59 protein-coding genes and 2 other RNA genes are annotated in these 44971 nt (G+C 38.5%); 51 read left to right on the forward strand and 10 right to left on the reverse strand.

The window, feature by feature from the left end; translation table 11 throughout:
• Positions 1-610 precede the first annotated feature (610 nt).
• Positions 611-1552: a S24 family peptidase gene (locus AAAY30_RS06970; protein WP_337781845.1), complete on the reverse strand. Its 942-nt coding sequence runs from the start codon at positions 1550-1552 to the stop codon at positions 611-613.
• Between the two features lie 150 nt (positions 1553-1702).
• Between AAAY30_RS06970 and AAAY30_RS06975 the strand changes: the two genes are divergently transcribed.
• From AAAY30_RS06975 to AAAY30_RS06990, 4 genes are read left to right on the forward strand one after another with little or no spacing between them, the layout of a single operon-like run.
• Positions 1703-1939 carry a helix-turn-helix domain-containing protein gene (locus AAAY30_RS06975; protein ID WP_337781846.1) on the forward strand — a complete coding sequence of 79 codons (237 nt, stop codon included), beginning with the start codon at positions 1703-1705 and terminating at the stop codon, positions 1937-1939.
• On the forward strand, positions 1936-2127 hold the full coding sequence (locus AAAY30_RS06980) for a hypothetical protein (RefSeq protein ID WP_337781847.1): 192 nt from the start codon (positions 1936-1938) through the stop codon (positions 2125-2127). The genes AAAY30_RS06975 and AAAY30_RS06980 overlap by 4 nt, the downstream gene beginning before the upstream one ends.
• A 21-nt stretch (positions 2128-2148) precedes the next feature.
• Positions 2149-2499 (forward strand): hypothetical protein, encoded by a 351-nt coding sequence (locus AAAY30_RS06985; protein ID WP_337781848.1) that lies wholly within the window; start codon positions 2149-2151, stop codon positions 2497-2499.
• Positions 2487-2765 (forward strand): hypothetical protein, encoded by a 279-nt coding sequence (locus AAAY30_RS06990; protein WP_337781849.1) that lies wholly within the window; start codon positions 2487-2489, stop codon positions 2763-2765. The genes AAAY30_RS06985 and AAAY30_RS06990 overlap by 13 nt, the downstream gene beginning before the upstream one ends.
• On the opposite strand, the gene AAAY30_RS06995 is transcribed toward AAAY30_RS06990, so the two are convergent.
• The gene (locus AAAY30_RS06995) at positions 2755-3009 is read right to left on the reverse strand and encodes a hypothetical protein (RefSeq protein WP_173312326.1); all 255 of its coding nucleotides are present in this window, start codon (positions 3007-3009) and stop codon (positions 2755-2757) included. The genes AAAY30_RS06990 and AAAY30_RS06995 overlap by 11 nt on opposite strands.
• 35 nt (positions 3010-3044) lie before the next feature.
• On the opposite strand from AAAY30_RS06995, the gene AAAY30_RS07000 reads away from it, so the two are divergent.
• The 42 genes from AAAY30_RS07000 (at position 3045) to AAAY30_RS07205 (ending at position 31486) form a co-directional block, all read left to right on the forward strand.
• Positions 3045-3109, forward strand: an RNA gene (locus tag AAAY30_RS07000) — hammerhead ribozyme type II.
• A 13-nt stretch (positions 3110-3122) separates the two neighbouring features.
• A complete protein-coding gene (locus AAAY30_RS07005) occupies positions 3123-5087 on the forward strand; it encodes a Mu transposase C-terminal domain-containing protein (RefSeq protein ID WP_337781850.1) in 1965 nt (654 codons plus the stop codon).
• Between the two features lie 2 nt (positions 5088-5089).
• Positions 5090-6016, forward strand: a complete 927-nt coding sequence (locus AAAY30_RS07010) for an AAA family ATPase (RefSeq protein ID WP_302601617.1) — start codon at positions 5090-5092, stop codon at positions 6014-6016.
• Between the two features lies 1 nt (position 6017).
• Entirely contained in the window at positions 6018-6239 is a 222-nt protein-coding gene (locus AAAY30_RS07015; protein ID WP_302601618.1) for a hypothetical protein, read from the forward strand.
• Complete coding sequence (locus tag AAAY30_RS07020) at positions 6217-6411, forward strand: hypothetical protein (protein WP_302601619.1); 195 nt, start codon at positions 6217-6219, stop codon at positions 6409-6411. Before AAAY30_RS07015 ends, AAAY30_RS07020 begins: the two co-directional genes overlap by 23 nt.
• Positions 6412-6636, forward strand: a complete 225-nt coding sequence (locus AAAY30_RS07025; RefSeq protein WP_302601621.1) for a helix-turn-helix domain-containing protein — start codon at positions 6412-6414, stop codon at positions 6634-6636.
• Positions 6633-7028, forward strand: a complete 396-nt coding sequence (locus tag AAAY30_RS07030) for a hypothetical protein (protein ID WP_337781851.1) — start codon at positions 6633-6635, stop codon at positions 7026-7028. Before AAAY30_RS07025 ends, AAAY30_RS07030 begins: the two co-directional genes overlap by 4 nt.
• Entirely contained in the window at positions 7028-7327 is a 300-nt protein-coding gene (locus AAAY30_RS07035; RefSeq protein ID WP_252558893.1) for a hypothetical protein, read from the forward strand. The genes AAAY30_RS07030 and AAAY30_RS07035 overlap by 1 nt, the downstream gene beginning before the upstream one ends.
• 102 nt (positions 7328-7429) lie before the next feature.
• Positions 7430-7684 carry an AbrB/MazE/SpoVT family DNA-binding domain-containing protein gene (locus AAAY30_RS07040; RefSeq protein WP_337781852.1) on the forward strand — a complete coding sequence of 85 codons (255 nt, stop codon included), beginning with the start codon at positions 7430-7432 and terminating at the stop codon, positions 7682-7684.
• Positions 7677-8315 carry a hypothetical protein gene (locus AAAY30_RS07045; protein ID WP_301954409.1) on the forward strand — a complete coding sequence of 213 codons (639 nt, stop codon included), beginning with the start codon at positions 7677-7679 and terminating at the stop codon, positions 8313-8315. Before AAAY30_RS07040 ends, AAAY30_RS07045 begins: the two co-directional genes overlap by 8 nt.
• 10 nt (positions 8316-8325) lie before the next feature.
• Positions 8326-8835 carry a phage protein GemA/Gp16 family protein gene (locus AAAY30_RS07050; protein WP_337781853.1) on the forward strand — a complete coding sequence of 170 codons (510 nt, stop codon included), beginning with the start codon at positions 8326-8328 and terminating at the stop codon, positions 8833-8835.
• Positions 8819-9103 (forward strand): Mor transcription activator family protein, encoded by a 285-nt coding sequence (locus AAAY30_RS07055; RefSeq protein WP_301954411.1) that lies wholly within the window; start codon positions 8819-8821, stop codon positions 9101-9103. The genes AAAY30_RS07050 and AAAY30_RS07055 overlap by 17 nt, the downstream gene beginning before the upstream one ends.
• Positions 9104-9204: 101 nt before the next feature.
• The gene (locus AAAY30_RS07060) at positions 9205-9549 is read left to right on the forward strand and encodes a DUF948 domain-containing protein (protein ID WP_252558898.1); all 345 of its coding nucleotides are present in this window, start codon (positions 9205-9207) and stop codon (positions 9547-9549) included.
• The gene (locus AAAY30_RS07065) at positions 9539-9874 is read left to right on the forward strand and encodes a type VI secretion protein (RefSeq protein ID WP_252558899.1); all 336 of its coding nucleotides are present in this window, start codon (positions 9539-9541) and stop codon (positions 9872-9874) included. The genes AAAY30_RS07060 and AAAY30_RS07065 overlap by 11 nt, the downstream gene beginning before the upstream one ends.
• 2 nt (positions 9875-9876) lie before the next feature.
• Positions 9877-10434 (forward strand): phage protein Gp27 family protein, encoded by a 558-nt coding sequence (locus tag AAAY30_RS07070; protein WP_337781854.1) that lies wholly within the window; start codon positions 9877-9879, stop codon positions 10432-10434.
• A gap of 1 nt (position 10435) precedes the next feature.
• On the forward strand, positions 10436-10954 hold the full coding sequence (locus AAAY30_RS07075) for a transcription termination/antitermination NusG family protein (protein WP_337509182.1): 519 nt from the start codon (positions 10436-10438) through the stop codon (positions 10952-10954).
• A 143-nt stretch (positions 10955-11097) separates the two neighbouring features.
• The gene (locus AAAY30_RS07080; RefSeq protein ID WP_337509183.1) at positions 11098-11433 is read left to right on the forward strand and encodes a hypothetical protein; all 336 of its coding nucleotides are present in this window, start codon (positions 11098-11100) and stop codon (positions 11431-11433) included.
• Entirely contained in the window at positions 11423-12661 is a 1239-nt protein-coding gene (locus tag AAAY30_RS07085) for a PBSX family phage terminase large subunit (RefSeq protein WP_337781855.1), read from the forward strand. Before AAAY30_RS07080 ends, AAAY30_RS07085 begins: the two co-directional genes overlap by 11 nt.
• An 11-nt stretch (positions 12662-12672) precedes the next feature.
• Complete coding sequence (locus AAAY30_RS07090) at positions 12673-14085, forward strand: phage portal protein (protein ID WP_499215892.1); 1413 nt, start codon at positions 12673-12675, stop codon at positions 14083-14085.
• Positions 14085-15728 carry a phage minor capsid protein gene (locus tag AAAY30_RS07095; protein ID WP_499215891.1) on the forward strand — a complete coding sequence of 548 codons (1644 nt, stop codon included), beginning with the start codon at positions 14085-14087 and terminating at the stop codon, positions 15726-15728. The genes AAAY30_RS07090 and AAAY30_RS07095 overlap by 1 nt, the downstream gene beginning before the upstream one ends.
• 8 nt (positions 15729-15736) lie before the next feature.
• Complete coding sequence (locus AAAY30_RS07100) at positions 15737-15994, forward strand: hypothetical protein (protein WP_252558906.1); 258 nt, start codon at positions 15737-15739, stop codon at positions 15992-15994.
• A gap of 160 nt (positions 15995-16154) precedes the next feature.
• Positions 16155-16340 (forward strand): hypothetical protein, encoded by a 186-nt coding sequence (locus AAAY30_RS07105; RefSeq protein WP_294388700.1) that lies wholly within the window; start codon positions 16155-16157, stop codon positions 16338-16340.
• Between the two features lie 72 nt (positions 16341-16412).
• Positions 16413-16949: a phage scaffolding protein gene (locus tag AAAY30_RS07110; RefSeq protein ID WP_499215890.1), complete on the forward strand. Its 537-nt coding sequence runs from the start codon at positions 16413-16415 to the stop codon at positions 16947-16949.
• A 12-nt stretch (positions 16950-16961) separates the two neighbouring features.
• A complete protein-coding gene (locus AAAY30_RS07115) occupies positions 16962-17948 on the forward strand; it encodes a major capsid protein (protein WP_419575247.1) in 987 nt (328 codons plus the stop codon).
• Position 17949: 1 nt separating this feature from the next.
• Positions 17950-18312, forward strand: coding sequence for a head-tail connector protein (locus AAAY30_RS07120; RefSeq protein WP_499215889.1), 363 nt, complete (start codon positions 17950-17952; stop codon positions 18310-18312).
• Positions 18312-18716, forward strand: a complete 405-nt coding sequence (locus tag AAAY30_RS07125; RefSeq protein WP_499215888.1) for a DUF6751 family protein — start codon at positions 18312-18314, stop codon at positions 18714-18716. Before AAAY30_RS07120 ends, AAAY30_RS07125 begins: the two co-directional genes overlap by 1 nt.
• Positions 18713-19069 carry a minor capsid protein gene (locus AAAY30_RS07130; RefSeq protein ID WP_252558911.1) on the forward strand — a complete coding sequence of 119 codons (357 nt, stop codon included), beginning with the start codon at positions 18713-18715 and terminating at the stop codon, positions 19067-19069. The genes AAAY30_RS07125 and AAAY30_RS07130 overlap by 4 nt, the downstream gene beginning before the upstream one ends.
• Positions 19069-19512, forward strand: a complete 444-nt coding sequence (locus AAAY30_RS07135; protein ID WP_295046119.1) for a chloramphenicol resistance protein — start codon at positions 19069-19071, stop codon at positions 19510-19512. Before AAAY30_RS07130 ends, AAAY30_RS07135 begins: the two co-directional genes overlap by 1 nt.
• On the forward strand, positions 19505-20002 hold the full coding sequence (locus tag AAAY30_RS07140) for a hypothetical protein (protein ID WP_499215887.1): 498 nt from the start codon (positions 19505-19507) through the stop codon (positions 20000-20002). Before AAAY30_RS07135 ends, AAAY30_RS07140 begins: the two co-directional genes overlap by 8 nt.
• Before the next feature lie 13 nt (positions 20003-20015).
• Complete coding sequence (locus AAAY30_RS07145; RefSeq protein ID WP_499215886.1) at positions 20016-20402, forward strand: DUF6673 family protein; 387 nt, start codon at positions 20016-20018, stop codon at positions 20400-20402.
• Complete coding sequence (locus AAAY30_RS07150; protein ID WP_499215885.1) at positions 20399-20992, forward strand: bacteriophage Gp15 family protein; 594 nt, start codon at positions 20399-20401, stop codon at positions 20990-20992. The genes AAAY30_RS07145 and AAAY30_RS07150 overlap by 4 nt, the downstream gene beginning before the upstream one ends.
• A gap of 47 nt (positions 20993-21039) precedes the next feature.
• Positions 21040-21615 carry a hypothetical protein gene (locus tag AAAY30_RS07155; protein WP_499215884.1) on the forward strand — a complete coding sequence of 192 codons (576 nt, stop codon included), beginning with the start codon at positions 21040-21042 and terminating at the stop codon, positions 21613-21615.
• 214 nt (positions 21616-21829) lie between these two features.
• Positions 21830-25270, forward strand: coding sequence for a phage tail tape measure protein (locus AAAY30_RS07160; RefSeq protein ID WP_499215883.1), 3441 nt, complete (start codon positions 21830-21832; stop codon positions 25268-25270).
• Positions 25267-25995 carry a hypothetical protein gene (locus AAAY30_RS07165; protein WP_499215882.1) on the forward strand — a complete coding sequence of 243 codons (729 nt, stop codon included), beginning with the start codon at positions 25267-25269 and terminating at the stop codon, positions 25993-25995. The genes AAAY30_RS07160 and AAAY30_RS07165 overlap by 4 nt, the downstream gene beginning before the upstream one ends.
• A gap of 16 nt (positions 25996-26011) precedes the next feature.
• Positions 26012-27754, forward strand: a complete 1743-nt coding sequence (locus AAAY30_RS07170; RefSeq protein ID WP_337781862.1) for a phage tail spike protein — start codon at positions 26012-26014, stop codon at positions 27752-27754.
• Positions 27755-27763: 9 nt separating this feature from the next.
• A complete protein-coding gene (locus tag AAAY30_RS07175; protein ID WP_337781863.1) occupies positions 27764-27889 on the forward strand; it encodes a hypothetical protein in 126 nt (41 codons plus the stop codon).
• On the forward strand, positions 27864-28856 hold the full coding sequence (locus AAAY30_RS07180; RefSeq protein ID WP_337781864.1) for a BppU family phage baseplate upper protein: 993 nt from the start codon (positions 27864-27866) through the stop codon (positions 28854-28856). Before AAAY30_RS07175 ends, AAAY30_RS07180 begins: the two co-directional genes overlap by 26 nt.
• A gap of 11 nt (positions 28857-28867) precedes the next feature.
• On the forward strand, positions 28868-29080 hold the full coding sequence (locus tag AAAY30_RS07185) for a hypothetical protein (RefSeq protein WP_337781865.1): 213 nt from the start codon (positions 28868-28870) through the stop codon (positions 29078-29080).
• 3 nt (positions 29081-29083) lie between these two features.
• On the forward strand, positions 29084-30109 hold the full coding sequence (locus AAAY30_RS07190) for a glycoside hydrolase family 25 protein (protein WP_499215881.1): 1026 nt from the start codon (positions 29084-29086) through the stop codon (positions 30107-30109).
• Positions 30110-30120: 11 nt separating this feature from the next.
• Positions 30121-30327, forward strand: a complete 207-nt coding sequence (locus tag AAAY30_RS07195; RefSeq protein ID WP_294385185.1) for a holin — start codon at positions 30121-30123, stop codon at positions 30325-30327.
• Between the two features lie 54 nt (positions 30328-30381).
• Entirely contained in the window at positions 30382-31146 is a 765-nt protein-coding gene (locus tag AAAY30_RS07200) for a DNA adenine methylase (protein WP_337781867.1), read from the forward strand.
• Positions 31147-31216: 70 nt separating this feature from the next.
• Positions 31217-31486: a helix-turn-helix domain-containing protein gene (locus AAAY30_RS07205; protein WP_337781868.1), complete on the forward strand. Its 270-nt coding sequence runs from the start codon at positions 31217-31219 to the stop codon at positions 31484-31486.
• Positions 31487-31682: 196 nt separating this feature from the next.
• Here the strand turns inward: AAAY30_RS07205 and ispE are convergent, their stop codons facing one another.
• The 7 genes from ispE to AAAY30_RS07240 all read right to left on the reverse strand — a co-directional run bounded on the left by ispE (position 31683) and on the right by AAAY30_RS07240 (position 38936).
• The gene (gene ispE, locus AAAY30_RS07210) at positions 31683-32552 is read right to left on the reverse strand and encodes a 4-(cytidine 5'-diphospho)-2-C-methyl-D-erythritol kinase (protein ID WP_186935124.1); all 870 of its coding nucleotides are present in this window, start codon (positions 32550-32552) and stop codon (positions 31683-31685) included.
• Positions 32542-33720: an aminotransferase class I/II-fold pyridoxal phosphate-dependent enzyme gene (locus AAAY30_RS07215; protein ID WP_337781960.1), complete on the reverse strand. Its 1179-nt coding sequence runs from the start codon at positions 33718-33720 to the stop codon at positions 32542-32544. The genes ispE and AAAY30_RS07215 overlap by 11 nt, the downstream gene beginning before the upstream one ends.
• Positions 33720-34199, reverse strand: coding sequence for an Lrp/AsnC family transcriptional regulator (locus AAAY30_RS07220; protein ID WP_022235051.1), 480 nt, complete (start codon positions 34197-34199; stop codon positions 33720-33722). The genes AAAY30_RS07215 and AAAY30_RS07220 overlap by 1 nt, the downstream gene beginning before the upstream one ends.
• 56 nt (positions 34200-34255) lie before the next feature.
• Positions 34256-34738, reverse strand: coding sequence for an LURP-one-related family protein (locus tag AAAY30_RS07225; RefSeq protein WP_195410557.1), 483 nt, complete (start codon positions 34736-34738; stop codon positions 34256-34258).
• A gap of 24 nt (positions 34739-34762) precedes the next feature.
• The gene (locus AAAY30_RS07230; protein WP_252559389.1) at positions 34763-36670 is read right to left on the reverse strand and encodes an NAD(+) synthase; all 1908 of its coding nucleotides are present in this window, start codon (positions 36668-36670) and stop codon (positions 34763-34765) included.
• A gap of 87 nt (positions 36671-36757) precedes the next feature.
• Complete coding sequence (locus AAAY30_RS07235; RefSeq protein WP_499215880.1) at positions 36758-38242, reverse strand: O-antigen ligase family protein; 1485 nt, start codon at positions 38240-38242, stop codon at positions 36758-36760.
• A gap of 13 nt (positions 38243-38255) precedes the next feature.
• Positions 38256-38936 carry a sugar transferase gene (locus AAAY30_RS07240; RefSeq protein ID WP_022235047.1) on the reverse strand — a complete coding sequence of 227 codons (681 nt, stop codon included), beginning with the start codon at positions 38934-38936 and terminating at the stop codon, positions 38256-38258.
• Positions 38937-39443: 507 nt separating this feature from the next.
• Here AAAY30_RS07240 and AAAY30_RS07245 point away from each other — a divergent pair.
• From AAAY30_RS07245 to AAAY30_RS07260, 4 genes are all read left to right on the forward strand, one after another.
• Positions 39444-39743, forward strand: coding sequence for a DUF1292 domain-containing protein (locus AAAY30_RS07245; RefSeq protein ID WP_022235046.1), 300 nt, complete (start codon positions 39444-39446; stop codon positions 39741-39743).
• Positions 39744-39787: 44 nt separating this feature from the next.
• Positions 39788-39977, forward strand: a non-coding RNA gene (gene ssrS / locus AAAY30_RS07250) — 6S RNA.
• Between the two features lie 120 nt (positions 39978-40097).
• Positions 40098-41060, forward strand: a complete 963-nt coding sequence (locus tag AAAY30_RS07255; RefSeq protein WP_022235045.1) for an NAD(P)H-dependent glycerol-3-phosphate dehydrogenase — start codon at positions 40098-40100, stop codon at positions 41058-41060.
• 15 nt (positions 41061-41075) lie between these two features.
• Positions 41076-42812 (forward strand): glycosyltransferase family 39 protein, encoded by a 1737-nt coding sequence (locus AAAY30_RS07260; RefSeq protein ID WP_499215879.1) that lies wholly within the window; start codon positions 41076-41078, stop codon positions 42810-42812.
• A 107-nt stretch (positions 42813-42919) separates the two neighbouring features.
• Here AAAY30_RS07260 and fucO read toward each other — a convergent pair whose 3' ends face one another.
• The gene (fucO, locus tag AAAY30_RS07265) at positions 42920-44065 is read right to left on the reverse strand and encodes a lactaldehyde reductase (RefSeq protein ID WP_186935129.1); all 1146 of its coding nucleotides are present in this window, start codon (positions 44063-44065) and stop codon (positions 42920-42922) included.
• A 174-nt stretch (positions 44066-44239) separates the two neighbouring features.
• Here fucO and AAAY30_RS07270 point away from each other — a divergent pair, with 174 nt between their 5' ends.
• Positions 44240-44782 (forward strand): TIGR01440 family protein, encoded by a 543-nt coding sequence (locus tag AAAY30_RS07270; protein ID WP_337781956.1) that lies wholly within the window; start codon positions 44240-44242, stop codon positions 44780-44782.
• The last annotated feature ends 189 nt before the right edge of the window (positions 44783-44971 follow it).

The raw sequence follows: 44971 nt of genomic DNA on the forward strand, positions 1-44971 counted from the left end.
ATCTAGTTTTAGCACGCAAACAGCGTGGCTGTTTGCGCCTGATAAATTGTTGTATCGGAAGATTTTATGGGCGCTGCCCAAACCCGCAATTTTTGAAAAAATTGAGTAAACTTTTTTGTTTTTGGGAGGATAATTTAGCGTTAGCTAAATTTCAATGCCCGACCGACACTCCGCTAAATGTAAGTTTTCACATAGAATAGGAAAAAGCGTAAAAAGCCGTTAAAAAAAGTTAAAAGTATAAAAATATAGTAAACAAGCCGTTTTTTAGGTGTAAAAAAAGATTACACTTTGAAAAACGGCTTGTTTTTTCTATTTAGTGCGAAAAAGAAAAACGGAGTAATTAAACTGCTTTTTGGCAGAACGATTACTCCGTAATATTTTAAATATCGGGTGTTTAAAAGCGTTTAAAACGGCTTTAAATCGTTCTTTTAGTACATTTTAAAGTTATAAATAAAAACATCAAGTAATACCGATAAATGCGAACATATTAAAAAGTAATGCGAAGTTGTTCGCATTCGATAAGCACTATATTTTTAACGATTCAACAATTAGCTTGTTAAAAATTTGTTAAACAAGCTGATTTGCATAATCATTTAAAAAATATGTATATTTATTCAATATTAACAGTACCAATAACCTTTCCTACGCAACGAATATCATCAAATTCATGTAATTGTATAGGTTTGTAGACTGGATTAAGTGAAATAAGCTCTTTTTTCCCCAATTTTTTAATATACGATTCTCCATTAAGTACAAAAACTCCAATCTCACCTTCAAATACACTTGATGTTTGTTTAACAAGCACAATTTCACCATTTGAAAACTTAGGCTGCATACTATCACCTGATATTTTTAATGCAAAATCAGCTAAAGTAGTCGTATCATTTCGTGGTACAGTAAGCCATTCAGCTAAAATTTCATCACTAAGCCAAGAGCCAGTACCTGCTGAAACAGGTGTTTCATAAAACGGAATTACAATAGTGCTTTCAGTAACAGGTTTCTGTTCTGGAGTTATAAGATTAGTAATTCTTTTTAATACGGCAACTTCACCGTTGATAAATCTTTTATTATGGAAAGTATAATCGAACTTCTTTCCAAAATCTGTTGCTGTTCGGAAATCATCAACATATCGTTCAATTCTACCTATCAATTCAGTTATTGCGGAAAATAAGTACTGTTTATCTTTTGCAAATAAAGCATCGTTATATTGAATTCTTCTTAAAGAATATAAGACAGAATGAATTCTGTCCAAGCTATGCTCATCAAGTTCGTCACACATTTTTTCAAAATTAAACATGGACAAACTGTGGTCATCACGAACTACTTCTCTGTATTCGGTATCGAGAATTTCATCTTTATTTGTTTCATTTCTACCAAGTAAAACATCCACACTAACATTAAAATAATCAGCAATTTTTATAATTGTTTTTATATCAGGTTCTCTTTTTCCTGCCTCATAAAGAGAAATAGTACTTTCAGAAAGACCGAGAATTTTCCCTAATTCTTTCATTGATAAATTGTGTTCTTTTCGTAATTCTTTTAATTTAGTCATAAGCTCAGCCCCTATTTTATTATTATAAACTTTACTAATAGTAAAGTAAATCCAACTTTGCAAAATGTCAAGAAAAATCTTGACAATAGTAAATAAAGGCGTATTATATACTTGTAACTTGACTATATGCAAAGTAAAGGCGGTGACTAAATGAAAAAGCGTGTTTATCTCATTGATTTGAGAAACAAAAAAGGTTTAACTCAATTAGATATATCTAAAAGTATGGGTATATCTGAAAGTTACTACAATCTTATTGAACAAGGACAAAGGCAAAAAAATATGAACATCGTTATTTTATACGGTCTTTCTAAAGCATTAAAGGTACCAGTAAATACACTGGTAGATAAAGAAATAAATTTTGTAAGAAAAGGAGATAATCATCTATGATTGGAAAAGTATTTAACAGATACACAGTTTTAGGAAATGTAAATAATCGTGTAATTATTGCTCACAACCCAAAAGCTGTTGAGCCCTGGGTAGTCTGGTGGCTTGACCGTGACGGTGATCCGTACAGCGGAAGTTACTTCTCTGATCGTGCAGCGGCGGTCAAGGAATTTATTGCAAGGTCTTTTTAAATTTAAAATAGGAGGCTCATTATGGGCGAGCTTATCAGTAAGAAGTGTGCAAAATGCGAAGTAAGATTTGAAACTGTTTATCCATTCCAAAAGCTTTGCTACAGGTGCGGACACCCTCTTCGCAAACCTAAGAAGAAAGTTGAAAAGCCGTACAGAGAACTTACAGAAGATACTGAATTTCTTGTTTGCGTGTATTATTGGCGAGGTGACAGTGCAGAGCAAATAGGCAATGACCTCGACAGAAATCCTAATCAGATTTCAGACATAGTATATGAAGCTAAGAAAAGCGGTAGATATAACGAACATATCAAACGGCATATCGACTATGCCGGGGACACAAGAAAAATCAAGGAGGATATATGGAAAGATTAACAATAAAATTAGGAAGCTGCATTGTTGGATACAAAGCGAGCAATAAAACACTTGCTCCTGCGGAGTTGTCGGTAGGTCAGACACGAGAAGTGCTGCAAAGACTTTGCGAATACGAAGAATCCGGATTGTCGCCTGAGGAAATTATAAAATTAAAAAAATCCGCCAACATCAAAAGATGTCAGCGGAAGTGCAACTTAATAAACTACGGTTATACTCGGGAAGATATTACAAAAGCAATAAAACGAATCAAAAAAATTAAGACTTGATTTCGCCGATATCAATATTTGCTTCTTCAAGTAATTTTGCTCTTAATTGTTCGTGATATGAAAGTATAGCACCGATTGCAATATTAGTTGCATGATCATTGGCATACTTTGTTTCAAAAATATTTTTCTTAATTTGTTCTAAAGTACTAACAGAGAAATTATTGTCGTTCTTTAAATTCTCTGTTAAGAGTATATTAGCAAACGATGTTGCACTTGTCGCTATATCAAACAAATTTATATCCATATAGTTCACCCCCTATCTTTTTAATAATACCACAAAGCCGAAACCGCCGCAAGGCGGTCAGCAGGAAATGACCTCCCTGCTCTGATGATGGCAGGTCAAAAGGATGTGATTTTTTGACTTATTTAACTGTAAAAGAAGTTGCTCAACTCAAAAACCGTTCTGAAAGACATATACAAGCTGGAGTTGCAAACGGTGTAATTAAAGCACAAGTTGTAATTTCTGAAAACAATCGAAAAAAATATTTAATTCCGATTAAAGAACTTACAGAGCAAGAGCAACTCAAATATTATAAATCTCACGCAATAGATATTCCTGAAAATTTGCTGGCAAACAAAAAGGAAAAAACACAGCGACCTCACAAGGAGTTTGACAAGTTTACAGCTGAACAACGTGAGGAAATTGCTGAATGGATAAGAATACTTAATGCTTGGGATGAGTATTGTGCAACATCAAAATTGCAGAAAGTACCTGCAACAGAAAAATTTGTGCAATTACAAAAGGTTGCAAACCCTGATCTAAATATTTCAAAAGGTATTTTATATCGCAAAAAAGCAGCTTTAAAAGCTGATGACCTTGCAGGATTACTGGATAACAGAGGTTCATGGAAAAAAGGTACATCATCTATCCCCGAAGAAGCGTGGCAATGTTTTTTAAGTTTTTATCTTGATGAGGCTCAACACCCGATTAAAGCTTGTTACGAATACACGGAAATGTGGCTTAAAAGAGAAGCTCCACAGTTCCTTCCACTACCTGCTTACGCATCATTCTATCGCAAAGTGCAAACGGCAATACCTAAACCTGTTGAAATAATGGGGCGTGAGGGTATGAAAGCGTTTCGTGACCGCTGTGCGCCATACATCAAGCGTACATACGAGGGTATGGCAAGTAACGAATGGTGGATTGCAGATAACCACACATTTGATGTGCAGACGAAAGGCGAAAACGGAAGTATCCACAGACTTTATCTTACAGCATTTTTTGATGCACGCTCAGGCATTTTTACAGGTTGTTATGTAACCGATGCACCGTCATCGCAGGCTACATTGATAGCTCTACGAAAGGGCATTGTTAAGTACGGAATCCCTGAAAACATATATGTAGATAACGGTAGAGAGTTTTTGACATTTGATGTTGGTGGACTTGGTCACCGACTTAAGAAAAGTCAAAAAGATAAGTTTGCACCGCCTCCCATTTTTGAACGACTCGGCATTAAAATGACAAATGCCATCGTACGAAACGCTAAGGCAAAAATCATTGAAAGACGATTTCGAGATGTTAAAGACAGACTTTCAAGACTGTTTCCTACATATACCGGTGGCAATGTTGTAGAACGCCCCGAAAGGCTTAAAAAAGTAATTAAAGATACTGACAACATACCTACTGATTATGAGTTTACTCAGGCGGTTGAAGATATTTTAAACTACTATATGAACGAAAAGCCTTACAGCGGTGCAGTAAGCTCGGACAGCGGTAAAACCCGAATGCAGGTTTACAGAGAAAACCTCAAAGAAAAGCGAGTTGCCTCGGAGCTTGACCTTAACCTCATGCTTATGCGCAGCACAAGAAGTCAGAAAGTCGGCAGGCGTGGCGTACATCTTACTATTGCAGGAGAAAAGATTGATTACTACAACGATGAGCTTATACTCAATTACTTTGGCAAGGAAATGTATTGCAGATATGACCCTGAGGATATTTCAACAGTTAGAGTGTATGACCTAAATGATAACTACATAATGACTGTACCTGTTGATAATGAGGCGGTACTTACTTATGGTTCATCTAAAGACGCAGTAGGACAAGCTTTACGCAAAGTCAGAAGTCTTGAAAAGCTCACAAAGCAGGAGCTTAAAGCAAGTCAGATTACCGCCCTCGGCAAGAAAACGGCTCTTGAAATTGTGCTTGCCGCTGCCGAAGAAAACAAGGCAAAAGCAGAGGAAATAAATCCTAAAGTTATTTCAGTACATCGTGCCGATGAAACGGCAGAACAGTTGCCTGTGGCAGTCGGTCAGAATAATATAGTAAAAATTGATAAAGCAAAAATGATCAGGAATCTTGAAGAAAGACAGAGGGAGGAATAAATATGTCAATCAATCCTGAATTACAGCAAAAGCTAAGAGATTATATTAAAAACGCTTGCAAAGGCTCGCAAAATCAAGCGGCTAAAGCACTTGGTTGGTCACCTGCGTATATTTCAACTTACCTTAAAGGTGAATTCAAGGGTGATATAGCTAAGTTTGAAGCTTCATTGACCGAGGCTTTTGCAAACAAGAACGCAGCGGAAAACCTCAGGAGTGCAGTTGTAAGCGGTACATACAAGCCTACAGGCATAAGTGAGGGAGTATATGAAACAATCCGCTTGTGTCACCTCAAGGGCGGTCTGGCTATTGAGTGCGGAGATGCAGGAATCGGAAAGACTATGGCTTGTAAGAAGTATGCAGAGGATTTTCCTACTTCGGCGATATATGTTACCGTTAATCCTTGTCTGGTTACTCTTAACGCATTTTTAAAGCTGATGTGCCGTACTCAGAAGATTACGGCAAGCGGTCGCAAGGATGAAATGTGGATGAGGCTGTCAGACAGCTTTGCAGGAGAACGCAAGGTGATTATCATTGATGAAGCTCAGCACCTTCCTATAAAGACTATTGAGGCAATCAGAGCTTTCTTCGACAGCAACCCAACACTCGGTATTTGCCTTGTCGGCAACATTGAAACCGTAACCAATACAGGCAGAAGTAAGGAGGCTTTCGCTCAGATTAGAAACAGAACAAAACTTACTGAAATCAGACACACAACATCAATTACTGCAAATGATATAGCGTTGCTTTTCCCACCTGTTGATGAGGATGAGAAAGCAAAGAATTTATTGCTTGGTATTGCACGCTCAGAACAAGGTATCAGAGGAGCAAGCAATGTGTTTTCAAACGCAGTTGATAACGGCAATATTACATATGACGGCTTACTTGCAATGGCTAAAGCCATGAAAATTAATGTTTACGGAGGAATTTAAAATGAGTTTAAAGAGAATTATGTTGTATGTTTTAACAGGATTTTGTATGGGAGCAATTACCCTTGCAATGCTCGAAAAGATGGGATTTCGCATAGCTTCATATGGCGTTGAAATGCTGTTTATCCCTTGTGTAGTGCTTTGTATCTGCTTTGGTTGGGCATTAAAAACAGATGTATTAAGACTATTTAGGAGGAATAAAAATGTTAATACACGCAGAAAATGAAAAGCAAAAGGAAGTTACCGCAGTACATATTTGTAAGGGCAGTGTTTGCGGTAACTGTCTGAATTACAGCAAAAGTATCCTTAACAGTCAAAAAGGTTATTGCATATCTTCAAACGCTGCTGTTGAAAGGTGCGATTATTGCAGTTTATTCAAGGAGGTTAACAGAAAATAAATGTTAAAAGGAATACAAAGAAACTTTATAATCAATTTGAGATTTTTAAGGAAAAAGCAAGGGTACACACAGCAAGAAATTGCAGACAGATTAGGTATAAATAGAACAACATATACTAAGTGGGAAACAGGTGTATGTGAACCGGGGCTAAAAAACATTGAGGAATTATGTAATTTACTTGATGTAGATTATAACTCTCTCTTTCAAAGGAGAATATTGAAATGACTAATGAAGATTGGAAAAAGGTTGATAATGCATTGAAGTCGGTGTTTTCACCGGGAGCTAAGCTGCTTATTGACGGATACGAAGTAACGCTTATACTATGCCAAAAATCGCAATTTCAAAACGCTATCGCAGTCTATATCAACGGAAGTTTTAAAGGCAAATGGCTCGTTGAAGACTGCGAGGAACGCAGGCGTTTCTTCTGCTGTAAAAAACGAACTCTTGTTAAAGAAAAAGACTTTAAGGCTTGCGGAATACGCAGCAAGAAAGCTAAAAAAGAATTAGCAGACAGATATGCATACGAGGAGTGGTTTTCGTATTGGACTAATTTCAACAAGATGAAAAAGCACTTTATCGACAACAATAAAAGCATTGAAATTTTGGAGGTTTTATAATGGATATTACTTTTGATGAAAAGATAGCTAAAAAGGCAGGCTGTGCATACATAAACGATTTGATGGAGAAAGCCAAGAAAGCTATTATTGCAGAGAAAACCGTTATTATCTCAGTAATCGGAGATGATGAGCAAAGAGAGGCCACTATTGCCGGAAATCCTTTGGATGTAACAGTAGAACTTGCATCCTTAATTGTGATTTATCTTGAAAAAATAAAAAATCAAAAAGGAAAAGCAATAGCAAATATGTACTTAAATGCTTTGTTGAAAAGTATTGATCAGTATTGGAATCAGGGATAATTTCCCTGTTCCTTAATGCAGCTCCTTTAGGAACGGTCACAAGCCCGTAAAATGCAGAGTGAGGAACACACAATTCAAAAATAATTAAGGAGGTAAACACATATGGAAACATCAAAAAAGATTTGCAAAAACGGCTCAATTACTTTGCCAAAGCAGATAAGAGTCGAAGCAGGCATGTTCCCCGGCAACGCTGTTAATATTAGCACCTCGGCTGACGGAACGGTAACAATTAAGCCGTCAGCTCCCTGCTGCCGTTTCTGCGGAACGGTTGATAAGGTAGTAAAAGCAGATGATGTTGTGATTTGCATAAACTGCGCTAAAAAAATTCTTTCAAAGGTGGATGTAAATAATGACTGATTTAAGAAAACAGATTGATGAGCTTGCGGCAATTAAGGTTGATATGGGAAAGCTCAAGGAGCGTAAGGATAAGCTTGAGGCTGAAATTATAAAGCAGTGCACCGCTGACCTTGAGAATACGAAGTATAAGAGTATTCGATATGAGGGTGATGTTTTTGACCTGACAGCCGTTACAGCTGAAAGTCTTAAAGTTACATACGATTCTTTCTTACCAATAATTTTTGGTAAAGCATACGAGGACGCAGTAACAGAAAAGACAGACTATTCTTTATCAGCTCCGGCAAAGCGAATGCTGATAGGTCTTTGGACAGGAAATTATGTTAAATGCACTGTAAAAGAAGTCATTGAGCAGATGAACGGCGTGTCTGATGAAGAGCGTAAGCAGCTCCTTAAGAAGTGCAAGGGCATTAATTATGACAAGGATGTCAGCAATATCTTAAAGTTTACCTCCTTGTCGGAGGAAGATGCAAAGGAATATGCTTATCTCATTTCTGATGCTGCCGTCTGGCAGGATTTTAAAAATCTTCTCACTATTAACGGCATTGATGATGAAGAACATATTAACGATATTCTTCTTAAAATTCAAAGTGCATTTGTGGTTGAGGAAAGCACAAAAATCTCTTTAAGCTGAGGTGAATTAATTGTTAAAACCACAGCAAACTCAAAGAATTTATGCTATGGGCGCAAGGCTCGGACTCGTTGAAAGCGGTAATAAAAATGACCTGCTACACGAACTTGTGTATAGCATAGCACAAAAAAGCAGCGTCCGAGAGCTCGACGAACAGGAATATAAAAAAGTTGTTGCAGAACTTGTGAACAAGCTTAGAATTGCTAATCTTACAGAACCTAAAACTGTACATCCTTTCAAAGCAAAAAAGCGTGAAGATAAATGTATTGGTAAGATGTCAGACGGTCAGACACGCAAGGTATGGCAGCTTATGTATAGCCTTGAAAAACTTGATAAAAAACCATCAAGTGCAAAACTTGGTGACCGCTTATGTGGTATAATTAAAAAAGAATTGCATATTGATGCTTTACCGAAATACCCCTTTGCGTGGCTTACATATCAGCAGGGAGTTAAACTGATTGAAATACTAAAAAAATACATTGCAAATGCTCAAAGGAGGAAGGACGGTGGAAATACATCTTGACGATCTCATAGGCACTCAGCGTGATATAGCTGAGGTAATAGGCATTGAAAACTATATTAAGCTGTGCAAATCTTTTGGCGGCGATACTGTGTATATTCAAAAATATACGGAATTACAAAAGGTTGAACGCAATGCTGAAATTAAAGCAAAGTACAACGGATACAACAGCAGTCAGCTTGCAAAAGAATATGACCTCTCTGAACGATATGTCAGGCTGATATGTTCAGGCGGACAGCTTGACGGTCAGCTTAGTATCTTTGACGATTAGGAAATAAATTAAGGATATTTTTCCTCTACGAAATATCCGAATTATAAGGTATTATTGAGTTAGAAACTTGATAATACCTTATTTTTTATGGAGTTGAAAATATGAATTTTACGGCAGACACTTGGTGGTTGTTCGGTCTTATTGTCACAGGAGCAATAGCAATTATCGGCTTTTTTCTTAAGCGTACTATTAATGAGGCTGACAGGCACGACAAGGAAATTAAAGAGATACAACTGTCTTATGTTACGAAAGATGAGCTTAAAGATGTTAAAAATGATGTAAATAAATCTATCGGCAAACTGCAGACAGATGTAGAACAAATTAAGGATACTTGCTTAACAAAGAAAGATTATTACAACTCAATAAACGAGGTTAAAGAAGAAATAAAAACACAGAACAAGCTAATTATGGAGCTTATCAGAGGAGGAAAAAGAAATGATGATTGATGCAGCACAGGAATATATGCAGAAAATCAAAGCAAGAAACTTTGTTAAAAACAACGGTCAGGTTTTGAGAACTATTAACATTCTTCGTGTAGGTTATGAGAAATTATCTGATGTTAAATATGCCCTTGGTGATGTGTCTGAGCATGACTTTCTTTCTTCTGTAAATTATTTATTCCTATCAGAGTACATCTTACTTCGTAAGATTAAAACTAAAGAGTTTGCGGATATTGCTGATGTACCATATGAGGAGCTTGAGGCAAAGTTATCACAGAAAGGCATTAAGTTGCTTGACGGCACAATTAGCGACAACTCGGTTGAGGTGTAACTATGGGCAGAAACAACCGCAGGGCTTGCGGAAAGATTGATAAACTTCCTGCTGATCTCAAGGACACAGTAGACCAAATGCTTGTTAGTGGTCAGACATACAGAGAAATCGTATCATATCTCTCTGAAAACGGAGAGCAGCTGTCGCAGGCGGCAGTCAGTCGTTATGCATCAAGATTTTTAGCAAACGCACAGCAGTTGAGAATAGCACAAGAAAATTTCAGAATGATACTCACAGAAACAGAGCGTTATCCCGAACTTGACCCTGCCGAGGCTATTTTACGAATGGCATCTCAAAAAGTTTTTGACGCTATTGCAAAGCTTGACGAAGGGCAATTTGATGATGTGTCGGCTGACGACCTGCTAAGACAGGCTACGGCACTTGCAAGAGCAGTTGCTTACAAACGCAAAACAGACATTGATGTCAAGTCAGACAAGCAGATTGCACTTGAGGAAAATCAGAGCTTGCTTTATGAAACTATCAAGAAAAGTAACCCACGCTTGTACAATGAGCTTATGGAAGAGATTACGAAGCTTAAAAAACAAGCTAAGGAGGCTTAGTATGGAAAAATACGAATGGTATGTACTACATGTCAGAACAGACAGTGAACTTGACATTGCTAAAGCATTAGAAAGCCGAGGCTTTTCAACGGCTGTACCTATTGAAAATCGTATTATTCGCAAGAGCGGAAAATGGATTAAGAAAGCATACATTGTTTTTGCAGGTTATGTTTTTGTGTTTATGCGATACAGCTGGGCAAAATACTACGCTATGAATAACATAAGCGGAATAATTAAAATTCTTGGCGGAGGTCAGAATCCGATTCCGTTAAGCGAGAGTGAATCAGAGTTTGTTCTCAAGTTATCGGATTTGCTATCTGAACCGTCAGTTTTAAAATTTAATGACGACAGTTATAAAGTTGTCAGCGGATTTTTAACAGATTATGCAGATAAAATTGTAAAAATTGAACGCAGATACAAGAAAGCAACAGTCAAGGTTACTGTTGCCGGAGAAGAAAAAGAAATAAAAGTATCTTTTATAGAAGATACAGAACAAATGCCGGAGCAGACAGCGGATTGATTCGTCTTCGCTTGATGAATGGTTGTTATACACTTAGCACCGATAACATCAAAGTTAGCGGATGGCGAAGCTTGCATAAAACGGTATTTAAACTTATTTTAAGCACCCTTTAATGGGTGTTTTTATTTTGGAGGTGAGTGCGAATGGATAAGCTGTCAAAACTTGAACAATTACTTAAAGATACAAATACAAAGCAGGAATTTAATATTGTGGAGGACTTAAAGGCTTTGGCTCTCTCCTACGGAGTTGTCAAGTCAAAGGATTTTCGCAAAAAGCTCAACGCCCTGATTGAAAAATACGAAAATGACGAATTAACGGCTATCCGTGAAGCACTGATAAAGAAATGCCAAAGCGGTGACACCCAGGCTATCAAGCTGTATGCCGAATACTTCAAGCCTGAAACTGTTGTCAGTGTTGACGACGGATTGATTGAAGCGCTTGCAGGCGCAGGCAAGGAGGCTTTTGCTGATGAAATTTAAACCATTTTCAAAGAAACAGCTTAAAGTTCTCTCATGGTGGAAGGTTGACGGAATTAAGGATAAATACGATGCAATCATAGCAGATGGCTCTGTCCGTTCCGGTAAGACGGTCAGTATGAGCATATCCTTTCTGATATGGGCAATGGATACCTTCTCTGACTGCAACTTTGCAATCTGCGGTAAGACCGTAGGCTCTTGCCGCAGAAATGTTATTAAGCCGCTTATCAATATGCTAAAGCACAGATATGACATCAAGGACAAACGCTCGGAAAACTCACTGACAGTCAGTAAAAACGGAAAGACAAACACTTTTTACATTTTCGGCGGTAAGGACGAAAGCTCGCAGGACTTGATTCAGGGTGTTACGCTTGCAGGCGTACTCTTTGATGAGGTTGCTCTGATGCCACGCTCATTCGTTGAGCAGGCTCTCGCCCGTTGCTCGGTTGAGGGCGCAAGGTTCTGGTTCAACTGCAACCCCGATAATCCTAATCATTGGTTTTATCAAGAATGGGTTTTAAAGGCTGAAAATAAGCACGCTTTACGACTTAAATTTTTAATGGATGATAATTTGAGCTTATCCGAAAAGGTTAAGCAGCGGTATTATAGCCTTTATCAAGGTACTTTCTTCCGTCGTTTTATCTTGGGCGAATGGGTAATTGCAGAGGGACTTGTTTATCAGGACTTCAACGACCATATATCCGAAAGGCTGTGGAACGGCAATCCTGATGAGCTTGTCGGACAGTGGTACATATCAATGGACTACGGTACTATTAACCCTTGCTCAATGGGACTGTGGTGCGTTACCGACAAAGAGGCTATCAGGGTTGACGAATACTATTATAACAGCCGTAAAGAGGGATACCAACGCACAGATGAAGAGCATTATGCAGAGCTTGAAAAGCTCGCAGGCGACAGATACATTGAATATGTAATCATTGACCCATCAGCTGCATCATTTAAGGCAACGATTAAAAAGCACGGTAAATTTTTTGTGAAATCAGCAAAAAATGATGTGCTCAACGGTATCAGAACAACAAGTCAGATGCTTAATGACGGTCGCATTAAAATCGGAGTTAAGTGTAAGGCATCACAAGAAGAGTTTGGTATGTATCGTTGGGACGATAAAGCCGAAGAAGATAAGGTCATTAAGGAAAACGACCACGCAATGGACGATATAAGATATTTTGCGTACACGATTCTACGCAAGACTTTTAAATATAACGATTAGGGGGTGAGAATTTGAAAAGGCGTGCTAAATATGTATTTTTAAGTTGGCTAAGGACACTCGTGAATAAGTTATCTCCGGACGATATAGTAAGTTATCATTATGATGATATGGAAGACGCCATGGAAGATTGGCTTGAAATTTATGCTGATGAACCACGGTGGAGTAATGCCTGTCACGGCAAAACGCTCAATCTCGGAGCTACGATAGCATCAGAATTTGCAAGACTTATTATGATTGAGTTTGAAAGTAAGATAACAGGTTCAAAGCGAGCAGACTATTTGCAGGAACAGTACGAAAAACTGACTAAACAGCTTAGAGTAAGACTTGAGGCAGGCTGTACTGTTGGCGGCATAATGTTTAAGCCGTATGTGCGTAAAGGTGTTATTTTGCCTGATTGCATTACGCAGGACAAATTCATTCCCATTGAATACAGCAACGGCATTATTACCGCTGCTATATTTTTTGACCAACAGGTTAAAGGCAAGGATTACTACACACGAATTGAAAAGCAGACTTACAGCTATGAGAACAAATCACACACGATTGAAAGTCATTTTTTTGTTTCGTCAAGTCCAGATAACATCGGAGCGGAAATAAATCCTGAAAATCTTGGCAGCGATATGTGGACAGGTATTGACCCATACATAGTTATTAATGATGTTGACCGTCCTCTTTTTGCATTTTGGAAAGTCCCATTTGCAAATCACATAGAAAGTGACAGTCCCTTAGGTGTGTCTGTTTACAGCCGAGCAATTAAGCTGCTTAATGAGGCTGACTTGCAGTGGGATAGGTACTTATGGGAATTTGAGGGCGGCGAGCTTGCAGTTGATGCAGGCGAAGAAGTTCTCCGACAGCGACCGGGCGAAGGTACACTTGGAACACCGTCAACCCGTGACAGGCTGTTTCGTAAAATTAGCATTGATGCAGATGAGAACAAGGATAAGTCTTTTTATGAAGTCTTTAATCCGACTTTGCGTGATGATAACTACGCTAAAGGCTTGAACGAAATAAAAAGACAGATTGAGTTTAACTGCTCTCTTGCATACGGTACGCTGTCAAATCCGCAAAATGTAGATAAGACAGCGGAAGAGATTAAAGCCTCAAAACAGCGTAGTTATACTGCTGTGTCTGATATGCAACACTCGCTTGAGGCGGTGCTTGAGGACTACATATATGCGTGCAATGCTATGACAGACGCTTGTAATCTTGCTCCGTCAGGTGAGTACGAAGTTAGCTTTAACTGGGGCGATGGTGTGCTTGAGGATAAAGACAAGGAGCAGGCAATACAGCTCAATGAGGTCAACAGCGGTATCCGCAAAAAGGCAGATTATCTCAAGTGGCGTTACGGAGTAGACGACAAACAAGCGGCAGAAATGTTACCTGAAAGCGGAGTGCAGAGCTTTTTTAACGAGGGTGGTGCTTAATGCTTACACCTGAACAGCTTGCTCACTGTGCGGATGACATATTAGAACTTTATTCTAAGCTTGAGGAGGCTATTGTTCGTGACATAGCACGCAGAGTGGCTAAGACGGGAACAATGACAGATACGGCAATATGGCAGGCACAGCATATGCAGGAGCTTGGTACGCTTAACTCTGACATTTTAAACAGTATTTCAAAGTACAGCGGTAAATGTGAGTCGGAGCTTAAAAAGCTGTTTGAAGACGCTGCCATTACTGCGACTGAATATGACAACGAAATATACAGAGCAAACGGTCTTAACCCTAAGTCAATCAAGGTGTCTGATACTCAACTGCAGATATTAGAGGCAGGATTTAAGAAAACTCAAGGCAATTTAAGCAATCTTACTCTGACAACGGCGGTATCATCTCAAACGAGCTTTATTAACGCTTGCAGTTTGGCGGAACTTAAAGCAACAAGCGGTGCATTTTCTCCGCAACAGGCTATTGTTGATGCTATAAAGCAAGTAGCAATAAACGGAGCGGAAGTTGTGTATCCGTCAGGTCACAAGGATAAGATGGATGTAGCGGTTCGCAGAAATGTAATGACAGGTATAGGTCAGACAACAGGGCAAATTTGTCTTGCAAATGCACAGGAGCTTGGCTGTGACCTTATGGAGATTACCGCCCACGCAGGAGCAAGACCGAGTCATTCATATTGGCAAGGTCAGGTTGTAAGTTTGAGCGGACGAAAAGGTTATCTGTCCTTGTCAGACATTGGCTACGGTTCGGGTGACGGCTTTAAGGGGTGGAACTGCAGGCACGATTGGTATCCGTACTTTGGCGGTACACGAATGTATGACGAAGAAAAGCTAAAGCAGATGGACGCTAAAAATATTGAGTATCCTGACGGCTCTATGCACACTCTTTATGAAGCAGAACAAAAGCAACGAGCTTATGAAAGAAAAATCAGAGAATCAAAACGCATACTTGCCGCTTATGACGAAAGCATTAAAAATGCCGATGACGAAGCAATAAAAAAGGCTTATCAGAACATTTTTAATAAAGAATCCGTAAAGCTGAAAAATCGTGAAGCTGAGCTTAACAATTTCTGTGACAAAACAGGCTTGCTCAAGCGTAATGACAGAGTACAAAAGTATGGTTTTGGCAGGAGTACGGCTCAAAAAGCAGTTTCATCAGCTAACAAGCATTATAAAACTTGGAGTAGCGAACATAACATAAATAACATAAAAACACTTGCAGAATATTACAATGTGAAGTATAATGATACTGAAAGATATGCACTTTTGAAAAATTATGTTAGTTCTATTGATAAAGGTATGTTATCACCATTAACTGGTTTTGATAAATATGAAGAGTATTATGACAAAGTACAAAATGAACTTATAGGATTAACTACTGCATCAGGTATAAAAATCAAATCACAAAGTAAGCATTTTCTTGAGCGTGTTTTTGGTACTAAAAATGACCCTACACATAACGATAAACCAAGAAGTGGAGTACCTTTATCTGATATTGAAGATGCTTTGATAAACGGAAAAACAAAATCCACGCATAATGGAGATAGTATTTTGCATTATACTGATAAGTGTGGTGTAACGGTCAATCCATATACAGGTAATTTAATACAAGTGAATTTGAAATAGGTGGTATTATGACTTTCTTATTACAAAAAAATGATTTTAATTTTCTTAAAGATAAGATTCCATATGCATATAAAATGGTTGCGAATATAAAAGAAAAGGGAAACCTTGTTTATTTTGATGTAGAAAAAACTGGTGATTTCCAAGATGAAATAACTATGGAAATTGTTGATAGTGGTATGGATAATGAAGACACTGTTAATAATAACGGAAAGCGAATGTACAAAATTTATGATGAAATACTTTATCAGAAACACAATAACATTTGACTTTACTTTATTTGCTTTATATCAGCTTTGTTATATAAAATGTAAAGTTACACCACTAATCAATTAAAATGCAAATTAAACGAATTTAAACGGTATTTAAAGGGGTATTTGAAATACTCCTTTTACTTTTGCTTAATTTTTTATTTGGAGATGAATATTCATGGCAAAATACAGAAAAAGACCGGTAATTATTGACGCATATCAAACTGACAAAAAAATCGTTATACATACACTTGAAGGTGATATGACAGCAAGTCCCGGTGATTATATTATTACTGGTGTTAATGGTGAAAAATATCCTTGCAAACCTGATATATTTGCAAGGACATATGAACCGGTAGAATAAATTAGGTTATAAGCTCCCGATTTTCGGGGGCTTTTAATATTACTCAAAAATAAATTAAACGGAGGTAAAACTATGGACTTAATGGAAATCCTTAAAGCCTTGTTTGGTGATGAGGCTTTGACATTTGACCAGTTTGCCGAAAAGGTAAACAATGCGGCAGATGTCAAGCTCGGTAACCTTGCAGGCGGTCAGTACATCGAAAAGGAAAAGTATGACGATGTGTCAAATCAGCTTAAAACTGCAAATGAAAATCTCGAGGGTTATGACCCTGATTGGCAGACAAAGCTTGCACAGGCACAGGCAGACGGTGAGAAAAAGCTCAATGACTATAAGTTTGAGCAGGCTGTTGAAAATGCTATCAACAACGCAGGTGCAGCGGATTTGGTATCTGTAAAGGCTAATCTTGATATGTCAAAGGTTGCACAGGGAGAAGACGGCAAAATCACAGGTCTTGACGAACAGCTTGCAGAGCTTAAAACAAACAAGCCTTTTCTTTTCAAGTCTGATGAAAGACAGAAAAAGTTAAACCTCGGCGGACCCACGGGCGGTGCGAAAGCAAAGTCCGGCTCAAACATCAAGTCTGCCGTTGAAGATTTTTACAAGAAATAAGGAGGAAAACATATGCCTATTACATTAGCAGAAGCAAGTGTCGGCAGAGCCGACAAGGTTACACAGGAGGTTATTGATACTCTCCGCCGTGGCTCACAGTTTATGGATGAGCTTACTTTTGATGATGCCGTATCTCCGGGTGTCGGAGGTTCAACTCTCACTTACGGTTATCTCCAGCTCCAGACCCCGTCAACAGCGGCAGGCAGAGAAATTAACAGCGAATACACAGCGAACGAGGCTAAAAAAGTTAAGAAAACCGTTGACCTTAAAATCTTCGGTGGTGCTGCTGAGGTTGACAGAGTAATTCAGGAAGCAACAACTGATGAGATTGCTTTTCAGCTTGAACAGAAGACCAAGGCGACAAAGAACTTCTTTCAGTACACCTGCATCAACGGCTCAAAGACTGATAAATCGGTTGATTTTGACGGTCTTACAACCTTGCTCAAGGGTACAAGTACAGAGTACAACGCTGGCTCTGACAAGACAGTAGTTGACCTCTCAACATCTGCACTTGTTACAAGCAACTATCAGCTTATGATTGATATGCTCAACGAGTTTATCGGCGGCATTGACGGCAAGCCTACTTTTTTGCTTGGCAACAGCAAGATTATCGCCAAACTCAAAAGTGTGGCTCAGCGTGCAGGATACCTCACAAGAGCCGAGGACGCTTTTGGTAAGACAGCACAGGGTTATGACGGTATCATTTTTTATGATATGGGCAACTACTTTGATGGTTCAAAGACTGTGCCTTGCGTGCCGATTTACGAAACAGGTGCATCAAGCTCAAAGGTAACAGGTCTTACAGATCTTTATGCTGTACAGCTTGGTCTTGACGCTTTTCATGGTGTATCCCTCAGCGGTTCATCAATCATTAAAGCACATATGCCTGACCTTACTGCACCGGGTGCAGTGAAAAAGGCTGAGGTAGAAATGGTTGCCGCTGTCGCACTTAAAAACACAACTAAGTGCGGCGTGTTCCGCAATATTAAGGTGTCTTGATATGTTTGCAGATTATTCTTATTATACAGATTCTTGGGCAGGTACTTTGATACCTGCCCAGGAGTTTAACAGCTATGCACGCAAAGCTGAACGCTTAATTAACTATATTGTCAGCGGTGGAGTAAAAGAGGTTACTGAGCCTGTAAAAAATGCTGTTTGCGCCGCTGCCGAGGCGGCATATGAACTCCGTCAGAGCGTGGCAAATATTCCGCAGGGTATTAAGTCAGAGAACACAGACGGCTACAGCGTTACATACAATGACTATAACCCCGACGAACTTACAGACATGGAAAGAAGAGTAATGTTTAATGCGATCAGACGAGAACTGTATAATACAGGCTTACTGTATCAGGGGGTGCGTTGATGTTTACAAATCATACAACTGTTACGCTTTTTTGCAGTAAAACTTTAGGGCGTGAAAAACTGTGGAGCAAGCATATATTGGCTGATGTTAATTTTCATGGTGCAGACCAGTTCATTATATCTGACAAAGAGGTCAAGCGCAGTGAGGAGTACATCATTCGTGTGCCACACTCGGCTCTTGAAAATTATGTTGACAAGGCAACCTACAAGGCAATGCCTGCCGATGAGGCTTACAACTGCTTTACGCTCAAGAAAGGCGATTATATCGTCAAAGGCGAGGTTGACTGCGATATATCCAATGCAGCGGATTTAATCAAAAACTATGATGCACTTGAGATTGTTTCTGTAACTGAAAATCTTAATGCGTCTAACTATTCAAAGCATATTAAATTGGTGGTTAAATGATTATTAAACTGCTTTTTAACACAACCGAAACAATGCTTAAAGACCGAGGCTTGCAGGCTGAGGGCAAGGTACAAAAAATTGTTGACAGCGAGGTACTCCGCCGTTGTGACCCTTATGTACCGTTTGACACAGGCTATCTTAAAAAGAGTGGCATTACAGGCACTAAGATTGGTAAAGGTGAAGTTGTTTACGATGCTGTCTATGCTCATACAAATTACTATATGAATGCCGGCAAAGGCAAAGAAGGTACTTCAAAAGGCGGTTTGCGAGGTAAGTTTTGGTTCGAGCGTATGAAAGCAGACCACTTGGAAGACATTTTGAAAACCGCAAAGGAAAAGTGCGGAGGTAAATAATGGAAACATCAATTATAAAATCATTGTTTAAATGGTTTTGTGACTGTGAAATTCTTGAGGCTGATTCAGAGCTGAATGTTGACTATCTCGGCGAAGATGCAGAGCAGTACAGCATCGAAACTGTACCTTGCAAAACTGTAGTAAAAAGCTACATTGACGGCTCTGCTAAGTGTCAGTATCTCTTTATCTTTGCAAGCCGAGAATGTTACAGTCAGGAAAACGGAATAAATATGGCAAATCTTGAGTTTTACGAAAGGCTTGAGGATTGGATTGCAGAACAAAACATAAATCGCAAATTACCTAAGCTCCCTGACGGCTGTACTGCTCAGTCAATCAAGGTTTTGTCATCAGGCTATGTAATGAACAATGATACGAAGACGGCAAGGTATCAAATACAGTGTCGTTTGGAATATACTAAAAATTTGGAGGTAAAAAATGGCTGAAGTAATTAGACAGAGACGAATGCAGGCAAATTATCTTAACTGCAGTAACGGCAGCAAAGAAAAAGCATTTGCACTTTTGGGTGTCGGTGCAAAAACACTTGATGAAAATCCATCAGCTCAGACTAAGAGCCGTAAGTATGTATGCGATAAATCAGCAACTAAGTCAATCAGCGGATATGATTGGACTACTGCTTTTGATATTGACCAAATTCGTGAGCAGGACGCTATTAACTTTATCGTCAACATCGGCGAAAATCAGCTTGTAGGCGAAGATGCTGAAACCGAGTATGTTATCGTTGACCTTGACCAGAAGGAAGGTTCAACCGGTACATCATACCACGCACGAAAATTCAATGTCGCTGTTGAAGTAGCGTCTTTCACGAATGACGACGGCGAAATGGGCTGCAGCGGAAACTTTCTCGGCAAAGGTGACCCTGTTGAGGGTACTTTTGATACATCAACTAAAACATTTACTGCTAAATCTGCTTAAGGAGGCATAAACAATGATTATTAATAATGTAACCTTGCCCGACATTGATGTTGCAGATGCACTTGAAATGGAGCGCTTTGAAAGGGCTAACGATAATGTCAGCAACAAGATGAAACAGCTTGATACAAATGGAAAGCGCAGATCTGAGCTTATTCGTGCACAGTGCAGTGCAATTTTCGATTTTTTTGACGAAGTTTTTGGAAACGGTACTGCTAAAAAGGTATTCGGTGATTCAGTTAATCTTACTACTTGCATAAACGCTTACGAGTCTGTTATTGTTGCAGTAAATAAGCTTGACAAGGCTGTCGGCGAACAGTACAAGGCTAAACTCGGCAACCGTCAGCAGCGTAGAAATAAGCACAAGAATCATTACAACAACCGTCCAAAGATTGTTAAATGATGAATATGCTTATTAATTCTGTGCCTGACAGATTGAACATTGCCGGGACGGAATACAAAATCAACACTGATTTCAGAACTTGGTTGGAATTTGAAATGCTTTTATCGGAAAATGCGGAAAAAGCAGAAAATACTTTAGCTGATATTAAAAAACTTGTTTTTTGCAAAAATCAACCTCCGTTATTTGCCGATGAAGAGACTGTAAATCAAATTCTTTGGTTTTACCGCTGCGGAAAGCCTACTCAAAAGGTCAACGGTAAATCTCATAAAGAAGTGTTCAGTTACGAATATGATGACGGTTATATCTGTGCCGCTTTTATGCAGCAGTATCATATTGATTTAAACTCGGAAAAGCTTCACTGGTGGAAGTTTCACGCACTGATGTTGTCATTGTCTGATAGTACAGAGTTTGTAAAAATTATGGGCTACAGGTCGGTTGAAATTAATTCAAAGATGACTGCCTCACAAAAAGCTTTCTATCAGAAAATGAAAAAGCAGTATAAGCTGCCTCTCAAAAAAGAAGTGCAAAAACAAATATCGAGCATTGAAGACGCACTTATTAACGGAGAAACAATTGACAATCTATTGTGAAATTTGTATAATATTGTTAAAGTTATATTATTTCACGAGGTGGTACTATGAAAAAGGTTTTATACTTTCTTATCTTGTCATTGCTTGCAATCAACTGCACAGCTTGCTCAAATAATGTAAATAACGATTCAAGTATTTCTTTTACTGATAATTCACAAACAACATCAGCTATTAATGAAACAGTTGAGGAAAATACTCTTAAGCCTGAAACTACACAAAGTGAAAAGCTATCTTCATTAAGTGAGGATGAGCTCGTTCAAAGTATTGTGTCTGATTTTACGATAGACGGTGTAAAATTTACATATAAAAAATGCAGCGACAATCTATACTTGGTTAATTCGGATAATGGCAAGATTGATATAGATATTGCTCTGCTTAAACTTGATGATAAAATTTCAGTAGATTATATTAATGTGATTTTATCAACTGAAAGTACGGAGGATATCTGTTACAAAGCACTTGTAAGAGCGTTAAAGTCTGATATTTTCAATTTAAGCTTACAAGAGCAAATGGATATACTTGTTAGTTATAAAACAGATAAGGTATATTTTGAAAATGGGACTTTATCTATATCAGAAGCTCAAAAAGATAATATTAGAGTAATCGATTTTAATTTTAAATGATGAAAAATAAATCAAAAGTAAAATGCCCTTACTGCGGTTATGAAATGCCCATATACTTTGACAAATCGTCAAGGTGTAGGGGCATTTTTGTATGCTGCAAGGGACGAAACTGTAAGAAACAGTTTGAAATCGTAATAAACGATAACAAAAATAAATAAGGTCAAGTAGAGCCATTATGTGCCGATGACCTCAACGCTTAAAGGTGGTGAGTAATTTGGCATATGATGGCTCTATTAAAATTGATACAAAAATAGATACAAGCGGCTTTAAGAGCGGTATTGATAAAATAAAATCAATCGCTCAAGCGGGTGTATCTGCTGTAACAGCAACGCTCGCAGGTATTACTGCCGCACTCGGTGCAGGAGCAACCGCAGCGGCAACCGTTGGCTCATCTTTTGAGGCTGCTATGTCAAAAGTATCTGCAATCAGTGGTGCAACAGGTGATTCATTGCAAAGTCTGACCGACAAGGCAAAAGAAATGGGTGCAAAAACAAAGTTCTCTGCATCCGAGTCGGCATCTGCTTTACAATATATGGCTATGGCAGGCTGGGACACAGAGTCAATGCTCAATGGTATTGACGGCATAATGAACCTTGCCGCTGCTGACGGTTTGGACTTAGCAACAACCTCGGATATTGTAACAGACGCACTTACAGCGTTTAACCTAAAAGCCTCAGACAGCACGCACTTTGCAGATGTACTTGCAAAAGCATCAAGTTCCGCAAATACAAATGTATCTATGCTTGGTGAAAGTTTTAAATATGTTGCTCCTCTTGCAGGCACTATGGGTTACTCTGTCGAAGATGTTTCCCTTGCCCTCGGTCTTATGGCTAATGCAAGTGTCAAGGGCAGTATGGCAGGAACAAGCCTTAAAACGGCACTTTCTAACCTTGCATCTCCAACGGAAGATATGGCTAATGTAATGGCACAGTATGGCATATCTATCTCCGATGCCGAGGGTAACGCTTTGCCTCTTATAGATGTAATGAAACAGCTTAGGGAAAAGTTTAGCGGATTAAGCGAAACCGAACAGGCTGCAACCGCAAGTACACTTTTCGGCAAAGAGGCTATGAGTGGTATGCTTGCTATCATTAATGCAAGCGACTCTGACTTTGATAATCTGACTAAAAATATTAACAATGCTGACGGTGCGGCTCAAACAATGGCTGATACTATGCAGGACAATCTGCAAGGTCAGATTACGATTCTAAAGTCCGCTCTTGAGGGCTTAGGCATTGAAATCTATGAGGGTATGTCAGCGCCTCTGCAAGAGGCAGCTGTTGAAGCTCAAAATTATGTAAATCGTTTGACAGAAGCATTTAAAAGTGGCGGTCTTTCAAAAATGATTGAAGAAGCAGGAGCAATTTTCGGCGAACTTGCAGTTAAAGCTGCAGAGGCTGCCCCTGAAATGATAAATGCCGCTGTTGACTTTTTACAGGCTTTTGTTGACGGAATAGCTGATAATTCCGATAAGCTTGCAAAATCGGCTGTTGATATAATTCAGACCTTGATTACAAGCGTAACAGAACACGCTCCCGACCTTATAAAAGCAGCAAAAGTTATTGTTTCTGAGCTTGTGGATAATCTTAACAAGCTGTTGCCTAAAGAACTTCAAGCACCTGTTAAAGAGGCTGTAAATACTATTAAAAAATCTTTTGAAAATGGCGGTCTGAAAAAGGCTATTGAAAATGTAAAAAATATTGTAGTCAACTTAGGCAAAGCATTTACAAATGTTGCAAAAGTAGTGTTACCGCCTTTGTCTAAAGCAATAGACTTACTTGCTGATAATTCTGATGCACTATTAGCCATAATAACTTCTGTTTATGTAGCTATTAAATCTTATTCTATAATATCTACAGTTACAGCTTTACTTACAACACATACAGCTGCAGTAACTGCTGAAAGTCTTGCAGAAGCTGCATCACTTAATACAATAACTTTAAAGCAAATAGCAGTAGGAGCACTGACAGGTGAAATAACTCTTGCTACTGCGGCTCAGTATGCGTGGAATTTAGCTATGAATCTGAATCCAATAGGTATAGTAATTACTGCTGTAGCGGCTCTTGCGGCAGGAATAGCAGCTTTGAATTTATGTGTTGAACAAGAGACATCATCTGAAGAAATGCTTGCAGAATCATATGAAGGAATAGCTGAAGCTTATGCTAATGTTGCTGATGGTGCAACTAATTATATTGATAGTCTTTCACAGTCAGGAGATGCACTTGAAGGATTTAATGATGCTATCATTATTTCAAATGAGAGACAGTCTGAATTAACTCAAAAAATGGACGAAGTACAGACTGAAATTACGGAAATTGCTCGACACGCTAAAGAAGAACGAACAAGTCTAACTGAGGAAGAAATTCAAAGACTTGACGATTTGTTCGCCAAGCAAAAGGAACTTGCGGATGAGCAGTTAAAAGTTCAAGAAGCATATCAGGGCGTTGTCAAAGATATGGCTGACGATTTAGCAGCTAATCACGATTTATCGCTTGAAGAGTATGAAGCTTATTCAAGCGAATATACTGCTACAGCAGAGCAAACGAGAGATGATACTGTTAAAGCTGCTGAAGAACAAAAAATCAATTGGCTTGCAGAAAAAAGAGCTTTAATTGGTACTGATGAGCAATATACAGATGAATGGTATAACCAACAGCGAGAAGCCGCCAACAAAGACTATGATGCTGCAGTTGCCGAAGCTAATACACTTTGTTCCGAAACTCTTAAGATTTTACAAGATGGATATAAAGATAGAGCTGATGGTTTAAAAACTTATTCCGAAAATCAAAAAAAGTATAATGAAGATATTGCAAGAGAAAACAAAAGAAGTAACGACAACCTTGTAGCACTTGAGCAAGCTAAGCAGGCTGAAATTAAAAAAGAATATGATTCAGGCGGTTGCGATACATTACTTATTGAGCAAAAATATGACCAATTAATTGCAAATGAGTATTCGCAACATAATAAAAAATTGGCTGATATAAATGATAAATTCACAAAATCATTTGATACAAATCAACAGGAACAGCTTTCAACTTGGTTAGCTATGCTATCTCAAACAGAACTATACGGCGGCAAAATCTCAGATGAAGATAAAAAAGTTGTTGAAGATATTATTAACAATTATGACCAATTGCCTCCTGAATGCCAAGAGACTATGGATGAAGCTATGCAGGGAATGATTAACGGAATAAAAGAAAGATCACCTGAGCTATATGCAAGTGCTTCATCGGTCGCTGATAATATTCTTGCAATTTTCAAAAAGAAGTGGGATATACACTCTCCGTCCAAAGTGTTCCGCAAAATTTTTAAGTACACTCTTGAGGGTGGCGAAATAGGTCTTGATGACGAAGCACCAAAGCTGTACAAGCAAGCTGATGATGTTGCATCTACATTTACAGACCGCTTGAAATCGGGCGTGTCAGCTGACGGTTTAGTATCAAAAATGCGTGCTGCCGTAGCAGAAGGTAAAAGCTTTGTAGCAGAACAGCTTACAGCTAATGTGGTGCATACGGTCGATATGCAAAATGCTGATAAAAAAGTAGTGCTACAAGGCAACATAGTAAATCATCTTGAGGTTGACGGCAGAGAGTTTGCAGTTGCAACAGCTCCGTATATGTCGGAGGAATTAGCATGGGAGGGTAACAATCTATGACAGAGATGTCCGTAAATAACATTGATATTTCTAATTACAGTGCAAGACTGCTTAGCTATGCTGTAAGCGGTACAACGCTTACAAATAATGTTTCAGCTAATACTAATCTTGTCAAAATGCCTGCACTGTATTCAACCGAATACGGAACAAGAACGCTGACTGTTACTCTTACATTCTTTCCTTGCTTGGACGGTTGTTCTGCAAAAGGAACAGAGATTACGGACAGATACGCAGCTGCGACCGATAATATTGCAAGGTTTGAGGCAGAACTAATCGGTAAAACAGTTGAAATAGCTTTGCCGGACGGATACATATACACTTCAATTGTTACTTCAATCTCCGCTGCTACATTTGACAGCAGCGTAGAACACGATGTTACATACATATTTATGGCTGTCCGTCACAAGCCGACAATCACCGCAACGGTTGCCCCAAACGGTAAAATATATTGTCAGTCAACTACTCCCTGTAAGTTTAAGCTTAAGGTGACATTACCCGAGCAAAGCTCATTGCTTTCAATTATGGGAATAGTTGTTATTAATATTTCGGCAAATACACCGTTAGTTCTTGACGGTGAGCTTGGTTTAATTACGCTCGGCGGAGTTAATAAGTTCCTTGACAGCACCTTAATTGATTTTCCTTTGCTTTATCCCGGAACTAATACAATAAGCTGTAATAATTCTCAGTCTGATATTCAGGTAATTTACACGCCTGTTTATGTGTGATTTAAGGGGTGTTTAAATGGTTTTAAAAATCTTTTACAACAATGATGTAAAGCTGTTTACAGATATTGATAGCACCTTTTGCGTTACAAAAACCTACGGCGGTATGATGAGCCTGCAATTTGACATATCGCCTAAGCACAGCTTGTATAAATATTTTGCTTTGGACGGTGAGGTTGAATACGATAATCAGAGATATTTGATTAAAAGTATTCACGAACGCAAAACGGTTTCAACGATTGTCTGCGAGCTTAATCTTGATGACCTTCGTGCAGATATGTTTACAAGCTTTAACAAGACTACAGAGAGCTTTCATAACATATGTACTGAAATACTTTCCAATACCGACTGGAGTGTTAAAAACGATACCCTTGTAAGCAAGCGTTGCAGCTTCGATCTTAGCGATGTAACTGTGCTTGATATTTTAAACCAATGTACCAATTCCACAAGCTACGGCAATGTGTATGAGTACAATACAAAGCAAAAAACGATAACTCTTATAAAGCCCGAAAACAACACCGAGCCGAAAGGAGTGTATTTTACCGACGAATTAAATCTCACAGACTTAAACTACAAAGGCAGCTCTTCAGGCTTGGTTACAAGACTGTATGCCTACGGCAAGGACGGCTTATCTATTGCAAGCGTTAATAACGGCTGTGAGTACATTGAAAATCACACCTACACAGACAAAGTAATCAGTTATGTTTGGCGTGATGAACGATACACAGACCCTCAGTCGCTTTTAGATGACGGTGTTGTCAAGCTTGCGAATATGGCTGAACCCGAGCAGTCATACACCTGTAAGGTTATCGACCTTGCCAAAGCTCAGCCGGAGATTTATAAGGAAATTCTATCCTACAGTCTGTATGATGTAGTAACTTTGGTTGACCGTAACCGCAACAGAAAAAGAAACTACCGGATAGTAGAGATTAAAGAATTTCCTGCAAATCCGCTGCTTAATACTGTTTCCCTATCTTCAATAGCGGCAAAGCTCACAGGTAAATTAACCACGATAAATAATCGCATTACAGAGCTTAACGCTCAACAGCTCCACGACCGCACAAAGGTAAATGAAATCAAGCAGGACTTAGACACCACCGTTCTCCATGTGTCGGAATCGTGGGCAAGCTCAGTCAATGAATCATTGTTTACCCAGACCGCCGAGGGACTTTTTCTTAAAGTCAACAAAGTTGTAGGCACTAATCGTTGGAGTACGCTTTTACAGCAATCGGCGGAAGATGTGCGAATTGCTTGGAACAACATATCCGAGTACATAAAGTTTGAAAATGCACAACTTAATATTTATAACACATCAGATAAAAAGCTGATGTCACTTAATCAGTATGGACAAGACTTTTATTACAATGATAATGAAGTCGGCTCGATTGGTACAAACTCATATTTAAACGATGACAGCAAACGAGGCTTAGCTTTTGACCTCAATTCAAATAGTGCGTATATGACATGGGCATATATGAGTTCTGACGATGCAGAAGCATTCACTATGAAACTAACATATACTGCTCAAAAGCTTTCTGACGATTACGAAAAAGACCAACTTCATACCGGGTGTGATCTTAATTTACATAACAATTATTTACGCAAAGCAGTTTTGAGCGATTGGAAATTTGAGGGCGGTTCTATTAGCGGAACTTTTAAAGGTTACTATGTTACATCGTTCAGAAGTGACGGTACAGCAAATACATGGAAAGAATTTACGCTGACATTTAAAAACGGTATTCTACAAAAAGCAACTTGGTAGGAGGTTATTATGAAATTTATCGCAGAAGAAAAAACAGTTTGTGAAAACGATAAGGATAAAGCTCCTGCTGAATCCGAAGTCATTTTTGCAGAAGAAACAGGAGGCAATGATGAATATACAGCATTACAAACTTAATTTAGACCTGCTCAAAAATACATCAACTCCGGTTTTATACAGTCATCAATTAGACAAAAAATCAAGATTTATTGATGTAACACTTACAGCTAATGATGCAGAAGTTACCCTTGACAGTACAATGACTGCTGTTCTTAACGCTACAACTAATAATGTTATAGTTGCAGAGTCTCAAAATTGCACAATATCAAATAATGTAATTGTTGTTGAGCTTACCGATAAAGTCTTATCTTTGCCGGGCGTGACTAAATGTGAGGTTGTGCTGTCTGACAGCAGCGGAGCTGTTATTACAGCACAGCATTTTATTGTTAAAATCACTGAAAAAGCTATTAACAGTAAGTCAAAATACGAAACGAACGGCGGTACACTCGCAACAAAAGATGACATAAACGCAGCAATCGAAAAAGTAAAAGATGAAGTACTTACAAAAGCGGACAAGGCGGATACTCTTGCCGGTTACGGAATTACCGATGCTTATGATAAAAAATATCTGGATAAGGCACTAAAGGACAAACTTAACAAAATGCCGTTTGATACTGTACCTGTGAAGAACAGTCCTAACTATGTAACGAGCGGCACATTATATAACTGTGTTAATACCCTTAATCAAAGTATTGCGGCGAAGTACGACCGCTCAAATTTCGAGAGCGGTACAGGAGAATTATCTCCTGCGCAGGCGATTTATGACGGCAACGAGGGCGGTTTTAACTATGTGAAAAACGGCAAGGTGGTTACGGTGTCGGTAAATATTACAAAACTTGTTGCGGATAAATCGTATATTCAGATGGCAGGCTTGCCTTTCCCTGCAAAAAACGAAAGTCGATTTTCGAGTATTGCTGTGTACTCAACTACAAATAAGCTGAGAAATATCCGTCTTGACGGCTCATGGCTTTACATCAGCTCGCCAACGGATAAATTTGCAGAGGACGAGAAAATCAATTTTACAATTACATATATAAGACAGTAGGAGGTAATTCTATGGAACTTAAAGAAAAAATCACACTCGATATGCTTACAAAAGACAGTGTAAGCGTATTAAGACAGAAGTTTGTTGTTATCGACGGCACAGAAATGCAGGTCGGCGGCAATGTTCGCAACGCTTACAAAAACTGTGATGAGGATAAGTCAATCTTAAAAGAACAGCTTTCAGAAGAATATTATAACGCTGTTATGGCTGTATGGGAGGTTTAATATATGTCAAAAATTACTTGTGTTGATATTTCAGAATTTAAGCAAGGCATTAATTTTAACAAAATGAAAAACGACGGTATAAAAGCGGTCATTATAAGAGCAGGCTACGGCAGAGAATCAAGTCAGAAAGACAGTATGTTTGAAAGCCATTATCGCAACGCTAAAGCGGCTGGACTTAAAATCGGTGTCTATTGGTACAGTTACGCAGACAGCGTCGGCGATGCAGAAAAAGAGGCAAAGGCTTGTCTTGAGTGCATTAATAACAAATCTCTTGATATGCCGATTTATTATGATTTGGAAGATAATTCACAAACTAAACTCGGCAAAGCAAAACTTACAGAGATTGCAGAACGCTTCTGCGAAACTATCAAGAAAAGTAACTACAGAGCAGGTGTATATGCTAATCTGAATTGGTTTAATAATTATCTTGATTATGATAAGTTAAAGAAAAAGTACAGTATCTGGCTTGCACAGTACAATGACAAAGCAGAGATTGACTGTGATATTTGGCAGAACAGCTCAACGGGCAAGGTCAGCGGTTACGGCGGTAACATTGACACAAATGTAATTTACAACGATAACATCTTCGGCAAATCTGAAACAAATGTTAAAAAGCCAACGCTGACATATAGAGTCTTTGCAGACGGCAAGTGGTACAATGAGGTCAAGGGGTTATCAAATGTAGCAGGACGAAAGAAACAAGCTATTTCGGCAGTTGCGATTAAAGTCAGCAAAGGCAACATCAAATACAGAGTGCACATGCTCAACGGTGATTGGCTGCCGTGGGTTGACGGTTATGACATCAACGACAGCAATAACGGCTATGCAGGCATTAAAGGCAAAGTCATTGACGCTATACAGGTCGAGTTTAGCGGCGTGAGCGACTTCAAGGCTACATACAGAGCACGCAAGCAAGGCAAAAACAAATTTATGCCATATCAGCATAATACCGAGCACGATACAGAGCAGGACGGTTACGCAGGTGTGTTTGACACAAAGATTGACGGCTTGCAGATTACACTTACATAACGGAGGTAAATATGACTAAGAAAAATTTTAAAAATTGGGCAAAAGCGGCTGGCATTAGAGCCGTGAAAACTGTTGCTCAGACAGCTATTGCAACAATTGGAACAACAGCAATGATAAGAGAGGTTGATTGGGCAGTTGTATTGTCAACCAGTGCGTTGGCAGGTGTTCTATCTGTCCTTACAAGTATAGCAGGCTTGCCGGAGGTCGAGAGCAAATAAATTATTTTTCCCTTCATAATAATGCCCCAAACATTAATATTATGGAGGTACAAAATGAAAAGTTTTATAGGCTGGATAGGTGGCAAAAGTCACATCAAAAATCAAATAATTTCTCTTATTCCTGCTGAGTGCGAGCGTTACATAGAGGTATGCGGCGGAGCAGGCTGGGTGCTTTTTGGAAAAAATAAAATCAAAGGTCAAATGGAAGTGTTCAATGATATTGACGGTGATTTGATTAATCTTTATCGTCAAATTAAGTATAATTGTTCACAATTGCAGTCTGAAATTGACTGGCTTCAATCCCGTGAATTATTTAATCAGTATCGCTATGAGATTGAAAATAAAATTGAGCTGTCTGACTTACAGAGAGCAGCCCGGTACTTATATCTTATAAAGTGCAGTTTTGGCAGTAATCGAAGTTCGTTTGCTACAGCCGTGAAAACGATAAGTAATATAATGGATGCTCTTCCTACTTATCAAGCAAGGCTGAAAAATGTTATAATAGAAAACAGGGATTTTGAATCACTTATTAAAACATATGACCGTGAAAAAGCTGTGTTCTATATAGATCCGCCATATGTAGCCTCAGAACATTATTATAATCGAAATTACAGCAGCTTTAATAAAGATGACCATATCCGTTTAAATGCTGTTTTAAATGCGATTAAAGGGCGTTTTATACTATCTTATAATGATTGTGATTTTATCAGAAATCTTTACAAAGATTATAAAATTCAGAGCATAAGCAGATATAACCTCCTTCCAGTTACAGCTTCAAACCGAGAAGAGTTTAAGGAAATTATTATTACAAATTACTAAAACAGTAATTTTATTACAAAATAATGAAAATAATAACGCAATCAGGTATTATATTTCATGGGGCGTTATTATGATTAAAATCCATTTATCTGCAATACTTGGAAAATATCGGATGACACAAGCCGAGCTTGCCAGAAAATCAGGAATAAGACCTGCTACTATCTGCGATATTTATAATGAAATGTGCGATAGAATTAATCTTGAGCATTTGGATAGAATATGCGAGGTTTTGGACTGCAATATTGCCGATTTACTCGAATATAAGCCAAATAAGATTAAAAAAACAGGCAAAAACCTTATTGTAGAGCAAAATGGACACAGAAAAATGAATAAAAAATGAAAATACCCACGCAGAAAATCAAAATCTGCGTGGGTATTTTTTTGCAACATTATACATTTTTACAAAAACGCACTTTTTCTATTTTATGCGAAAACTTTTCTCGTTTTGTGCGAAAAGCAACACTAAACCATAATTTACCCCAACTTTTGATAAAAAACAACAAAAATTAAGACAAAATAAAATAGCCTGATAATAATCAGACTATTTTGCAGCCTTCCTTTGTCGGATGGCAAAGGAAAACTTTATCATATTTTTCTTTTAATGCGTCAACGCACTTTTTAGCCTTGCGTTCGGAATTATAGACTGCAAAAACAGCCGAACCCGAACCCGACATACTTGCTCCAAGTGCTTTGCGCTTGTACATAATTCTTTTAATATCATTCACTTCTTCAAGCTTTAATGCAAGCTCAAAATCATTGAATAAAGTAGATGTAATTCTGAACATATCACGGCTGAAAAGTGACTTTATCATTTCATCTGTATAAGGTGGGTGCGGATTTAACGCATCCACTTTTTTATATGCCTCGGCCGTGGAAACACTTATATTATCAGGTTTGCAGATAACAATATGCGATGCCAAAAAATTAGGCATTTTTTGAAGTTTTGTACCGATTCCCGTAGCATACTTTGTGCCGCCCACAAGGCAGAACGGAACATCCGCTCCTATTTTTTCAGCAATTTCGTGCAATTCATCGGGCTTTAAAAATGCGTCAAACATCTTATTAAGTCCCATAAGAACAGCCGCACCGTCTGTACTTCCTCCTGCAAGTCCCGCTTGAGTAGGAATAACCTTATCAATATTTATATGTACGCCCTGTCCTTCGTTACGGGTAGCAATAAAAAATCTTTCCGCCGCTTTGTAACAAATATTTTTTTCATCACAAGGGACGCCCTCATAATTACATGAAACGGTAATCTGACCGCTGTCATTATCGGTAACGGTAATTGTGTCATATAAATCAACACTTTGCATTATCGACAAAATATTGTGATAGCCGTCAGGTCGTTTGCCAGTGACATCAAGCGTAAGATTGATTTTTGCAGGTGCAAGAACCTTAATTTCCATTTTTCTGCTCCTCTATAAAGTCCCTGATACGCTGTAAAGCGGTTTTAAGATGGTTTAATGAATAAGAATAAGAAACTCTTACAAAACCCTCGCCGCATTCGCCAAAGGCTGTTCCCGGAACCACTGCGACATGCTTGTCCATAATAAGCTTTGTACAGAAGTCCTCTGAAGTCATACCTGTGCTCTTAATACAAGGAAATACATAAAATGCACCGTAAGGCTCAAAACAAGTAAGTCCCATTGCGTTGAATGAATCAACCACAAGGCGGCGGCGCATATCATATTCATTGCGCATATTTACAACATCAGGATCTCCGTTGCGCAAAGCCTCAACAGCCGCATACTGTGCGGTTGTAGGCGCTGACATAATGCCATACTGATGCAGTTTTGTCATTTGTGCAATAATCGGAACAGGACCTAAAGCGTAACCAAGTCGCCAGCCTGTCATTGCATAAGACTTTGAAAAGCCGTTAATAACAACAGTACGCTCATACATTCCGTCAACGGAAGCAATGGAAATATGATTCTTTCCGCCGTATGTAAGCTCGCAGTAAATTTCATCCGAAAGCACAAACAAATCGTGCTTTTTAATTACCTCTGCAATAGCCTCAAGGTCAGCTTTCTCCATAATAGCGCCTGTTGGGTTATTAGGAAACGGCAAAACAACGAGCTTAGTTTTATCGGTAATTGCCTTTTCGAGGTCATCAGCTTTAAGTCTGAACTCATCTTCGGCCTTTGTATTAATTATAACTGCCTTACCGCCTGCCATATGAGTAAGAGGCTCGTAACAAACAAAAGACGGCTCGGGAATAATTACCTCGTCACCCTCTGAAACAAGACATCTGAAAGCAAGGTCAATAGCCTCACTGCCGCCAACGGTAACAAGCACCTGAGTTTTGCCCTCATATGATATATTAAAGCGTCTTGCATAATAATTGGCAATTTCTTCTCTAAGCTGTGCGAAACCACGGTTCGGTGAATACCATGTCTTGCCGTTTTTAAGAGAATTTATACCCTCTTCACGGATATGCCACGGTGTCTGAAAATCAGGTTCACCGATACTCAAAGAGATAACATCGTCCATTTCGCTTGCAATATCAAAAAATTTACGAATACCCGACGGTTTTATTTCTTGTATAGAATTATTTAAAAATTTTGAATAGTCAATCACAGAATTAAACTCCTCTCATCCGACCCTTCAAAATCGATGAGATTCATTCCGCTGTCTTTGTAGCGACGCATAATGAAATGTGTGCCTGTTGAAAGCACTCCGTCGATTGTGGAGAGTTTTTTAGATACAAACATTGCGATATCCTGCATAGATTCGCCCTTAACTATCAGCGCAAAATCATATGTACCCGCCATAAGATACACAGAATCCACCTCGTCAAATGCCATACACATTTTCGCCATTTCGTCAAAGCCTGCATCCTTTTTAGGAGTAACCTTAAGCTCAATAAGTGCCTCAACATAGTTTTCCTTGGTATTCTCCCAGTTTACAACTGCCTGGTAGCCTTTGATAATGCCCTGAGTTTCGTATTCCTTTATTTGAGCCTTGATGTAATCTTCCGGCTCACCGAGCATTGTCGCTATCTCGGCTGTGGTAAAGCCTGAGTTTGTACTTAAAAGCTGTAGTAATCTATCCATAATAAATCCTCCCCTGTGAATTTATACTTTCCCGACAAAAATCGGGTACTTAATAATTATACCGCCTGTCTGACGGGATTGTCAACTGTATTGAGCATATTTATACAAACCGCAACAGATATTGATAACAGTTCATTTGACGGCGAATACACATCGAGTTCATAACTTTCCGTACTCGAAAATACTCTCTTTTGCACTGCAATAACCGTATTGTCAACATCCTGTACGGAAAAACTTTTTTGCGCTATATTTCCGCAAATTTTCCAATTTACACCGGAGCAAATACAAACAAGTTCATTGCGGTTTACGCCCATTAAAATGCGCATTTTTTTACCGCCTGCGTTTATATTGCAGGCAATAATGTTTGACACCGACAAGCATCTTATCTTAACAAAAATTTCGTCAGCACTGTGAATAATAATTTTTCGGCTTCGTTTGCTTTTTGAAAATTCCGCAAGATATTTTTCTATGCCCGTTTCGTCATAAATTTCAAAAGCGCCAAAATCCGCACAAACATCTCTTTTAATAAAATATTTCACAAAAAGCCCCCTTGAATTTCAGATTTACTGATTTTCAAGCTCATCAAGCCAAATTCTTACGCTTGCGTCACTTGGCATTCTCCAGTCCGAACGAGGAGAAAGCGTTACCGAGCCTACCTTTGGGCCGTCAGGCAAACAACTGCGCTTAAACTGTTGAGAGAAAAATCTCTTTAAAAATGTAACAAGCCATTTTTTAATTGTATCGTTATTGTACTTTCCCGCAAAGGAATGCTTTGCAAGATAATATATTTTTGACGGAGTAAATCCAAAACGCACAAAGTAATAAAGGAAAAAGTCGTGCAATTCATAAGGACCGACCACATCTTCGGTTTTCTGTGCTATTTCTCCGTTTTTATCAGGCGGCAAAAGCTCCGGACTTACAGGTGTATCGAGCACATCAAGCAAAACCGTTTTTAATTCTCCGTCACTGATTTCAGCCTCGTACGCTGTAAGGTAACGGACGAGTGTTTTAGGAATAGAAACATTCACCGCATACATACTCATATGGTCGCCGTTGTAGGTTGCCCAACCAAGCGCAAGTTCCGACAAATCGCCCGTACCGATTACAAGACCGCCGTACTTATTTGAAAGGTTCATCAGAATTTTAGTACGCTCTCTCGCCTGCGAATTTTCATAGGTAATGTCTGTTACACTTTCATCGTGCTTAATATCTATAAAATGCTGTCTTACCGCTGCGGTAATATTAATTTCTTCAAAAGAAACATTATAAGCCTCTGCAAGTTTTTCGGCATTTGATTTGGTACGCTTTGTTGTACCGAAACAAGGCATTGTTACAGTGTGAATATTTTTTCTGTCAATACCGAGCATATCAAAAGCGTGAACGCAAACAATAAGTGCAAGTGTACTGTCAAGACCGCCCGAAAGTCCGAGCACAACATTCTTAATTCCTGTATGAGCAAGTCTGGTTGCAAGTCCTGTTGCCTGCATTGTTATAATTTCCTTGCATCTTCTGCTAAGGTCATCTTTTGCCGACGGTACAAACGGAGTCTGCTCAAATTTTCTTGAGAGCTTTGTATCGGTAAGCGGCATATCGAAATAAATTCTTCTGACATTTTCATTGTCGTAGCAGAATGTACTCATTCTTCTGCGCTCGCCCATAAGTTTTTGAACATCAATATCCGCATAAGTAATGCCTGTCGTAAAGCGCTCGCTTTCGCTCAACAAAGATGCGTTCTCACATATTATATTCTGTGCAGAATAAACTGTGTCTGTTGTGCTTTCCCCAAATCCTGAATCGGTATAAATGTATGCACAGCAAAGTTTGCCGCTCTGCATTCTCACAAGCGAGCGTCTGTATTCTGCTTTGCCGATGGTATCATCGGAGGTTGACGGATTGCAAATAACCGTTGCTCCCGATTTTGCAAGAGCTATTGACGGAGATTCCGCTACCCATAAATCTTCGCAAACCTCCACACCAATGGTAAAATCGGGCATATTTTTATTTTGGAACAAAACTTTATCGGTCAAAACAGTTTTCCGGCCTGCATACTCAATTTCAAAATCCGTATTTTTTCCGCTTGTGTAATGTCTTGCCTCGTAAAATTCTGAATAATTCGGAATATTTGCCTTTGGCACAAGAGCGAGTAATTTGCCCTTAAAAATAACTGCCGCACAGTTGTAAAGAGCCTCCCTGAAAGCAACCGGAACGCCCACAACGGATATAATATCAAGATTTTTGGTTTCTTCAATTATTCTGTAAACCGAGCTTTCTGCTGTTTTAAGAAGAGTTTGCTGTAAAAACAAATCGCTGCAAGTATAGCCGGTTATACATAATTCGGGAAAATTCACAAGTGCGGCACCCTCAATATTTGCCTCTTTTATTTGCGCAATTATTGCATCGGTATTCTTTTTACAATCAGATACTCTGATAATAGGTGTAGCCGCCGCAACCTTTACAAATCCGTATTTCATTTATATCAATTCCTTTTCAGAAAAATAAAAACCGCAGGTAAACATACCTACGGTTATTATAGCCTAAAAATTGTAATTATACAAGTATCAAAGCAGACTTCTGTGGAGTCTTTTTTGATGAAAAAGATAGCGTGTTTCAAGCATCGGTTCAAACTTAGCTATGTAACAGCTTGTGTAACCCATTATCAGCCAGAACCACATTACCATAAACGATATATCGTAAAGCAGTGCCTTTTCAAATAACGCATAGAAAAGATATGCGCTTAAAAATGCGAACATACACGGATAAGCGTCATTTTTAAAGGTCTTTTTTTGCAGGAATAAATGTTGTGCGGCGTGTTTTGCAAAGCGGAAACCGAATATACCGAAAATAACAAATCCGAGCACACCTGTAGATACAAGTATAGTTAAAAATCCGTTGTGCAAATCATTGTTATGGTAAGTATATTTTAAAGTACCGTTTGCATATTTCTGACTGTAGAACACGATGTTTCCGTTACTTATTCCAAAGACAGGCGATATTTTGAACAAATCTAAAGATTCTCTATACAGCTTAAAACGACCGCTGTCAATATTGGAATTTTCGTGTTCAAATGTTATCGGCCCTTTGTCGGACGGCGCAACGGTTTTATTATTGTCGGAATCATTTTGCTTTGGCTGTTCATCGGTATCCGACTGCTCTCTTTCTGTAATTTCATCAAGTAAAGAATAAGTCTTTGCCGTAACAACAGCAAACCCCTGCTGACAGATTTCCCTGAACATAAGTGAAGAACCCACAAGAAAAGTTCCTACAAGTACAAGCGCCACTATTCTCATCGTGACTTTTGCGGGAGAAAGTCCGTCTTTTGTAGCAAAAAACTGATATACAATATAAACTATCATATATGCAAGAATAAGTACCATAGACGCATTTGAATCGCAAAGCAAAAGCGAAAACAAGCTTGTACACACACAGGCAACTATCCATATTTTGCTGACTTTCCTTTGATTAACCGCATTTTGAAAATCAGGTTTACACAGAATATGACAGCAAAAAATTGCTACGCAGGAAACAAAGCCAAGCAAATTAGGATTTATGTAAATACCCGTAAATCTGTTTTCGTATATTGTAAACTTAATCCAGTACCATTCAAACCTTATGTTAAACATAAGGCAGAAAATACCGATGAAGTTTGCAATTGTAGTAATATACACAATACCTCTTGCCACGGTATAAAGCTCGTTTTTGAAATCAAAATCAGGTTCTGTGTGCATACCGTAAAATATAAAAAAGCATATCAGTATATGTAAAAACATTAACGCACTGTAAAAAATAGTATAAGTAAAGTTTAACAGCATGGTTAAAAGAGAAACCGCAAGGAATCCCCACACCCACAAGCCAAAGCGCAGTTTAAAAAATGTATTGTTTGTTTTTTGCTTATAATAGGTAAGCCATATGCCCCAGCAAAACAAAAATGCTACAAGAATATACGCAGGAATTTGTAAAAATGATACATTACAAAAAAACAGAGTAAAAATATAAACCTTTCTGTAACAAGAAAAGCTCTTTATTTTTTTCTTTAGCTCTTTCATTATACACCCCCTGTTACCTAAGTACCTCTTTAACTGTTTTAAACATAAGTTTTATGTCGGACAAAAAGCCGAAATTTTCAAGATACATAAGATTATACTTCATTTTTTCGGGTAAAATAGTTTCAACATAAACCTTATCCGCATCTTCGACATTTTGTAAAAGTTTTTCCTCGTCTTTATACATAATAGAAGCAAGCGAGGTTATTCCCGCAGGCATAAGCAAGGTTGCATTGTATTCGTCTTTGTACATATCCACATACTTCTGTACTTCCGGACGAGTACCGACAAAGGTCATTGAGCCTGCAAGTACATTAAAAATCTGCGGGAGTTCGTCAAGACGATATTTTCTTAAGATTCTGCCCACCTTAGTTACTCTGGCATCTCCGCTTGTTGTTACAAGTGTGCCGATACGGTCGGCATTTTGCACCATAGTACGAAATTTAAAAATCTTAAATACCCTGCCATAAGAAGTAACTCTCTCCTGCCTGTAAAAGACGGGGCCTTTCGAGGTTGCTTTAACTATTACGGCAATAACCGCAATCGGTATTATAAGAATAACCAGAATAATAAGGGAGAAGATAATATCCGTAATCCTTTTTAATACAAGAGAAAAAGACTTTTTGGCAATAATATCGTAATAATGCTTTACCTCATCATTTTGAAACTTAGGAGGTAATTTTTCAAAAGCTCTCATAGTTCCACCCTTCATTAGAGTAATTTTGCCGTAAAATTAAAATATCGCTTATATAAACACAATAATCTGTTTAAAGACAGCATTATTTAGCATTATATATCTTTTGAAAAGTTTTTTCAAGCGTAATTATAGCTATGATAATACAAATAAGTTTGATTTTAACTGAACACTTTTTACATACAGTAAAAATCGGCGACTGAGAAGTCGCTGGTTTTTAGGTAATTTTATGGAGTACTCAAGCACATTGAAAGGAAGTTATTGTATAATATATCTATAATATATCATACTAATTGTAATTTATCAATACTTTTATCAATATTTATGTAAAAAAAATATATATTTTAATTAAATACGAATAATGCTTGACTAATCGCTTAAAAAATTGTAAAATAATCTTGAACAATTAAAACAGCAATGGGTAATTATTTTTTATAATTCTTTTTAATTTGGTTTTATAATATAAATGCTGTTTTTATTTGCTAAGTGCAAACGAAAGGATATATTTTTATGGATAACGAATTTAATGTAGATCTTATTACTTTAATCAGTGATGAGGGCGAAGAAATAGAATTTGAAATTCTTGATATTATTGAAAATGAAGAAGGTAAGTTCTATGTACTCTTCCCTTACTATGAGAACCCGGCAGACGCTGTAAACGATCCCGGCGAATACTATATTATGGAAGTATTTGAAAAAGACGGTGAAGAAGAGCTTGCCGAAATCGAAGACGATGAAAAGCTCGACAGAATTGCTGCTATTTTTGAAGAAAACTATTACAATGATGACGAGGAAGACGAAGAAGAGTAATTTTTCTCTTTCTGTCATATAATATCAGTAATGGCAATTTGACAAATTCCCTGCCTGATGCGTGAATGATTTTAAAATAACCCTACAACTCTTAAATCGGGAGCCCGGCTCTTTAATCGGTGTGCAGACCTCCCGCTTTGGCGGAAGAAGGAAGCCTAATGTTTAAAGGAGAGCACCCACCTGCTTTCTCGTAGGCAGGTTATTATAAAAATCATACGGTCAGGCGGGGTTATTTTGTTTTTTTTATTTAATATTATTACATATTAAAAGCAGACTTTGCCTGCATTTGTGCCGATAAGGCCTTTTGCGGGCTGCGTTTATATTATTAAAAAAATAAATTTCAGGTGATTATAAATGAATATTTCTGTTTTGGGTTGCGGTCGCTGGGGCAGCTGCATTGCCTGGTATCTTGATAAGATAGGCAACAATGTAATTTCCTGCGGACTTGCCGACGCTCCCGAATTTATACAGTTAAGTACAACACATAAAAACGACTACCTTACTTTTCCCGAATCAATAGAGGTTACTTCTGACCTTGCAAAGGCGGTCAATCACGCAGAAGTAATTGTTATTTCTATTTCATCTCAACATTTGCGTTCATATATGCAGAGCATCGCTCAAAACAATCTTGACGGCAAAACCATTGTGCTTTGTATGAAAGGTGTTGAGGCAGCAACGGGTCAAAGACTCAGCCAAGTTGTCGGCGACTTTGTTGACGAAGAAAAAACACCTATTGCCGTATGGGTAGGCCCGGGACATCCGCAGGATTATGTAAAGGGTATTCCAAACTGTATGGTAATCGACAGCAAAAATCACGAAATAAAAGAAAAGCTTGTAAACAGTTTTTCAAGCTCACTCATAAGATTTTATGTCGGCACAGACCTTATCGGAAGCGAAATCGGTGCGGCCGCTAAAAATGTTATCGGCATTGCCGCAGGTATGCTTGACGGCTTTGGCTATGCGTCATTAAAAGGTGCGCTTATGGCAAGAGGCACACGAGAGATTGCAAGACTTATAAAAGCTCTCGGCGGCAATGAAATGAGCGCCTACGGACTTTGTCATCTTGGCGACTATGAGGCAACTTTATTCTCAAAATGGAGTCATAACCGCAGTTACGGTGAAAATTATGTAAAGGGTATTAAATTTGAAAAACTTGCCGAGGGTGTTATGACATCAAAAGCATTGTGCAAACTCGGCAAAGAAAATAATGTTGAGCTTCCGATTGTCGAAAGCGTTTACAGCGTTTTGTTTGACAATGTAGACCCTAAAGACGCACTCGGAAAGCTCTTTATGCGCTCTGTAAAAAAAGAATTTTAACAGGAAGGTGCAAAAATGAGCAATAACCCAACTAATCAAGAAAAAAACAAAGAGCCTAAGCAAAAGGCTCAAACCACGGTTAAAACTGCTGTTGCAAAGCATTGCCTTACAGAAAGCATAGCGGTGAATATAATATGCGGACTGCTGTTTTTAGTTTTTGGCTACATTGCAATAATGAGTATATTTCAGACCTGCGTTATTGACCCTGCAAACTACAGCTCCGAAGTTATTTTGTTTCAAGACGATTTATTTGTAATAAATATATTCTGCCTTGTGATATTTACAGCTTTGCTTTTTAAGATTAATAAGCATACCGCATTTTTCGCCAAAGTAAATATGAAATTTATGGAGGCAGGCTTGTTTGCTTTTTCTGCAATCATCGGACTTGTATGGATATTCTCTGTACAATCAATTCCTGCGGCAGACAGTTACAATATTTACGAAACCGCCTCTCAAGCGGCACAAGGCAATTATGCATTTTTACATAACGGTTCCGATTTTTATAACAAGGATTTCTACAGCGGATTTTCATACTACAATTGTTATCCGTTCCAACTCGGCTTTGTGCTTATAAGCGAAATCGTTTACAGAATTTTCGGTACAGACAGCACAATGCCTCTACAAGTTATAAATGTACTTTGCGTTGCGGCGGCATATCTTGGCATTGCAAAAATCACAAAGCAGATTTTCGGCAGAAACAAAATTGAATTTATAGTAATTCTTGCACTTGCCGGTTGTATTCAGCCTGTACTTTTCTGCACATTCGTATACGGCAACATAATCGGTATGTGCTGTGCAATATGGGCGTCACACTTCCTAATCAAATATTTCCAAACCGATAAATATCTTGTGCTTATCCCTTGCGGAGTTCTGCTCGTTGTATCGGCACTTGCAAAGTACAACAACTTAATTTACCTTGTTGCCTTTGTAATTATGCTTATCATTCACACCGTAAAGGCTAAAAAATGGCAGAGTATCGCATTTGCACTTGCTCTCTGTATTGCCGTTGTCGGTACAAGTAATCTTGTAATCAAAAGCTACGCATCAAGAGCAAACACCGAACTTAAGGGCGGTGTTTCACAGGTACTTTATCTTGATATGGGACTTAACGAATCCTATATGGCTCCCGGTTGGTACAACAATATCGCACTAAGTCTTTATACAAGCAACAATTGTGATATTGATGCCGCAGAATCGCAAGCATGGTCAGATATTAACAGCCGTCTTAATAAAATGAAAAACGATTCCGAATATGCAATTAATTTCTTTGGCAACAAAATATTAAGTCAGTGGAATGAACCGTCATACGAAAGCATTTGGGTAAGCAAGGTTAAAGGACACGATGTTGATGTACAGGAGGGTCTTGGCAAGGCTGTTTATGACGGCAGTACAGGACAGTTCCTTGAATTGTACTTTAACTTCTATATGATGGTAGTGTTTATACTCTTTACACTCGGCATTTACTTTATGTTCCTGTATAAAAAGACAAACATTTCTACGGTATTGCTGCCGCTTGTATTGCTCGGAGGATTCGGCTATCACTTGCTTTTCGAAGGAAAATCGCAGTATATACTGACATACATTGTTCTTCTCCTCCCCTATGCCTCATATGCGCTCTGCACAATTCTTGAAAGCGAATATACAGGCATAAAGAAAGTAGTAAACAGCTTAAAAGAAATCCCCGACAAACAACCGAAAGGCTTTAAAGATACCAAACTTTACGGCAAAATCTTCAAAAGAAAATCTAAATAATACGAAAAAAATGCAGTCGGTTTTTGACTGCATTTTTTGTTATACAAAAAGCCTGCGAAAATCGCAGGCTTTCAATGTTATATAAATATTCTGTTACCGAATTATAATTACATAAGACTCTTATAAAGTTCGGCAATTTCTTCTACGCTGGTATCTCTTGGGTTGCCGGGACGGCAAGCGTCATCATATGCCGACTGTGCAAGGAACGGTACATCTTCAGGCTTAACAATTTCTTTTAAATCCGCAGGAATACCTACATCTTGAGAAAGTTTTTTAACTGCGTCAACTGCTGCCTTGCGGTATTCGTCAACAGTCATATTCTCTGTACCATCTACACCCATTGCGGCGGCAATGTATTTGTACTTATCACCTGTGGCAGGAGCGTTATACTCCATAACTGTCGGAAGAATAATGGCATTTGCAACACCGTGCGGTGTGTCGTACAAAGCGCCGAGCGGATGAGCCATTGAGTGAACTATACCAAGTCCGACATTTGAGAATCCCATACCTGCTACATACTGACCGAGAGCCATTCCCTCTCTGCCCTCCGGTGTGTTATCTACTGCGCCACGCAAAGACTTTGAAATAATTTCAATTGCCTTTAAATGGAACATATCGGAAAGTGCCCATGCACCCTTTGTTATGTAGCCCTCAATTGCGTGCGTAAGTGCGTCCATACCTGTTGCGGCGGTAAGACCTTTTGGCATAGTTGACATCATATCAGGGTCAACTACTGCAACTACAGGAATATCGTGAACATCTACGCATACCATTTTTCTGTTCTTTTCAACATCTGTAATTACATAGTTAATTGTAACTTCAGCGGCTGTACCTGCCGTTGTCGGAACTGCGATAATCGGCACTGCTTTGTTCTTTGTGGGTGCAACACCCTCAAGCGAGCGAACATCCGCAAATTCGGGATTATTAATAATTATGCCGACTGCCTTTGCCGTATCCATTGAAGAACCGCCGCCGATTGCAACAATACAATCTGCTCCGCTCTCTTTAAATACTTCAACACCGTGCTGAACATTCTGTATGGTAGGATTAGGTTTGATGTCTGAATATAAAGTATATTCAATGCCCGCATTTTCAAGCACATCCGTAACTTTTTTTGTAACTCCGAATTTTACAAGGTCGGGGTCAGACGCTACAAGCACCTTCTTAAAACCTCTTCCCTTAATTTCTTCAGGGATAGAATTGATTGCACCTGCGCCGTGATAAGAAGTTTCGTTTAATACAAATCTATTCATATATTTTTCATCCTTTGCTAAAAAATTTTTGTAGCTTTATTATATAACATATTTACTAAAAAATCAAGATTGTTATATAAATTCTATTATTTTTATCTTAAAAAGCTAATAGACTTGTACTTTATAAAAATAATGCTATAATAAGTATAGATGATAATTTAGGAGTTGATATATATGTCAGTTGATATTTATTCTCAAGCAAAACAGGCTTGCGAAGAGCTTTGTAATGTTGCCAAACTTAAGGAAGGCAGTATAGTTGTAGTCGGCTGTTCTTCAAGTGAAGTTGCCGGAGGAACTATCGGCAAAAACTCTAATCTTGAGGTTGCCGAGCAGGTTTTCAAGGGTATTTATGAAGTGCTTACCGAAAAGAAAATCTATCTTGCCGCTCAATGCTGCGAACATCTGAACCGTGCAATCATTGTAGAGCGTGATGCCGTTCCATATGCGGAAATTGTAAATGTTGTTCCGCAACCAAAGGCAGGCGGTTCTTTTGCCACAACAGCATATAAAACATTTAAAAATCCTGTTGCTCTTGAAGAAATCAAGGCTGACGCAGGACTTGACATTGGCGGTACATTAATAGGTATGCACCTTAAAAAAGTAGCTGTTCCCGTAAGACTGAGCCTTGATCACATTGGCAACGCTATTTTACTTGCCGCAAGAACCAGACCGAAATTTATCGGCGGCTGCAGAGCGGTTTATGATGAAAATATGTAAATAATAACAAACAAAAAGGCTCTATAATAAATGTTGGGGTAACAATAATAAATTATGGTTTAACGAAATGTCTGTCGAGCATTGAAATTTAGCTAACGCTAAATTATCAGCAAAAGATCAAAAAAGTTTACTCAATTTTTTCAAAATTGCGGGTTTGGGCAGCGCCCATAAAAATCTTCCGATAGATCG

The organism is Ruminococcoides bili, from assembly GCF_040093295.1.
Taxonomy (GTDB): Bacteria; Bacillota; Clostridia; order Oscillospirales; family Acutalibacteraceae; genus Ruminococcoides; species Ruminococcoides intestinale_A.

Excerpts from the sequence above, each read along its gene's own strand:
- AAAY30_RS06970 (WP_337781845.1), bottom strand. The coding sequence starts at position 1,552 with ATGACTAAATTAAAAGAATTACGAAAAGAACACAATTTATCAATGAAA.
- AAAY30_RS06975 (WP_337781846.1), top strand. The coding sequence starts at position 1,703 with ATGAAAAAGCGTGTTTATCTCATTGATTTGAGAAACAAAAAAGGTTTA.
- AAAY30_RS06980 (WP_337781847.1), top strand. The coding sequence starts at position 1,936 with ATGATTGGAAAAGTATTTAACAGATACACAGTTTTAGGAAATGTAAAT.
- AAAY30_RS06985 (WP_337781848.1), top strand. The coding sequence starts at position 2,149 with ATGGGCGAGCTTATCAGTAAGAAGTGTGCAAAATGCGAAGTAAGATTT.
- AAAY30_RS06990 (WP_337781849.1), top strand. The coding sequence starts at position 2,487 with ATGGAAAGATTAACAATAAAATTAGGAAGCTGCATTGTTGGATACAAA.
- AAAY30_RS06995 (WP_173312326.1), bottom strand. The coding sequence starts at position 3,009 with ATGGATATAAATTTGTTTGATATAGCGACAAGTGCAACATCGTTTGCT.
- AAAY30_RS07010 (WP_302601617.1), top strand. The coding sequence starts at position 5,090 with ATGTCAATCAATCCTGAATTACAGCAAAAGCTAAGAGATTATATTAAA.
- AAAY30_RS07015 (WP_302601618.1), top strand. The coding sequence starts at position 6,018 with ATGAGTTTAAAGAGAATTATGTTGTATGTTTTAACAGGATTTTGTATG.
- AAAY30_RS07020 (WP_302601619.1), top strand. The coding sequence starts at position 6,217 with ATGTTAATACACGCAGAAAATGAAAAGCAAAAGGAAGTTACCGCAGTA.
- AAAY30_RS07025 (WP_302601621.1), top strand. The coding sequence starts at position 6,412 with ATGTTAAAAGGAATACAAAGAAACTTTATAATCAATTTGAGATTTTTA.
- AAAY30_RS07030 (WP_337781851.1), top strand. The coding sequence starts at position 6,633 with ATGACTAATGAAGATTGGAAAAAGGTTGATAATGCATTGAAGTCGGTG.
- AAAY30_RS07035 (WP_252558893.1), top strand. The coding sequence starts at position 7,028 with ATGGATATTACTTTTGATGAAAAGATAGCTAAAAAGGCAGGCTGTGCA.
- AAAY30_RS07040 (WP_337781852.1), top strand. The coding sequence starts at position 7,430 with ATGGAAACATCAAAAAAGATTTGCAAAAACGGCTCAATTACTTTGCCA.
- AAAY30_RS07045 (WP_301954409.1), top strand. The coding sequence starts at position 7,677 with ATGACTGATTTAAGAAAACAGATTGATGAGCTTGCGGCAATTAAGGTT.
- AAAY30_RS07060 (WP_252558898.1), top strand. The coding sequence starts at position 9,205 with ATGAATTTTACGGCAGACACTTGGTGGTTGTTCGGTCTTATTGTCACA.
- AAAY30_RS07065 (WP_252558899.1), top strand. The coding sequence starts at position 9,539 with ATGATGATTGATGCAGCACAGGAATATATGCAGAAAATCAAAGCAAGA.
- AAAY30_RS07070 (WP_337781854.1), top strand. The coding sequence starts at position 9,877 with ATGGGCAGAAACAACCGCAGGGCTTGCGGAAAGATTGATAAACTTCCT.
- AAAY30_RS07075 (WP_337509182.1), top strand. The coding sequence starts at position 10,436 with ATGGAAAAATACGAATGGTATGTACTACATGTCAGAACAGACAGTGAA.
- AAAY30_RS07080 (WP_337509183.1), top strand. The coding sequence starts at position 11,098 with ATGGATAAGCTGTCAAAACTTGAACAATTACTTAAAGATACAAATACA.
- AAAY30_RS07085 (WP_337781855.1), top strand. The coding sequence starts at position 11,423 with ATGAAATTTAAACCATTTTCAAAGAAACAGCTTAAAGTTCTCTCATGG.
- AAAY30_RS07095 (WP_499215891.1), top strand. The coding sequence starts at position 14,085 with ATGCTTACACCTGAACAGCTTGCTCACTGTGCGGATGACATATTAGAA.
- AAAY30_RS07100 (WP_252558906.1), top strand. The coding sequence starts at position 15,737 with ATGACTTTCTTATTACAAAAAAATGATTTTAATTTTCTTAAAGATAAG.
- AAAY30_RS07105 (WP_294388700.1), top strand. The coding sequence starts at position 16,155 with ATGGCAAAATACAGAAAAAGACCGGTAATTATTGACGCATATCAAACT.
- AAAY30_RS07110 (WP_499215890.1), top strand. The coding sequence starts at position 16,413 with ATGGACTTAATGGAAATCCTTAAAGCCTTGTTTGGTGATGAGGCTTTG.
- AAAY30_RS07115 (WP_419575247.1), top strand. The coding sequence starts at position 16,962 with ATGCCTATTACATTAGCAGAAGCAAGTGTCGGCAGAGCCGACAAGGTT.
- AAAY30_RS07120 (WP_499215889.1), top strand. The coding sequence starts at position 17,950 with ATGTTTGCAGATTATTCTTATTATACAGATTCTTGGGCAGGTACTTTG.
- AAAY30_RS07125 (WP_499215888.1), top strand. The coding sequence starts at position 18,312 with ATGTTTACAAATCATACAACTGTTACGCTTTTTTGCAGTAAAACTTTA.
- AAAY30_RS07130 (WP_252558911.1), top strand. The coding sequence starts at position 18,713 with ATGATTATTAAACTGCTTTTTAACACAACCGAAACAATGCTTAAAGAC.
- AAAY30_RS07135 (WP_295046119.1), top strand. The coding sequence starts at position 19,069 with ATGGAAACATCAATTATAAAATCATTGTTTAAATGGTTTTGTGACTGT.
- AAAY30_RS07140 (WP_499215887.1), top strand. The coding sequence starts at position 19,505 with ATGGCTGAAGTAATTAGACAGAGACGAATGCAGGCAAATTATCTTAAC.
- AAAY30_RS07145 (WP_499215886.1), top strand. The coding sequence starts at position 20,016 with ATGATTATTAATAATGTAACCTTGCCCGACATTGATGTTGCAGATGCA.
- AAAY30_RS07150 (WP_499215885.1), top strand. The coding sequence starts at position 20,399 with ATGATGAATATGCTTATTAATTCTGTGCCTGACAGATTGAACATTGCC.
- AAAY30_RS07155 (WP_499215884.1), top strand. The coding sequence starts at position 21,040 with ATGAAAAAGGTTTTATACTTTCTTATCTTGTCATTGCTTGCAATCAAC.
- AAAY30_RS07165 (WP_499215882.1), top strand. The coding sequence starts at position 25,267 with ATGACAGAGATGTCCGTAAATAACATTGATATTTCTAATTACAGTGCA.
- AAAY30_RS07170 (WP_337781862.1), top strand. The coding sequence starts at position 26,012 with ATGGTTTTAAAAATCTTTTACAACAATGATGTAAAGCTGTTTACAGAT.
- AAAY30_RS07175 (WP_337781863.1), top strand. The coding sequence starts at position 27,764 with ATGAAATTTATCGCAGAAGAAAAAACAGTTTGTGAAAACGATAAGGAT.
- AAAY30_RS07180 (WP_337781864.1), top strand. The coding sequence starts at position 27,864 with ATGAATATACAGCATTACAAACTTAATTTAGACCTGCTCAAAAATACA.
- AAAY30_RS07185 (WP_337781865.1), top strand. The coding sequence starts at position 28,868 with ATGGAACTTAAAGAAAAAATCACACTCGATATGCTTACAAAAGACAGT.
- AAAY30_RS07190 (WP_499215881.1), top strand. The coding sequence starts at position 29,084 with ATGTCAAAAATTACTTGTGTTGATATTTCAGAATTTAAGCAAGGCATT.
- AAAY30_RS07195 (WP_294385185.1), top strand. The coding sequence starts at position 30,121 with ATGACTAAGAAAAATTTTAAAAATTGGGCAAAAGCGGCTGGCATTAGA.
- AAAY30_RS07200 (WP_337781867.1), top strand. The coding sequence starts at position 30,382 with ATGAAAAGTTTTATAGGCTGGATAGGTGGCAAAAGTCACATCAAAAAT.
- AAAY30_RS07205 (WP_337781868.1), top strand. The coding sequence starts at position 31,217 with ATGATTAAAATCCATTTATCTGCAATACTTGGAAAATATCGGATGACA.
- ispE (WP_186935124.1), bottom strand. The coding sequence starts at position 32,552 with ATGGAAATTAAGGTTCTTGCACCTGCAAAAATCAATCTTACGCTTGAT.
- AAAY30_RS07220 (WP_022235051.1), bottom strand. The coding sequence starts at position 34,199 with ATGGATAGATTACTACAGCTTTTAAGTACAAACTCAGGCTTTACCACA.
- AAAY30_RS07230 (WP_252559389.1), bottom strand. The coding sequence starts at position 36,670 with ATGAAATACGGATTTGTAAAGGTTGCGGCGGCTACACCTATTATCAGA.
- AAAY30_RS07235 (WP_499215880.1), bottom strand. The coding sequence starts at position 38,242 with ATGAAAGAGCTAAAGAAAAAAATAAAGAGCTTTTCTTGTTACAGAAAG.
- AAAY30_RS07240 (WP_022235047.1), bottom strand. The coding sequence starts at position 38,936 with ATGAGAGCTTTTGAAAAATTACCTCCTAAGTTTCAAAATGATGAGGTA.
- AAAY30_RS07245 (WP_022235046.1), top strand. The coding sequence starts at position 39,444 with ATGGATAACGAATTTAATGTAGATCTTATTACTTTAATCAGTGATGAG.
- AAAY30_RS07255 (WP_022235045.1), top strand. The coding sequence starts at position 40,098 with ATGAATATTTCTGTTTTGGGTTGCGGTCGCTGGGGCAGCTGCATTGCC.
- AAAY30_RS07260 (WP_499215879.1), top strand. The coding sequence starts at position 41,076 with ATGAGCAATAACCCAACTAATCAAGAAAAAAACAAAGAGCCTAAGCAA.
- fucO (WP_186935129.1), bottom strand. The coding sequence starts at position 44,065 with ATGAATAGATTTGTATTAAACGAAACTTCTTATCACGGCGCAGGTGCA.
- AAAY30_RS07270 (WP_337781956.1), top strand. The coding sequence starts at position 44,240 with ATGTCAGTTGATATTTATTCTCAAGCAAAACAGGCTTGCGAAGAGCTT.